The organism is Aminivibrio sp., assembly GCF_016756745.1.
Lineage (GTDB): Bacteria > Synergistota > Synergistia > Synergistales > Aminobacteriaceae > Aminivibrio.
Window position 1 is genome coordinate 1 of the sequence record NZ_JAESIH010000059.1, and the last position, 57,053, is coordinate 57,053.

52 protein-coding genes (1 of these 52 running past the window's edge) are annotated in these 57,053 nt (G+C 61.1%); 19 read left to right on the forward strand and 33 right to left on the reverse strand.

All coding sequences use genetic code 11. From position 1 onward, the window contains the following. The 3 genes from JMJ95_RS09640 to JMJ95_RS09650 form a co-directional block, all read right to left on the reverse strand. A partial coding sequence (locus tag JMJ95_RS09640; protein WP_290684865.1) for an aldehyde ferredoxin oxidoreductase N-terminal domain-containing protein occupies positions 1-547 on the reverse strand: 547 nt, incomplete at its 3' end. A gap of 4 nt (positions 548-551) precedes the next feature. Beyond that, a complete protein-coding gene (locus JMJ95_RS09645) occupies positions 552-947 on the reverse strand; it encodes a 4Fe-4S binding protein (protein ID WP_290684866.1) in 396 nt (131 codons plus the stop codon). A 210-nt stretch (positions 948-1,157) separates the two neighbouring features. Further along, positions 1,158-2,039: an EamA family transporter gene (locus JMJ95_RS09650; RefSeq protein WP_290684868.1), complete on the reverse strand. Its 882-nt coding sequence runs from the start codon at positions 2,037-2,039 to the stop codon at positions 1,158-1,160. 215 nt (positions 2,040-2,254) lie between these two features. Between JMJ95_RS09650 and JMJ95_RS09655 the strand changes: the two genes are divergently transcribed. Continuing rightward, entirely contained in the window at positions 2,255-3,988 is a 1,734-nt protein-coding gene (locus JMJ95_RS09655) for a C69 family dipeptidase (protein ID WP_290684870.1), read from the forward strand. Positions 3,989-4,029: 41 nt separating this feature from the next. Here the strand turns inward: JMJ95_RS09655 and JMJ95_RS09660 are convergent, their stop codons facing one another. The 6 genes from JMJ95_RS09660 to dctP form a co-directional block, all read right to left on the reverse strand. Beyond that, positions 4,030-4,914, reverse strand: coding sequence for a prephenate dehydrogenase (locus tag JMJ95_RS09660; protein WP_290684872.1), 885 nt, complete (start codon positions 4,912-4,914; stop codon positions 4,030-4,032). Further along, positions 4,911-5,300 (reverse strand): YbaN family protein, encoded by a 390-nt coding sequence (locus JMJ95_RS09665; RefSeq protein WP_290684873.1) that lies wholly within the window; start codon positions 5,298-5,300, stop codon positions 4,911-4,913. The genes JMJ95_RS09660 and JMJ95_RS09665 overlap by 4 nt, the downstream gene beginning before the upstream one ends. Before the next feature lie 167 nt (positions 5,301-5,467). After that, positions 5,468-5,617 (reverse strand): hypothetical protein, encoded by a 150-nt coding sequence (locus JMJ95_RS09670; RefSeq protein ID WP_290684875.1) that lies wholly within the window; start codon positions 5,615-5,617, stop codon positions 5,468-5,470. 191 nt (positions 5,618-5,808) lie between these two features. Next, on the reverse strand, positions 5,809-7,152 hold the full coding sequence (locus JMJ95_RS09675; protein ID WP_290684877.1) for a TRAP transporter large permease subunit: 1,344 nt from the start codon (positions 7,150-7,152) through the stop codon (positions 5,809-5,811). After that, on the reverse strand, positions 7,145-7,663 hold the full coding sequence (locus JMJ95_RS09680; RefSeq protein ID WP_290684879.1) for a TRAP transporter small permease subunit: 519 nt from the start codon (positions 7,661-7,663) through the stop codon (positions 7,145-7,147). Before JMJ95_RS09680 ends, JMJ95_RS09675 begins: the two co-directional genes overlap by 8 nt. A gap of 35 nt (positions 7,664-7,698) precedes the next feature. After that, complete coding sequence (gene dctP, locus JMJ95_RS09685; protein ID WP_290684881.1) at positions 7,699-8,751, reverse strand: TRAP transporter substrate-binding protein DctP; 1,053 nt, start codon at positions 8,749-8,751, stop codon at positions 7,699-7,701. Positions 8,752-9,189: 438 nt separating this feature from the next. Between dctP and JMJ95_RS09690 the strand changes: the two genes are divergently transcribed. The 3 genes from JMJ95_RS09690 (at position 9,190) to JMJ95_RS09700 (ending at position 11,244) form a co-directional block, all read left to right on the forward strand. Further along, entirely contained in the window at positions 9,190-10,023 is an 834-nt protein-coding gene (locus JMJ95_RS09690) for a cyclase family protein (RefSeq protein ID WP_290684883.1), read from the forward strand. A gap of 90 nt (positions 10,024-10,113) precedes the next feature. Beyond that, positions 10,114-10,899: a hypothetical protein gene (locus JMJ95_RS09695; protein ID WP_290684884.1), complete on the forward strand. Its 786-nt coding sequence runs from the start codon at positions 10,114-10,116 to the stop codon at positions 10,897-10,899. Positions 10,900-11,022: 123 nt separating this feature from the next. Beyond that, positions 11,023-11,244: a hypothetical protein gene (locus JMJ95_RS09700; RefSeq protein WP_290684885.1), complete on the forward strand. Its 222-nt coding sequence runs from the start codon at positions 11,023-11,025 to the stop codon at positions 11,242-11,244. 12 nt (positions 11,245-11,256) lie between these two features. Here the strand turns inward: JMJ95_RS09700 and tsaA are convergent, their stop codons facing one another. Further along, complete coding sequence (gene tsaA / locus JMJ95_RS09705) at positions 11,257-11,664, reverse strand: tRNA (N6-threonylcarbamoyladenosine(37)-N6)-methyltransferase TrmO (protein WP_290684887.1); 408 nt, start codon at positions 11,662-11,664, stop codon at positions 11,257-11,259. A gap of 215 nt (positions 11,665-11,879) precedes the next feature. Here tsaA and JMJ95_RS09710 point away from each other — a divergent pair, with 215 nt between their 5' ends. Beyond that, entirely contained in the window at positions 11,880-13,055 is a 1,176-nt protein-coding gene (locus JMJ95_RS09710; RefSeq protein ID WP_290684889.1) for an amidohydrolase, read from the forward strand. A 46-nt stretch (positions 13,056-13,101) separates the two neighbouring features. After that, a complete protein-coding gene (locus JMJ95_RS09715; protein ID WP_290684890.1) occupies positions 13,102-13,434 on the forward strand; it encodes a hypothetical protein in 333 nt (110 codons plus the stop codon). A gap of 93 nt (positions 13,435-13,527) precedes the next feature. Here JMJ95_RS09715 and larA read toward each other — a convergent pair whose 3' ends face one another. Genes larA through JMJ95_RS09730 form a run of 3 tightly spaced genes read right to left on the reverse strand, consistent with a single transcriptional unit; the run spans position 13,528 to position 16,286 of the window. Beyond that, positions 13,528-14,796 (reverse strand): nickel-dependent lactate racemase, encoded by a 1,269-nt coding sequence (gene larA, locus JMJ95_RS09720; protein WP_290684892.1) that lies wholly within the window; start codon positions 14,794-14,796, stop codon positions 13,528-13,530. Positions 14,797-14,808: 12 nt separating this feature from the next. Further along, on the reverse strand, positions 14,809-15,549 hold the full coding sequence (locus tag JMJ95_RS09725) for a 2-phosphosulfolactate phosphatase (protein WP_290684894.1): 741 nt from the start codon (positions 15,547-15,549) through the stop codon (positions 14,809-14,811). Further along, positions 15,546-16,286, reverse strand: a complete 741-nt coding sequence (locus JMJ95_RS09730) for a gamma-glutamyl-gamma-aminobutyrate hydrolase family protein (protein WP_290684896.1) — start codon at positions 16,284-16,286, stop codon at positions 15,546-15,548. The genes JMJ95_RS09725 and JMJ95_RS09730 overlap by 4 nt, the downstream gene beginning before the upstream one ends. 236 nt (positions 16,287-16,522) lie before the next feature. Here JMJ95_RS09730 and JMJ95_RS09735 point away from each other — a divergent pair, with 236 nt between their 5' ends. Continuing rightward, on the forward strand, positions 16,523-17,437 hold the full coding sequence (locus tag JMJ95_RS09735) for a hypothetical protein (protein WP_290684897.1): 915 nt from the start codon (positions 16,523-16,525) through the stop codon (positions 17,435-17,437). Positions 17,438-17,746: 309 nt separating this feature from the next. Here the strand turns inward: JMJ95_RS09735 and JMJ95_RS09740 are convergent, their stop codons facing one another. Next, the gene (locus JMJ95_RS09740) at positions 17,747-17,968 is read right to left on the reverse strand and encodes a hypothetical protein (RefSeq protein ID WP_290684898.1); all 222 of its coding nucleotides are present in this window, start codon (positions 17,966-17,968) and stop codon (positions 17,747-17,749) included. 208 nt (positions 17,969-18,176) lie between these two features. Here JMJ95_RS09740 and ptsP point away from each other — a divergent pair, with 208 nt between their 5' ends. From ptsP to JMJ95_RS09770, 6 genes are all read left to right on the forward strand, one after another. Continuing rightward, positions 18,177-19,898 (forward strand): phosphoenolpyruvate--protein phosphotransferase, encoded by a 1,722-nt coding sequence (ptsP, locus tag JMJ95_RS09745; protein WP_290684899.1) that lies wholly within the window; start codon positions 18,177-18,179, stop codon positions 19,896-19,898. A gap of 25 nt (positions 19,899-19,923) precedes the next feature. After that, positions 19,924-20,265 carry a hypothetical protein gene (locus JMJ95_RS09750; protein WP_290684900.1) on the forward strand — a complete coding sequence of 114 codons (342 nt, stop codon included), beginning with the start codon at positions 19,924-19,926 and terminating at the stop codon, positions 20,263-20,265. Continuing rightward, the gene (locus JMJ95_RS09755) at positions 20,223-20,861 is read left to right on the forward strand and encodes a nucleotidyl transferase AbiEii/AbiGii toxin family protein (RefSeq protein WP_290684902.1); all 639 of its coding nucleotides are present in this window, start codon (positions 20,223-20,225) and stop codon (positions 20,859-20,861) included. The genes JMJ95_RS09750 and JMJ95_RS09755 overlap by 43 nt, the downstream gene beginning before the upstream one ends. A gap of 149 nt (positions 20,862-21,010) precedes the next feature. Then, positions 21,011-22,285: an HDOD domain-containing protein gene (locus JMJ95_RS09760; RefSeq protein WP_290684903.1), complete on the forward strand. Its 1,275-nt coding sequence runs from the start codon at positions 21,011-21,013 to the stop codon at positions 22,283-22,285. Continuing rightward, positions 22,260-23,975, forward strand: coding sequence for an HD domain-containing phosphohydrolase (locus JMJ95_RS09765; protein WP_290684904.1), 1,716 nt, complete (start codon positions 22,260-22,262; stop codon positions 23,973-23,975). The genes JMJ95_RS09760 and JMJ95_RS09765 overlap by 26 nt, the downstream gene beginning before the upstream one ends. A 469-nt stretch (positions 23,976-24,444) precedes the next feature. After that, positions 24,445-25,224, forward strand: coding sequence for a 2-keto-4-pentenoate hydratase (locus JMJ95_RS09770; protein ID WP_290684905.1), 780 nt, complete (start codon positions 24,445-24,447; stop codon positions 25,222-25,224). 210 nt (positions 25,225-25,434) lie between these two features. On the opposite strand, the gene JMJ95_RS09775 is transcribed toward JMJ95_RS09770, so the two are convergent. Both JMJ95_RS09775 and JMJ95_RS09780 read right to left on the reverse strand, forming a co-directional pair. Beyond that, complete coding sequence (locus JMJ95_RS09775; RefSeq protein WP_290684906.1) at positions 25,435-28,281, reverse strand: diguanylate cyclase; 2,847 nt, start codon at positions 28,279-28,281, stop codon at positions 25,435-25,437. A gap of 342 nt (positions 28,282-28,623) precedes the next feature. Continuing rightward, on the reverse strand, positions 28,624-29,406 hold the full coding sequence (locus JMJ95_RS09780; protein ID WP_290684907.1) for a metallophosphoesterase: 783 nt from the start codon (positions 29,404-29,406) through the stop codon (positions 28,624-28,626). Between the two features lie 117 nt (positions 29,407-29,523). On the opposite strand from JMJ95_RS09780, the gene pfp reads away from it, so the two are divergent. Then, positions 29,524-30,792, forward strand: coding sequence for a diphosphate--fructose-6-phosphate 1-phosphotransferase (gene pfp / locus JMJ95_RS09785; RefSeq protein WP_290684909.1), 1,269 nt, complete (start codon positions 29,524-29,526; stop codon positions 30,790-30,792). A gap of 6 nt (positions 30,793-30,798) precedes the next feature. Here the strand turns inward: pfp and JMJ95_RS09790 are convergent, their stop codons facing one another. Further along, positions 30,799-31,737: a D-alanine--D-alanine ligase gene (locus JMJ95_RS09790; RefSeq protein WP_290684910.1), complete on the reverse strand. Its 939-nt coding sequence runs from the start codon at positions 31,735-31,737 to the stop codon at positions 30,799-30,801. Positions 31,738-31,883: 146 nt separating this feature from the next. On the opposite strand from JMJ95_RS09790, the gene JMJ95_RS09795 reads away from it, so the two are divergent. From JMJ95_RS09795 to JMJ95_RS09805, 3 genes are read left to right on the forward strand one after another with little or no spacing between them, the layout of a single operon-like run. Then, a complete protein-coding gene (locus JMJ95_RS09795) occupies positions 31,884-32,303 on the forward strand; it encodes a bacteriohemerythrin (RefSeq protein WP_290684912.1) in 420 nt (139 codons plus the stop codon). Positions 32,304-32,313: 10 nt separating this feature from the next. Next, positions 32,314-32,946 (forward strand): chemotaxis protein CheC, encoded by a 633-nt coding sequence (locus tag JMJ95_RS09800; protein ID WP_290684913.1) that lies wholly within the window; start codon positions 32,314-32,316, stop codon positions 32,944-32,946. Then, a complete protein-coding gene (locus JMJ95_RS09805; RefSeq protein ID WP_290684914.1) occupies positions 32,933-33,421 on the forward strand; it encodes a chemotaxis protein CheD in 489 nt (162 codons plus the stop codon). Before JMJ95_RS09800 ends, JMJ95_RS09805 begins: the two co-directional genes overlap by 14 nt. Before the next feature lie 129 nt (positions 33,422-33,550). Here the strand turns inward: JMJ95_RS09805 and JMJ95_RS09810 are convergent, their stop codons facing one another. From JMJ95_RS09810 to JMJ95_RS09860, 11 genes are all read right to left on the reverse strand, one after another. Next, positions 33,551-35,854: a hydratase gene (locus tag JMJ95_RS09810; RefSeq protein WP_290684916.1), complete on the reverse strand. Its 2,304-nt coding sequence runs from the start codon at positions 35,852-35,854 to the stop codon at positions 33,551-33,553. Between the two features lie 71 nt (positions 35,855-35,925). Further along, positions 35,926-36,750 carry a pyrroline-5-carboxylate reductase gene (gene proC, locus JMJ95_RS09815; RefSeq protein ID WP_290684918.1) on the reverse strand — a complete coding sequence of 275 codons (825 nt, stop codon included), beginning with the start codon at positions 36,748-36,750 and terminating at the stop codon, positions 35,926-35,928. A 149-nt stretch (positions 36,751-36,899) separates the two neighbouring features. After that, positions 36,900-38,072 carry a M20 family metallopeptidase gene (locus JMJ95_RS09820; RefSeq protein ID WP_290684920.1) on the reverse strand — a complete coding sequence of 391 codons (1,173 nt, stop codon included), beginning with the start codon at positions 38,070-38,072 and terminating at the stop codon, positions 36,900-36,902. Between the two features lie 92 nt (positions 38,073-38,164). Further along, a complete protein-coding gene (locus JMJ95_RS09825; protein WP_290684922.1) occupies positions 38,165-39,703 on the reverse strand; it encodes an ABC transporter substrate-binding protein in 1,539 nt (512 codons plus the stop codon). Positions 39,704-39,755: 52 nt separating this feature from the next. After that, entirely contained in the window at positions 39,756-40,745 is a 990-nt protein-coding gene (locus JMJ95_RS09830; RefSeq protein WP_290684923.1) for an ABC transporter ATP-binding protein, read from the reverse strand. Then, the gene (locus JMJ95_RS09835) at positions 40,735-41,736 is read right to left on the reverse strand and encodes an ABC transporter ATP-binding protein (protein WP_290684924.1); all 1,002 of its coding nucleotides are present in this window, start codon (positions 41,734-41,736) and stop codon (positions 40,735-40,737) included. The genes JMJ95_RS09830 and JMJ95_RS09835 overlap by 11 nt, the downstream gene beginning before the upstream one ends. Positions 41,737-41,744: 8 nt before the next feature. Continuing rightward, positions 41,745-42,629 (reverse strand): ABC transporter permease, encoded by an 885-nt coding sequence (locus JMJ95_RS09840; RefSeq protein WP_290684926.1) that lies wholly within the window; start codon positions 42,627-42,629, stop codon positions 41,745-41,747. A 5-nt stretch (positions 42,630-42,634) separates the two neighbouring features. Continuing rightward, the gene (locus JMJ95_RS09845; RefSeq protein ID WP_290684927.1) at positions 42,635-43,600 is read right to left on the reverse strand and encodes an ABC transporter permease; all 966 of its coding nucleotides are present in this window, start codon (positions 43,598-43,600) and stop codon (positions 42,635-42,637) included. A gap of 326 nt (positions 43,601-43,926) precedes the next feature. Further along, the gene (gene murB / locus JMJ95_RS09850; RefSeq protein WP_290684929.1) at positions 43,927-44,895 is read right to left on the reverse strand and encodes a UDP-N-acetylmuramate dehydrogenase; all 969 of its coding nucleotides are present in this window, start codon (positions 44,893-44,895) and stop codon (positions 43,927-43,929) included. 82 nt (positions 44,896-44,977) lie between these two features. Then, the gene (locus JMJ95_RS09855) at positions 44,978-48,199 is read right to left on the reverse strand and encodes an AAA family ATPase (protein WP_290684930.1); all 3,222 of its coding nucleotides are present in this window, start codon (positions 48,197-48,199) and stop codon (positions 44,978-44,980) included. Next, entirely contained in the window at positions 48,196-49,539 is a 1,344-nt protein-coding gene (locus tag JMJ95_RS09860; protein WP_290684932.1) for a DNA repair exonuclease, read from the reverse strand. The genes JMJ95_RS09855 and JMJ95_RS09860 overlap by 4 nt, the downstream gene beginning before the upstream one ends. A 198-nt stretch (positions 49,540-49,737) precedes the next feature. On the opposite strand from JMJ95_RS09860, the gene JMJ95_RS09865 reads away from it, so the two are divergent. Beyond that, positions 49,738-50,751, forward strand: coding sequence for a 3-oxoacyl-ACP synthase III family protein (locus tag JMJ95_RS09865; RefSeq protein ID WP_290684934.1), 1,014 nt, complete (start codon positions 49,738-49,740; stop codon positions 50,749-50,751). Between the two features lie 331 nt (positions 50,752-51,082). Here the strand turns inward: JMJ95_RS09865 and JMJ95_RS09870 are convergent, their stop codons facing one another. From JMJ95_RS09870 to codA, 5 genes are all read right to left on the reverse strand, one after another. After that, a complete protein-coding gene (locus JMJ95_RS09870) occupies positions 51,083-51,391 on the reverse strand; it encodes an STAS domain-containing protein (protein ID WP_290684936.1) in 309 nt (102 codons plus the stop codon). Positions 51,392-51,436: 45 nt separating this feature from the next. Continuing rightward, positions 51,437-53,572: a methyl-accepting chemotaxis protein gene (locus JMJ95_RS09875; protein ID WP_290684938.1), complete on the reverse strand. Its 2,136-nt coding sequence runs from the start codon at positions 53,570-53,572 to the stop codon at positions 51,437-51,439. Positions 53,573-53,692: 120 nt separating this feature from the next. Beyond that, on the reverse strand, positions 53,693-54,124 hold the full coding sequence (locus tag JMJ95_RS09880) for an MOSC domain-containing protein (RefSeq protein WP_290684939.1): 432 nt from the start codon (positions 54,122-54,124) through the stop codon (positions 53,693-53,695). A 382-nt stretch (positions 54,125-54,506) separates the two neighbouring features. Next, the gene (locus JMJ95_RS09885; RefSeq protein ID WP_290684940.1) at positions 54,507-54,692 is read right to left on the reverse strand and encodes a hypothetical protein; all 186 of its coding nucleotides are present in this window, start codon (positions 54,690-54,692) and stop codon (positions 54,507-54,509) included. Between the two features lie 232 nt (positions 54,693-54,924). After that, entirely contained in the window at positions 54,925-56,253 is a 1,329-nt protein-coding gene (codA, locus tag JMJ95_RS09890) for a cytosine deaminase (RefSeq protein WP_290684942.1), read from the reverse strand. A 329-nt stretch (positions 56,254-56,582) separates the two neighbouring features. On the opposite strand from codA, the gene JMJ95_RS09895 reads away from it, so the two are divergent. Next, a protein-coding gene (locus JMJ95_RS09895; protein WP_290684943.1) for a BMP family protein crosses the window boundary here: on the forward strand, positions 56,583-57,053 show its beginning. The gene runs 522 nt beyond the window's last position; 471 of the gene's 993 nt are visible here — the first part of the coding sequence; it begins with the start codon at positions 56,583-56,585; its stop codon lies beyond the right edge, outside the window.

Sequence of the window (57,053 nt, forward strand, 5' to 3'; positions counted from 1 at the left end):
TGTCGTCTTCGTCTTTGGCGAAGTAGTCATGCAGCGCCTCGGTGACGTCGTAGGCGTTCCGCCGGTCCGTCGGGGCGGCGTAGATGCGGATCGTTCCTTCGTCGCCGTCGATGGAGACAACCACGTCTTCAGGGGCTTTGCCGGCGACGGAGAGGGCGTCGAAGCCCGAGGCCTTGAGGTAGGGGCCGAAGTAGCCTCCGGCGTTGCTGTTGTAGGTCTGCTCCGTGAGGGGCGACAGGAAGACGGTGTAGGTTTTCCCCGTCCCGGGGTACTGGGTGATGCCGCAGATGGGGCCCCCGGAGATGACCAGGGCGTTTTCGGGAGAGTCCCACCGGCTGGCGGGGGTGACGGCGTCCCAGAGGATCCTGAGGCCGAATCCCCTGCCTCCGGTGTAGGTGCCGATCATGTCCTCGTCTATGTCATGGATGGCATGGCGGTAGTTCCCGTTCCCGAGGTCTACGACGAGGTATTTGCGGGTGTACCCCCGGTGCAGGGGGGCGCGGTCGTAGCTCCATTCGGCGAGGAGCTTCATGTCGAGTCTGTCCATGGCACTAGCCCTCCTTCCCGGTGTCGATGAGTTCAAGGGCCCCTTCTGGGCACGCCCGAACACAGATGCCGCAGGCGACGCACTTGTAGGGGGAGGGAATCCGGGGAGAGAAGTACATGGAGGCGCTGGGGCAGAATTCGACGCACATGAGGCAGGAGGTGCACTTTTTCCTGTCGATCTGCACGACCCCGTTTTTATCCCGGGAGAGGGCCAGAGAGGGACAGACGGGGATGCATCCGCCGCACTGGTCGCACACATGGATGTCCGCCAGTCCCGTGACGGTCTCCACCCGGATCCGGGAAAGCTCCGGCGAGTCCTCCTTCGCCCACGCCTTCGAACAGGCGCTCATGCACGCTCCGCACTGCACGCACCGGTCAAGGTACGTCTTCAGGAATTTCACGGTCAACACTCCTTTACGAAAGATAGTTGGCCACTTCTTTTGCCCGTAATCCGTACAAGTTCTGGGAAAGGATCATCTGAACGGGCATTATAAAAAAACACAATGAGCCTATCCTCCAGGACATTGTACCCGCAGCGTAAGCGGAGAGGCAATATTTAGACGGTTTCGGGTGATTTTGCTCCCTTTTGTCAACGGAGGGAAAAAGTGCACTCAGCCTTTTTTGCTTTTCAATGCCAGCAGCCCCACTCCCGAAAAGAGCAGCGCGACCCCTGCGGCTCCCGTCAGGTTCATTCTCTCCCCCAGGAGCAGCACCCCCAGTAGAGCGGCAGTGAGGGGTTCTGCCATGGAAAGGGTGACGCTCGTAGAGGCCGGCACGGTGGACAGTCCCTTCAGAAAGAGGAAATAGGCGAGGGCCGTGGCTATGAGTCCGAGATGAAAGGCGACAAGCAGTCCCCCGGGCTGGAGAAGCCATGTGGGGGGGGAAGCGAGGAGCACGGGAAGCAGAACGAGTCCCGCGGCGGAAAAGACCAGGCCGTTCACCGCATCCGCCCCGTGGTCCCGCAGCAGCCGTTTGCTGCCGAGGACGAACACGGAATAGGAAAAGCCAGCCCCCAGGGAAAACAGGACCCCCACGGGATTCACCGTTCCTCCCCCTTCCCCCGAGAGGGTCAGGAGGGAACACCCGATGATGGCGAGACAGCTGGAGGCATACCATTTCCGTTCGGGCTTCTCCCCGAAAACGAGGTATCCCAGGGCTCCCGTAATTACGGGAGAGCTCGCGAGGGTGACCAGGGTCCCCACGGCGACCCCGGTCTTCGAGACGCCGGTGAAAAAGAAGGGCTGGTAGGACGCCGTGGCCAGTATGGAAATCACCGTCGGAGCGAGGGGCCAGCGGCCGCCCGACGAGAAGGATCCCCGGAGAAGGGCGACGGTGAGAAGGGCAGCTCCTCCTATGGCCACCCGGAGGGCGCCCACGGCCAGAGGGGTGGACCCTGCGGGAGCCAGAGCCTGGGATGTCCCGGTGGTACCCCACAGCATGGCGCCGAGCAGTATAAAAAGGGCTCCCCCGGAAAATTTTCCCGATTTAACCATGACTCTCCTCCGTCTGCCCCGCCTTCCCGGTGGTGGAGGGCCCATTTCTCGCCTCCTCCGGAAAAACGGTTTCTTTTTTCCTGCCAGTATAGCGGATTCCCCGGGAAATGTGTCCTGGTCGAGAGCTTTTTTCGGAAAAGTTTTGCAGCTTCCGTTCGAAGGTCTATAATCAGACCGAAACTGCTTTTTATTCCCATACTTCGAGGAGGGTTCCCATGTTTCGAACGATCCGGTCCTTCACCCTGCTGGTCTTTCTTTTTCTCCCGGCCGCCGCCGGAGAAACGTGCACCACCATCCTGGTGACGAAAGGTGCCTCCGCCGACGGCTCCGTCATGGTCTCCCACTCGGACGACAACGACCTCATGGACCAGCGGGTCGTCTACGTCCCCGCACAAAAGCACGCTCCCGGCGCCGTGAGGGAGGTTTTCTGCACCGCGGCCGCCATGGGGGAATTCCCAGAGTACAATACCTTCTCCTACCCCCGGATGGTCACATCAAAACGGGGGCCGGGATATGACACCCCTGGGCCGGCAACCATTCCACTAGGGACAATCCCCCAGATCCCGGAGACTTTCGCCTATTTCGACGGAAGCTACGGCATCATGAACGAGCGGCAGCTCATGTTCGGCGAATGCACGAACGGCGCGAAAGTCTCCCCTGGGCCCGAACCGGGCAAGCGAATCATGTACTCGGCCGAACTCTCCCGGATCGCCCTCGAGCGGTGCACCACCGCCAGGGAAGCCATCCGGCTCATCGGCGCCCTTATCGAAGAGTACGGCCTCTACGCCACCGGCGAGACCCTCCCCGTGGCGGACACGGAAGAGGGATGGATCCTGGAGATGGCCCCCTCCCCCGAAGGGACGGGAGGGTTGTGGGTGGCGAAAAAAGTCCCCGACGGGGAGATATTTGTCGGTGCCAACCAGTTCCGGATCCGGGAAGTGGACCCGGATGACCCGGACATGCTCTTCTCGGAAAACCTCCACGCCGTGGCCCAAAAACACGGCTGGTGGAAGCCTGAGGACGGGAAGCTCGACTGGTTGAAAACGGTGAGCCTCGGGGAATACAATCATCCCTATTACTCCCTTCGAAGGGTCTGGAGAGTCCTCTCCCTGGCCGCACCGTCGAAGAACTTCTCCCCCTGGGTGAAGGATGGCTTCACGAAGGACTACCCCTTCTCGGTGAAACCGGACAAAAAACTGGGCGTAAGGGACGTGATGCGGCTCCACAGGGACCACTACGAGGGAACGGAGTTCGATCTCACGAAGGGAACGGCCGCCGGTCCCTTCGGGTACCCCGACCGGTACTACGGTCCCTACGACGGGGCCGGTGACGTGGGCGACCCCAAGCGAAAGCCGGAGGGGGCATGGGAGCGGCCCCTGTCGGTGACCTACTGCGGGTACGTTTTCGTGAACCAGGCCAGGGGCTGGCTTCCGGACGCCATCGGCGGGCGCATGTGGCTCGGTCTCGACAAGCCCTCGGACACCGTTTTTCTGCCCTTCCACGTTGGAGTGAACGGGCTGCCCCGGTCGGTGGAAGCCTGCGACACCACGAAATTCTCCAGGGAGAGCGCGTGGTGGACTTTCAACTTCCTGGCGAACTACGCGGGCCTGAAATACAGCTACATGCACGGGGAGATCACCGTGTGGCAGGAACAGCTGGAAACGGGCTTCCTCAACACCATCGAGACAGTGGAGCGGAATGCCCTCGACCTGTACAGGACCAACCCGTCCGGCGCCAGGGCCTACCTCACGGACTTCGCCGAACGGAACACAGCGGAAACGCTGGAGCAATGGCATGACCTCACGGAACGGCTGATCGTGAAATACAACGACGGACTGCTCACCGAGGGCGGCAAAATCGGTCAGCCCATGGGCTATCCCCGGGACTGGCTGAAGACCACATCCTGGCCATCGGGCCCCACGTCCTACGAAAAACCCACGGAAAAATAGCGGAAAGGGCCGGGCTGATGATCAGCCCGGCCCTTTGATTTTCAGCCTCTTTTTCCGCTCCCGGAGTCTTTCCCCGCCAGAACGGTCTCCCGACACCGGGCCGCTTTGGCCAGAAGAACCTCGAGCTCTTCGGGAGACACAGCAAGAAGGGTGTCGAGGATCGTCCTGAATTTCCCCGCAAGCCGCCGGATCTGTTCGCCGTTGGTGCTCGCCATGTCGGCCCCGAGCTCCGGAAGGCCTCCCGCCACGCGGGTCGTGTCCCGGAACCCGCCCGCCGCGAGAAGGGGCACCAGGGGATGCCGTTCCATCTCCTCCCCCGCGAGGAGAGCCAGCGCCGCGGCGACCAGCACAGGGAAATGGCTGATGCAGGCCGCGGCGGCGTCGTGTTCTTCGGCGCCGGTCCTGAGCGGACGGCCCCCGAGGGCTCCCGCAAGTTCTTCAGCAAGGGACAGGGCTTCTTCACCGGTGTTTTCGAAGGGAACCACGGCGCACACAGCTCCTTGGAAAAGGGCCGGGTCTGCGTTCTCCAGGCCGCCCCGCTCCTTTCCCGCCATGGGGTGAAACCCGGCGTAGCAGGGCCCCCACAGGGGCGCGAGCTTCCGCCCGACCTCGGTCTTGGTGCTCGCCAGGTCGAAGACCGCCCTGACGCCGGACCCGGCGGCGGGACGGATCTTCAGGCTCGTGGCTTCCATGAAGCGGATGGGGACGGCGAGGATCAGGATGTCTCCCAGGGCGGCGCACTCCTCCGCCGTCGCGCAGGGCCGCCCGATGATGCCAGTTTCGTGGGCCCGGCGTACCGTTTGCGGGTTCCGGCTCCATCCGGCGACACTTTTCACCGCCCCGTCCCGGGAGAGCTTCCAGGCAAGAGAACCACCCAGGAGCCCGAGTCCGAAGACGGAAACGGTGCAGTTTTTCAGATCCGTCATCTCTTCTCCTTTCCGCCCCTGACAGGTTCCGCAGGGCATTCCCTGAGCAGCAGGACCACCAGGTCCCCGATCAGAAAGGCGCCGAAAACTGTCCAGGACATCCACCCCGGAGGAACGAAGAGCCACGTGGACGTTCCCCCTCCAAGGGTCATCATGGTAATGCCCCACACCTTCATCTTCCTGGAAATGCACCTGTTTTTCTCCCAATTCCGGACGGTGCGGCCGAACGTGCGATGCTGCCGCATCCACCGGTGCATCTTCGGCGACGACCGGGCAAAACATGCCGCGGCGACCAGCACGAAGGGCACCGTGGGCATGACGGGAAACAACGCCCCGATGAAGCCGAGGGCTAGGAAGAGCGTTCCGAGAAGGGTCCAGAGATTCATAGCGACTCACCGCAGCAGGAAAAGATTTTGTAGCCGAGATACCATATCATAAAATAGCGGCGCTGTGGTCGGGGTTTTCTGCAATAATGGGGGTGTGCCCTCAGGACCGGTACCGCTCTTCCTGCACAGCAGCCGCACCGCCTCGAATACGTCCTCGCTTCATCCGGTCATGACGGATGTCGCTGTACGAGCCCCATGCCGAGCTTCACGGAATCGGGCCTGAGGCCGATACGCCGGTAGAGGGAGGAATAGTCGCCCCCCACGTCATCCAGGACCGTCAGGAATCCCGTGCCCCTGTAAAAATCAAGGATCGGCACGAGGCCTAAATCCGCAGGCAGCGGAAGAAGTGCGGCAGAGGAGAGAAAGCGGACGGTTCCTTTTCCCGGCCTCCCATGGAACGCATCACCGGCGTGCCCGGCACAGTGGGATATCCCCAAAAAATCATGAAAATACAAAAAAGCATCCCTGGAATTCCGGGATGCTTTTTTCTGCCTTGAAAAAATTCGCGTTACGCCGCGCCGATCATCATCTCGGGAAGCCAGGTAATGATACCCGGGAAGAAAGCGCAGAGCAAAAGCACCACCATGATGATGAGGATGAAGGGAATGACCCCCCGGATGATGTCTCCGATGGTCACGCCGAGCTCCTTCGGGGCGGTCCCCTTGAGGACGAAGATGGACATGGCCATGGGCGGCGTCTGGAAGGCCATCTGCATGTTGATGCAGATCATCATGCCGGCCCAGAGAGGATTGAAGCCGAGAGTGGTCAGGATGGGCGAGAAGATGGGAACCACGATAAACACGATGCCGATCCACTCGATGAACATCCCGAGCAGAAACACGATCGCCATGATGACGAAGAAGGACATCCACTTCCCCCCGGGAACGGAGAGAATGAACTCCGCCACCACGTCTCCCGCCCCCGCGTTCATGAAGATGCCCACGTAGGCGTAGCACATGGCGGCGATCATCACCACGAAAGCGCTGACTTTCATTGTCTCGAGGGAAGCCCGTTTCATGAGATCCCAGCTGAACTTCCTGTAGGCTGCCGCGAGGAGGATGGACGCGAAGCACCCCACTGCCGCAGCCTCCGTGGGCGGCGCGATCCCGGCGAAAATCGTTCCCAGAACGGCCGCTATCAGCAGGATCGGCGGAACCAGGGACTTGAGAAGACGGAAAAACTTGGCCGCGTCAAAGGGAGTGATCTGGTCCTCCGGGATAGCCGGGCCGAGAGCGGGGTTCAGGTGACAGCGGATGACGACATACAGCATGTAAAAGGCAGAAAGCAGAAGGCCTGGAAAAACGGCTCCCATGAACATCTGCCCCACCGAAAGCCCCGCCTGGGGCGCGTAGACTACGAGCATGATGCTCGGCGGGATAAGAATGCCGAGGGTTCCCGCCGCGACGATGGACCCTGCTGCCAGGGACTTGTCGTACCCCCTGGTGATCATGGGGGCAAGGGCGATGAGAGTCAGGATGGTGACGGACGCCGCGATGACACCCAGGCAGGCGGCGAGGATCGTTCCGAACAGGATGGTCACCACGGCCAGACCGCCCCGGAGCCTGCCCATGGCTTCGTAGAGGCTCTGGTACAGGTCCTTCGTGACCCCTGAATGCTGCAGGATGACACCCATGAAGGTGAACAGGGGAACCGCCAGGTAGGGATAGTTCAGCGACAGGTCGTAGAACCTGCTGTACAGTATGTGGAATGTGGTGGTGGGACCGAAAACGGCGAGACCTGTAAAAAAAGCCACGCTCCCGATGACGAAGGCGATGGGGAACCCCGTCATCACGAGGACGAAGACTCCTCCCAGCATAATGGCGGTGACAGTTTCGGCGCTGAGTTCAATCAAGAGTCTCACCCCTCACCATGAAATAGACATCCCGCACAAAATTCGCCGCCGCCTGAAGGATCAGAAGGAAAAGGCCCACAGCGAACACTGTCCGGTAGGGCCATGCCGGGGGATACCAAAAGCTGTTGAAGAAGACCTCCTTGATGGTCACCGCTCGGACGGCCCACGTGAAGGCGAGCTTGAACATGACCAGCATGAGAGGAAAAAAGAGAAACAGGGAGCAGATCACGTTCATGAAAGCCTTTCCCCGGGGAGGAAGCATGTTGTAGAACATGTCCACCCTCGTGTGCGCCTCGTGGAGATAGTCGTAGGAGGCGCCCAGAAGGTACAGGGCGCCTCCTGCCATGCACAGTACGTCATAGGCCCATGCGGTGGGAGCGTTGAAGAAATGGCGCGCGACAGCCTCGTAGGTTCCCGCAAACACAAGGACCAGGGCGAACCACTTCGCCACCCAGCCGGACGTTTCGCTGACGGTATCGATGAATTTCAATATTTTCCTTAAGGACGACATGCCCCTTCTCCTTGTGAAATACCGCGGGAGCGCGGCTATTTCATCGTCTCGTAAGATTCGCCGAAGGCCTTCATGGAGTTGTAGATCTCTCCGAAGATCGCCGGTTCACTGGCCACCTTTTCCTCGTAAAATTTAGACGCTTCGGCTGCAAGGGCCGCGTTGACCTCCGCAGGGACCTTCAAAACCTGGTTGCCCGCCGCCTTGAACTTTTCAAGGGCGATGATGGATTCATAGACAAGATACTCGTGCTGGGCCTGGGTGAAGCGGTCGATGAATGTCTGTACCAGGAGCTGCAGGTCCTTCGGCAGGGCGTTCCATGCGTCCTTGTTCACGAAGAATACCTGGGGATCGCTGGGAGCGCGTACGGGAGAAAGATAGACGTATTTCGCCACTTCGTTGAAGTGCATGTTCCAGTTGGAAGCAAGGGTGGAGTACTCAAAGGCGTCGATGGTACCGCGCTTCATGGCCTCGTAGAGCTCGCCGCCGGGAAGGATGACCGTGGCCATGCCCATTCTCTTCAGGATCTCTCCGGCGTCGCCCATGCAGCGGGCCTTGATGGTCTTCAGGTCTTCAACAGTCTCGATCTTCTTCTTGGAGTGGAAGAACACCTCTTCAGGAAGGGGGGAAAGGGCGCCCGGGAAGGTCATCACGTTGTAGCCTTCCATCATCTTGTTCATCAGGTCCGCGCCGCCGCCGTAGTTGAACCACGTGCGGAGGGCTTCGCCGGCGAGGGCGCCGGGGCGGGAGCTGACCAGACCTGCCGCCGACCATTTGTCGAGGTTGTACATGGGGCACGTGTAGCAGAGCTGCAGCACGTTCTCGTGGACAGCGTCGACTTCCTTGTAGGCGGGGACGATGGATCCGCCGACGAAGGGCTTGATCTCCAGCCTGCCGCCGGAGGCTTCGGTGATGGCCTTGCAGAGCATGTCATGGTAGATCTGGGACGGGTCGGACGCCGGGCCGTGCCCGGAAGATTTCCAGACAATCTTCTTCGGGGCGTCGGCGCCCTCGACCACGGCGGGCATAAAAGCCCCGACCACAAGGACGGGAACCAGCAGCGCGAACAACACTCTTCTCATAGCCCACATCTTTGTAACCTCCTTTGTATTTGGTGTTTCCCTACGGCAGGGGAGGAATTTCCCCGGCCCTGAACGACACCTTTTCAGAAGCTACTCGAAAAAGAGGGAACTGCCCGTCACGTTCCGGAAAAAGCCCGGGCAGACCGCATCGAGGCGATCCATGACATTTTTTCCGGTACAGCGGGACATACCGACGAGAAGAATACCACTATTCTGAAGGTATTCGAAAAATTTTTCAAGCCCGCTGCCTGCGGATTTAGGGGAAAAACGTTCTGTTGCAAAAACCCTTCTTTTTTGCTAGAGTTTCCATGGGTCTGTTATCGCAATTTTCCATTTTTTAGCAGAGAGGAGGGATGCCGTCCCTGCGAAAGGCCGAGGCACGAAAACAGGAGAAGTGCCCTGCTGAACGTATCGTTGCGATACCGTGTGAAAAGGAGGCTGAAAACAATGGCAGGCTTTTGCAGAAAAACGGTCCTGGTTCTGCTGGCGGCGGCTCTTGTTCTTCTCCCTGCGTCGGCTCCAGCCGCCGAACCGTCCCTCGCCGAGATCTACTCCATCCTGAAGACGAAAGAATTCGTCGACCTCACCCATACCTTCGACACCGAAATACCCCACTGGCCCGGCTTTCCCAAGGAAAAGCGGGAAACCATCTACTGGTACGATAAGGGTGTGGGCGCCATGGGATACGGCTTTTTCGCCCAGGTTTTCTCCCACGTTGGACAGTGGGGAACCCACTGCGACGCCCCGGCCCATTTCGCAAGGGGGAAAAGGACTCTCGACCGGATCGGCGTAAAGGAAATGCTCCTTCCGCTGGTGGTCTTCGACGTCTCTGAAAAAGCGGCGGCAAACCCTGATTACGTTCTCACCCTCGAAGATGTGAAGGAATGGGAGAAAAAAAACGGTCCCGTGCCGGAGGGAGCCTTCGCGGCCATGAGGACCGACTGGTCGAAACGGTGGCCCGACGAGGCCGCCATGAGAAACGCCGACGCCTCCGGCACGGCCCACTATCCCGGCTGGAGCCTCGAAGCACTGAAATACCTCTACGAGGAGCGGAAGATCACCGCCTCGGGGCACGAGCCCACGGATACTGACCCCGGGATTTCCACGTCAAAGGGAGACTACACCTGCGAGGCCTATATCCTCGGCCAAGACAGGTACCAGATCGAGCTTCTCGCCAACCTGGACAAAGTGCCGGAAAGCGGTGCTCTCGTCGTGGTGGCCTTCCCCAAGCCCTTCTTCGGCTCGGGCTTCCCCGCCCGGGTTTTCGCCATTCTCCCCTGATGCCAAGGCGGGTTCCGGCCCGCCTTTTCCCTTTCCGCCCGAAGACCGATACCCAAACAGCAATACGAAATAATTACGAAGGAGAAAACCATGAACATGAACCGGCTTTTCATTGCCGTCCTGCTGCTTCTTCTGGCGGTTCTCCCCGCCCGGAGCAGGGAAAACCCGTTCTGGGCCGCCGACAGCGGGGCAAATTTCCGCATCCTCCTTCCCGGAGGGTGGACGGTCCGGAGGCACCTGTCACAGGAACCGGTACTGAGGGCCCGTTCCCGGGACGGGACGGCATTCCTGGAGGTGCATGTCCTCAGGGAACCTTTTTCGACAGCATCGGAAGCCGCCGCCGGGTTCGAGGAGAGGGAGGCATTTCTCTCCCTCTCTCCCGTTGAGACATGGAGAGGAACCATCGTATCGATAAGCGGAGAGGAAGGACATCTGAGGAGGTACAGGGCCATGAGCGACGGACGGCATGCGGAGGCTTCGGTCGCCTGTTTCGGCCGCGGCGGGACATGGTTCGTTGTTCTCGCCGTGGCTTCCCCGGAGACGACGGGCATCGGCGGCGCCGATCTCGAAGGGACCCTCAGGAGCTTTACTCTCCCGACGGCATCTCCCGCTCCCGGGGACCCCATCGAAGGCCGGTGGAGGTGGCACAACGGCAGTATCGTCACCTTCCGGAGGGACGGCAGGGTCGTTCCCTCATCCCTGGTGGGTTCCTGGAGGAGGACACCGCCTTCCCTGCAGAGGGAAGGCGTTTCGTATCTCATCACTCTTCCCGGTCCGGCGGGCGGGGAAGAGGAAGCGGTCCTCAGCCCCGACGGAAGAAAGCTCTTCCGGGTCTCCGGGGGCGAACGGATACAGATCGCCGCACGGCTGGAATAAAAGGGCGGCGATGGAGGAAACGCTTACCGGCCGAAAAACTCCTGCGGAAACTTCGGCGTCCTCGTCCGGGCCTAGACCTCCATCCGCACCCTCGGCCCGGAGGGCATACGGGAAGTGTGGGAGATGACGGCACTGAACGCCGATTGCCCGGCGAAAAGGCTCAGCTCCATCTACCCCGGCGTCCGCATCATGGGACCGGAAGCGGCGGCCGGGACCAGGGCAAGCCGCTCTCGCAGTCTCCCGAAACTCACCGCCGGGGACGCGGCCCTCTCGGTCCACGCTCACCCGACCCTGTGCGAATGCTTCCGGGACGCCTGCCTGCGCGTTCTGGAGAAGGAGAAATAGGCGGCAGGCCTACTACCGCTCGTCGATCACCGGCTTGATATCCGCCACGGGCGTGCCGTCCAGGGCCTCCAGGGGAGCTACCCGGAGACGGGCGCCCTCCCTCCCCAGCAGGGTCACCCTGTGAAGGCCGATGGGGTTGGGCCTTGCGGAGGACCGGGTCGCGAACACCCCCTTCAGGGGCGCCCCGGGGTTCCTCCTGGGATGCACCTTCAGCACTGACCTGTCCGCAAGGTGCAGCCAGGTCAGAACCAGCAGTTCCCGTCCCGCCTCCAGGCCGTCCAGCCCTTCCAGAAAGGCAGGAAAAATCTCGATCTCCGCTTCCGGCGCGTCCTCAAATCCCTGCCTCGGGCAATCCTCCTGCCTTTTCAGGGACGAATGAACCCTTCCTATGGCCTGTACCCTCATGTCAGCGCATTTCACATTCCAGACCTCCTCCGCATCCTGGAAAAAACTCCCTCCGGCGTGATCTGTCCCGCCGGCTCAACACCATTTTATAGCAGTTATTTGATCAGTATACATCAAATCTTTCGTCCTCTTTTGCATGAACTGACCGTTTCAAGCAGGCTTCGTCATGATGTACAATGCCGGTGAAAGAAACGAAACTCCACAAATACCCTTCAAGGAGGCACCAGGAAATGAAAGCAATACTCGCAGGAGCCCTCGAAACCGGGCTCGGAACCGTACTGTCCGGCGTGACCGTTTTCATTGAAAACGGCAAAATCGCCGATATCGCCGAAGGACTCGACCCGAAAAACGCAGACGAGGTCATGGACGCATCGGAAATGGTGGTCACCCCCGGGCTCATCGACGCCCATACCCATATCGGCACCTACTGCGAAGGCTTCCCCGAGAGCATGGCAGACACCAACGACATGGTGAACCCAGTGGTTCCCCACCTCCGGATCCTGGACGCCATCTACCAGGACGACACGGCCTTCGCCGACGCCCTCGCCGGAGGAGTCACCTGCGTCCAGACCCTGCCCGGGAGCGGCAACGTCATCGGCGGCCAGGGGGCCATCATCAAAACCGCCACCGCGGCCGCCGGGCGCAGGAAAACGGTGGACGAAATGGTGGTGAAGGCCCCCTCCTCCATGAAGGCCGCCCTCGGAGAGAACCCCATCAGGGTGTACAAGGACAAGCAGAAGCTCCCCAACACCCGCATGGGCAACGCCGCCCTGCTCCGACAGGCCTTCGTGGAGGCGGAAAACTACAGGAACAAGATGATCCAGGCCAGGAACAAAAACGAGATGACTGAACGAAACCTGCAGCACGAAGCGATCCTCCCGGTGCTCGACGGGGACCTTTCCCTCTGCGTCCACGCCCACCGCTGCGACGACATCGCCACGGCGGTCCGCATCGCGGGAGAGTTCTCCATCCCCTTCACCGTGGAGCACTGCACGGAAGGGCACCTCATCGCCCCCTTCCTGGCGGAGAAGAACGTTTTCGCCGCCGTGGGCCCCACCCTTACCGGCAAGCCGAAGCTCGAACTGCGGAACAAGACGTGGGACACCCCCTTCGCTCTCTGGAAGGCCGGAGTCCACTTCTGCATCATCACCGACCATCCCGTGGTGCCCATCGAGCACCTCTCCGTCTGCCTCTCCCTGGCGGTGCGGGCCGGGCTGCCCCGGGAGGAGGCCATCAAGGCGGCGACCATCTACGCCGCGGAGCACCTGGGCATAGCGGACCGGGTGGGGTCCGTCGAAAAGGGGAAAGACGCGGATCTGGTGATCTGGGACGGCGATCCCCTTGATGCCCGGAGCAGGGCCGTGGCGACGATCATCGACGGAGAGACCGTCTACTCGAGATGCTGAATTGACCCCGGGCAGAGTTCGCCCCCCGGAAGAGGAGGAATGCGGGTTGGATACGGTCCACTTCATCACCATCACGGGGATCGACCACTACTACGGCAAGACCCCCACGACCCCGAGGCCATCCGGGTGGAACTGCCGGTCATCGGCACCATCGGCTACGTGGCGAACAGCACGAACACCGTCTACCGGGGAACGGCCAGTGCGGGGCGCATCTACGACAAGATCGGGGATTACGCTTTTTGCCAGGATCTTTTTCGTCACCCATTCCAGTGCCATTGCTCCCGTCCTCTCGCCGGACGAGGTGGAGGAAATCGACGCAGGAAAGAAGGTCATCTTCATCGTGAACGACGAGGAGGCCCCCCCGGGGGACGACGCTTAGATCCGGGACGGGAACGTCCGAAGAACCCAAATAAAAAACGGGCTTTCTCTTCCGCACCCTGCGGAAGAGAAAGCCCGTTCCGTTCTTCCGTTTTCAGCCCCTGGGAGGAACCGGGACCGTGAGACTTCCCTCGGGCAGAACCAGATACGAGAGGTCCTTTCCCCTTTCCTGTTCTATGAGCCTCAGGGCCTCCTCCACCGACGACACTTTCACGGCGAAGAGCTTTTTCACCTCCGCCTCGCCCATGGACGTGACCATGTAGACCGTCTTCTCCGCAGCGACCTTGGCGAAGCCGAAGGCCTTGTGCCCCCCCATTTTGAAATCGGTCCGGATTCGCCTGACGATATCCTCCGGGCAGGACGCGGCGTTCATCCACTCCTCGAATACGGCCTCGCCGAACCCTTCGGGGCAGTCGGCCACGAGCACGATGGCACCGCCCTTTTTCGTGGCCTTGTCGGCGTGGTCGAGGGCCTTTTGTGCCTGGTACATGTTGATGTCCCGGGGGTGCCCGCAGGCGCCGGCGACGGCCACGTCCGCGAGCCCCTTCACCGGAACCTCGTACAGGCTCGCCGAGACGGCAACGGCCTCCCTCCACGCTGCCGCTACGTCACCGGCCGCGACTTTCACCACGTCCTTCTTCTCGTTGACCACCACGTTGAGGATAAAATCCACCCCCACCATCTGCGCCGCCTCGATCATCTCGAGGTTCACCGGGTTCGAGTCTAGGTCCGGGAGGGCATCCATGAGTTCCACCATCCGGGAATGGTTTCGCTCCACCGTCTCCTTCCACGCCACTCCTGGCAGGATGGACTTCCGCCCGCCCGAGTAGCCCGCGAAATAATGGGGCATGACCACTCCCAGGGTGAGGACGAAATCCGCTTCAGCCACCAACCTGTTGATCTTCAGCTCCGTTCCCGTGGAGAGGGTTCCGATGGAGACGAGGCTATCAAGGTTGTCGGCAGCGTGGGAGACGATCCGGAACCGCCGGACGATCTCCTCGCCATACACCTGGAGGTTCTGCTCGTCGGTGTGGGGGTCGTGGATGCCCGTGGCCACGAGAAGGGTGACCATGTCGTCGGTGATCCCCGCCCGGGCAAAGCGGGCGAGCACCGGCGGAAGCAGAAGGTCGTAGGGGGTGGGCCGTGTAATGTCGTTCACCACAAGGACGATCTTCCGGGGCTTTTTCCTCTGCAGAAGGTCAAGGAGGGGAGGCGTCCCCACGGGGTTGTCGAGCGCACCATCCACATCCCGCAGGGTGCAGGGCTTCAGGTTCATCTCCGGCGGCAGAACCACCTGGAGGATCCTGGAATCCTCGAGGGTGAACGCCTCGGTCCCCCTGCCTCTTTTCAGCTGAAAATCCATCTCCATTCCCCCTTACCTGATCCGGAGAACCGAACCCCCGGTCTCCGCTTCTTCCAGCATCGGCACGGAGCGGGACACGTCGGTCTCCGCCGCGCAGACAAGATCCCCTTCAAATCCCAGGGCCAGAATCCGCCGACCATGGACGGACCGCCTGAGAATGGCCGCCATGTCCCGTCCGCCTGACCGCCATATGTCCAGCGCCATGACCGCCCCGTCCTGAAGTTCGGCGTCGCAGCGCCGCAGAAGAAGTTCCACGAGCAATCCGGCGCAGGCCGTGTCGTCCAGGGCGACCCGTCCGTGGAGGCCGGCGCAGAGAATACCCACCGACTCTCCATCCTTCAGGGAGGCATCGAGGGCCGCAGAGGCATTCCGGGCGCAGACCGGCCGCACCGGTTTTCCGGAAGCGGCCGCCTTCAGGAGGGCCCTCGTTCCGTTGGTGGTAGCCATCACGGCCTCCGGCCGCCTGGAGGGACCGTATTCCAACAACTCCAGGGGAGAATTCCCCAAGTCGAACCCGACGGGAGGAAGGGCGTTCCGCTCCCCCATCAGGAAGGGGTTCCGGCCTTCCGCCGCCAGCCGGTCCCGCAGGAGAAAGGCTTCCTCGACGGATCGGCAGGGGCGGAGAATTTCCCCCCCTCCGTCGAAGAAGACGCACATGGTGGTTGTAGCCCGAAGAATATCGATCACCAGCCAGCTGTCCGCCTCCGGAAGAATCTCCTCCGGCGAAAGGACCACGTCCGCTTTCACAGTCATGGCTTGGCCGCGTACTTTTTCGCTTCCTCCACGAGACGGAGGAACAGGGGAAGCATCTCATCCCCTTCGGACATCATCATCTCGGGGTGCCACTGGACCCCCGCCACGAAGGGCTCCCCCTCCATCTCGAGAGATTCCACCACGCCGTCCATGGCCCGGGACGTGACCTTCAGCCCCCGTCCCACGTCCTTCACCGCCTGATGATGGTAGCTGTTCACCGGAAAGCTGGTTCCCAGGAGCTCGGCGATCACCGATCCCTCCTCGGCCACCACCGTATGGCTCGGGCAGGAGCGTTTCCGGTTCTGGGAATGTTTCACGAAAGAATCGGGAATTTCGGAGAGATCCTGGTAGATGGTGCCCCCGCAAGCCACGTTCAGGAGCTGGATCCCCTTGCAGATGGCCAGAACGGGCTGCCCCTTCGCCAGGGCCGTCTTTATGGTGCGGAGCTGGGAAATGTCCGTGTCCCGGTAGACGAACTCCAAGCCCTTGTGAGGCTCTTCGCCGTACAGCAGGGGATCGATGTCATACCCTCCCGAAACGAGAAGGGCATCGACGCACTCCGTCTGCTCCTCGGCCACATCCTGCCCCCTCACCACGGGAATTATGAGGGGAATGCCCCCGGCGCGCTCCACGGCGGCCACATAGTCGTTGTTCACGTAGCTTCGCTCTATGCCGGGGGAGAAGCCCCCCTGCTCCACGAGAAGGTTCCCCACAATACCGATCACCGGTCGGCCCATGCTTATTTCCTCCTGTCGTACGGATCGGCGGATTTCCGCCTGTTCCAAGTATAGCGCGGGAGGTGCCTTTTTCAAGTTGACAGCCTGGGGAGGGAGGAGAATAATACCCCCCATGGCCGGGGGAGAACGGGCCGGATACAGCCCTGAGAAGCCCCCGCCGGAGGAGAGTTGCCGCCATCAAACCCATTCTGTCGTCCTTTACCCTGATCGCCTCGGGCCTGCTGCTCGGGTACGGGATGCGCCGTCTTTTCGAAAAGGTTTTCCCTGGTCCCGACGAGCTGCTCGGCCGTATCCGGTACTTCCTGCAGCGTCTTGTGCTGCTTGGCCTGGGGCCCGTGACCTTCATCGGCGCACTCTGGATCGTGGAGATCCGGGAGCCGAAAATCGCCCTTCTTGCCCTCATAGGGGCCTTCTGTCACATCTTCGGCGGTGCTGCTGCGGCGGCGGCGGCCCGGTTGTTCCACATGGCCCCGCCCCAGGCCGGAGCCTTCTTCTGCTGCGGCTTCTTCACCAACGTGGGGGCCATCGGGGGGCTGGTGATCTTCCTGTTTCTGGGAGAGGAAGGCTACGCCATGTTGCCCCTCTTCAAGCTCCTGGAGGAACTCGTCTATTACAGCATCGGCTTCCCCGTCGCCCGGCTCTACGGCACAGATAGAAAGACGGCGGCGGAAGGCAGCCTTCTCCCCCGCCTTCTCCGGGATCCATTTCTCAGGGTGGCCGTCTGCGGACTGCTCCTCGGAACCGCTCTCAACCTGTCGGGCATTCCAAGGCCTGCGGCCTACGCTTCCCTGAACAGGCTGCTCATACCCCTCAGCACGGTGCTCCTCCTCGCCTCCATCGGCATGGCCATGAAGTTCGGGAAGACAGCTTTCTGGCTGAAGGAGGGGCTCGCCCTCATCACCCTGAAATTTCTCCTCGTCCCCGCCGTCTGCGTCTCTCTCGGCGCCCTGGCCGGCCTTGGCGGCATTGCCGATGGACTGCCGCTGAAGGCCGTCCTCGTCCTTTCCTCCATGCCGGTCGCTTTCAACGCCCTCGTCCCCCCGTCCCTGTACGGACTGGATCTGGACCTGGCGAACAGCTGCTTTCTCATCTCGGTACTCGGGCTCGCAGCGCTGCTGCCGGTCCTGCATTTTGTCCTCGGGCTGATGTAGGGCGGCTCCATCTCCCTCCACCCTGCGGTTTTTCGCCCGCTCCTCCTCAGCCTCTGGGGCATCTCCTCCGACGTGACCACCGTCATTTTGGCCTCCATGGGCTTCGTCTCCACTATGGGATAATGCCTGTCCCGGCCGTACAGCGTTTCGGCGAAGCCGTTGTAGGGGCCGAGCCCGTCCTTCGCGCCGGAGAAGAGAATCTCGCAGTCCTTTTCCTTCAGATCTTCATCGTAGTTCCGGAACACCTCGAGGGCGATCCGTCCCGCCGGGGCGACGTACAGAAGCCGCGTGGGGCTGCCCTCCGCCTTCTCAGAGGCGGTGAAGGCATAGCGCGGCCGTCCCGGCAGACCGTCTTCCCCAGGGAATGACCATTCCGTCGTACTCCTTCGCCGAATACCGGACGACGAAGGTCCCTCGTACCGGCGGCGGAGGGGCGAATCTTTGCCGCCCTTCAGGTCGGCCCCGAAAAACAACCTGCACCGAGAGAACCGCCAGAAACACGGCAGCGAAATTCCGCCCTTTGGAGGCCATGAACCCCCTCTCCATTGTTTCAGAATTATCTGTCATATTGTATCACGGCTTTGCGGAAAGCATTTCACTGCCGGTTTTCCCTCGCAAAAACATTTCTCCGTGGCACTCTTTTCTTCGGAAAAATCTACCAGGGTCACTTTTTTGTTGAAAAACGGAATTTAAGGGTATACTAATAGGATATTCATTCGACAGGCAGGTGCAGACCGTCATGAAAGGAATCGGGGCCTCTCCGGGCATAGCCATTGGCAGGGTAGTCATTCACTGGAAAGAACAGATCGACATCCTTCGGGAGTTTGTCGAGGAGCCGGAGCGGGAGCTCGAACGGTTTCAGACGGCCCTCGAGTTTGCCGGAGAGCAGATCAGGGAGACCTACTCCAGGGTACTTGAAAGCGTCGGTCCCGGCGAGGCGGACATCTTCAGGTCCCACGGCATGATGCTGAAGGACCCCGATTTCGTGGGGCAGATCGAGCGCATGATCCTCGACGAGAACGTCAACGCCGAATGGGCGGTGAAGCAGGTGGCCGACAGCCTCATCCAGATTTTCGAGAGCATGGGCAACGACTATATGAAGGCCCGCTCCGACGACGTGAAGGATATCTCCGACCGGGTTATCAAGCTGCTCCTCCAGATCGGCGGGATCGACCTCTCGAACCTCAGGGAGCCTTCCATAATAGTGGCGAGAGAACTCACCCCCACGGACATCTCCCAGATGGACAGAGAGATGACCCTCGGCATGGTGTCGGAAACGGGAGGAAAGACCTCCCACACGGCCATTCTCGCCAGGACCCTCGAAATTCCTGCCGTCATGGGGGTAAAGAAGCTGCTGGACGAGGTGGAAAACGACGACCTTATGATCATCGACGGTGAAACGGGACAGGTCTTCGTGAACCCCGACGGAGAGACGGTAGAGCGTTACCGGGAACGGCTGGACCGGTACGAATGCTTCAGGAAAAGCCTCTCTGAAGTGCGGGGGATGAAAACCGTCACCCTTGACGGCCTGGAGATCGAGCTCGAGGCCAACGTGGCCTCTCCGAAAGATCTGGACGACGTCTTCAAGAACAACGGGGATGGCATCGGACTCTACAGGACCGAATTTCTCTATTTCGACAGTTCCCTCCTCCCTCCCGAGGACATCCAGTTCGAGCAGTACAGGATCGTGGTGGAGGCCATGAAGGGAAAGCCGGTGGTCATCAGGACCCTCGACATAGGAGGGGACAAGAAGCTGGACTACCTCTCCATTCCCGAAGAGCAGAACCCCTTCCTGGGCTACCGGGCCATCAGGCTCTGCCTTGACCGCCAGGAAATATTCAAGGTCCAGCTCAGGGCTATCCTCAGGGCCAGCGCCTTCGGTCATGTCCGCATCCTCTTTCCCATGATCTCGAGCCTCGGGGAGCTCCGCTCCGCAAAAGCCATCCTTGAGGAGACAAAAGAAGATCTCCGATCCCAGGGCGTACCCTTCGACGAATCCGTCCAGTCGGGCATCATGGTGGAGGTGCCATCGGCGGCCATCCTCTCCGACCACTTCGCCCGGGAAACGGACTTTTTCAGCATCGGGACCAACGACCTCATCCAGTATGTCGTGGCGGTGGACCGGGGGAACGAAAAGCTTTCCCATCTCTACTCCCAGTACCACCCGGCGGTGCTCCGGCTTATAAAAACAGTCATCGACAACGGAAAGGCCGCGGGAATTCAGGTCGGGATGTGCGGCGAATCCGCCGGAGACCCGAAACTCATCCCCATCCTCCTCGGCATGGGGCTCACGGAATTCAGCATGAACCCCTCGTCCATCCTCCAGGCACGGTGGATCCTCCGGAACCTCCGGAAGAGCGACCTGGAGGAGGCGGCCCTGAAGACCCTGTCGCTGGCCACGGCCGAAGAAGTAGAGGAATACTGCTCAGAGCTGCTCCAGTCTCTTAACCTCTGCCGCTGAAGGAAAAGGGGACTTCCCCTTCCGGATGGATTATAATAAGTCCATGAACGATGTCGTCCTTACTGACCGGGAACATCCGCCCTTGCCCGAGATGCTGCGCCCCCTCTTCTGGGACGCGGAATGGACGGCTGTGGATTTTGACAGGAACAGGACGGCGGTGATTGAACGGATTCTGAACCTCGGGAACGAAGAACAACTTGCCTGGCTCCGCCGGAATGTCTCGCTGGACGAAATCCGCGCCGTGGTATCCTCGAGCAGGCGGCTCAGCAGAAAGACGGCCCGGTGCTGGCAGAACTTTTTCGGGCTCAGGGAGGAGGAAATGCGGTGTTTTGGGATGTTCTCGACAAACCCAGACAATCTCTTCTGAAGAGCATGGTCGCCTCCCCGCCCATCCCGGGAGCCTACCTGGCGGGAGGAACGGCCCTTGCCCTGCAGTACGGTCACCGGCTTTCCGAGGATTTCGACTGGTTTCTGCCCGAAAGCTTCGATCCAGGGAAACTGCCCGCCCTTCTCGAACCCTTCGGGACAGTCTCGGTGGCGGAGACCCATGCCGGGACCTTCCACGGATGGATCGACGGCATCCGGGTGACATGGCTCCATTACCCCAACCCCCTCCTGGACCCCCTCCAGCAGGTTCCGAACATTCCCGGACTTCTGCTCTCCTCACCCCGGGACACGGGGCTCATGAAATGGGCCGCCCTCTCCGACCGGGGTGCCCGGAAGGATTTTCTCGACCTTTACGAACTGGGGCTTCAGGGAATCACCCTCGAAGAGCTCTTTCTCCTCCTGCCCAGAAAATTCCCCGGCCGGCGCCTCAACCTCTACCACATGATCAAGGGACTGAGCTACTTTGACGACGCCGAGCACGACCCCTGGCCCGTCATGCTCAGGGACGTGAGCTGGAGCGCCCTCCAGCGGTATTTTCTCTCCTCCCAGACCAGACTGCTCCGCTCCCTCCCTTGAACATCCCTGTTTCGACAGCAAAGAGTGAAAACTTTTTCCTATTTCCATTCAGAAATGTACACTTGACAATTTACGAACAATATGGTTAAAAAATAAAAGGTGTATTCTATTCTCGTTCCGCCCTGTCGGGACAGATTCCGGGGGACCGCATGGAATACGTATCTGTTAACCGTCTTAAATCGGGCATGGTGCTTTCCGGGGATCTTATCGCCCCGAACGGCCGATTTATTCTGCCCAAGGGAGCCCGCCTGACCCCGAAAAACATCATGAGCCTCAAGATTTGGGGAGTCTCCGAGGTTCCCGTCGCAAAACCAAATGAACAGGAAGAACCGGGCGGCGATGAGCTCCTCTATTCCTCCGACGTCATGGATGAAGCCCGGGAAACGGTGCTGGACCTTTTCTCCGGCGTCCCTCCGGCCTCCCCTCTCATGAAGGAGGTCTTCACAGTCGCCGTGAGGGTAAGGGCGGGAAGGATCGCCGAAGGGTTTCCGGCAAAAATTCCCGGTTCCTTCACTTTCTCCCTCCCTCTCAAGCCCAGAATTTCCGACGAGAAAATCGACATGGAGGACATCCTCAGGACGGAAGTGGGGCTCACCTCCTTTCCCGACGTATATTTCCGGATCTCGGAGGCCCTGCAGTCACCGCAGAGCTCCGTCTCCCACATCGCCGATCTCATCAGCAAAGATACCGCCCTCTCGGCCACCCTTCTGAAACTGGCCAACAGCGCCGTCTACGGCGTTCCCGGAAGGGTGGACTCCATTTTACGGGCGACCGCCCTCATCGGCGTGCGGGCCCTCTCCCTGCTTGCCCTCGGCGTATCCGCCGTCCAGAACTTCAAAGACATTCCCGTGGAATGGGTCAACATGGAGTCCTTCTGGAAACACTCCGTGTCCGTGGCGGTCATCGCCCAGATCCTCGCGTCGAAGAAAAACCCGAGGATCATAGAGCAGGCCTTCGTGGCGGGGATGCTGCACGACATCGGACGGCTCGTCCTTTTCCGCCACGCCCCCTTTACAATGGCGCGCCTCATCTCTGCCGCCGCGGAGCGGAGGGTCCCCCTGACGGCCCTCGAGAAGGAAGTACTCGGTTTCGACCACGGAGAACTGGGCGGGAGACTGCTGGAGCGGTGGAATTTCCCCCTGGCGCTTTCCGACATGGTTCTCCAGAACCATGAAACGGAAGAACAAACCAAGGCCTTCCCCACCGCCCTCCTGGCAGCCTCCGACGTTCTCGCGGCCGCCATCGGCGAGGGAAACAGCGGGTCCCTTCATGTCTCCCCCATTCCGGACAGCGTCTGGAAAGTGGTGGATCTTCCCTTTTCCGTGATAGATATGACGGCGCGACAGGCACACCGGCAGATTTCCGAAATTTACAGCCTTTTCAAAGGCGGCGATGACGATGGAAAAACAGTTCCTCACTCTTGAAAAGCTTCAGAACAGGATCATTTCGCTGGAGGAAGAGCGCATTGCCGTCACCAACGCCCTCGACATCGCGCTCAAGATCAACGACATCCAGCCGGACGCCGCCGCGGAAGCCACGGTGGAATCCATCCTCGCCCTCTGCTATGAGCGCACGGGCAAGCTCATCGGCCTCAGGGGCGGGGCCTTCTATCTCTTCGGGCAGGAGGACGCCGGCTTCCAGCTTGCCTACGCCAGCTCTCCCGAGGCGAAAAAGAAGATTGAAAAGGAGCTTCCGGCCCTTATTGACGACGGAACCCTCGCATGGGTCGTCCAGACCGAGCGGGCCGTAACGGCCAAGTTTACCACGGGCGAGGATGTCTTCCTCCACGCCCTCGCAACGCCGGGGCGGACCATGGGAGTCTTCATCGGCATCCTGAGGGACAAGAAAGAGGACATCCTCGACATCTGCTATGCCCTGCTCTCCATCTACTTCAGCCAGGTGGCGGGAGTCCTGCAGAACCGGGAGCTCTTCCGGATGGCGAAGAAGGAGAACAGCAGCCTGTCTTCCGCGGTCAACGTCCTGCGTGAGACGGAGGAAAAACTCGTCTCCCTGAACCGGACTCTGGAGGAGATGGTCCGGGAGCGGACCAGGGAACTGGAGAAGATCAACGAACGGCTCCTGGCGGAGATCGCCGAGAGAAAGCGCAAGGAGGAGGCGCTGCTCGAAAGCGAGGAACTTTCCGCAAGCCTTCTCAACCACTCTCCGAACCCCATCCTGGTGGTCAACCCGGACACATCGGTGAAGTACATCAACTTCTCCCTAGAACAGCTCACAGGGTACTCTCTTGTAGAGGTCATCAACCGCAAGGCGCCCTACCCCTGGTGGGCTGAGGACGATCTCCATTTCATGTCTGAATACTACGGCATGGTCACCGCAAGGGGCACGACCAAAAGAGAACACCTCTTCAGGAAAAAGAACGGCGACCCTCTCTGGGTCGAAGTCAGCATGACCACCATCTTCGGAGAGAACGGCCCGAAGTACTCTATTGCAAACTGGGTGGACATCACCGAGCGGAAGTTGGCGGAGTCGGCCAGGGAACACGCCGAGCAGCTCCTCACGGAGACAAACGCCAAGCTCAGTGATACCCTGGACGGCATCGTGGTCTCCATGGCAAAGGTCGTTGAGACCAGGGATCCTTATACCGCCGGCCACCAGGAGCGGGTTGCCCGGCTCGCCATAGCCGTCGCCAGGGAAATGGGCCTGCCCGAGGAACAGGTCCGGGGGGTGAGTGTGGCGGCGGTTCTCCACGACCTGGGGAAAATCGACGTGCCTGCGGAGATCCTGAGCAAGCCATCCCGCCTGAAGGACAAGGAATACAGCCTCATCCAGGACCACTGCATCGCCGGGTACGAAATCCTGAAGAACGTGGACTTTCCCTGGCCCGTGGCAAAAGCTGTGCTCCAGCACCACGAGCGGATGGACGGCTCCGGCTACCCCTCCGGAACGGCGGGGGACGAAATCCTGCTGGAGTCCAGGATTCTCGCCGTGGCGGACGTGGTGGAGGCCATGTCCTCCCACCGTCCCTACAGGCCGAGCCTCGGCCTCGAACAGGGGCTCGGCGAAATCACCAGGCTCCGGGGGACAGGGTTTGATGAGAACGTCGTGGATGCCTGCCTGGCCATCTTTGCCAGGGGAGAGTCTCCCTGGGAGTGACGGGAAAAAATATGCACAACGGCCGGAGATCTGAGCCCCCGGCCGTTGTTTTCGTGGAAGCATCGCGGACTGTTGAAGAATGCCGGCCGACTCTATACGACATTGGCGCTTGTGAACCTTTATCTTGTTCAGGACAAGAACCCCTGTCCCACAAGGCACAAGGGCGTAATGTCTCAAAAAAGCCCTGAAATTGTGGAAATGTCCCATTTAAAGAGTGTTTTCCCCTCTTTTTCTGTGGATAACTGGAGAAAACGAAGCGTCTAGAGCTGCTGTAAAATTTTTTTACTGGAACCTACAAAAGTGAAACATACCCCTTATTTTCAGAGGTTTTCTAAGAAACGCAGCACCCAAGAGGTTGCCGCACGGAAGATCACCCCGCTCTTGCGGAAAATCTGACGAAAAAAGGGTTCCGCCATGGGACGCGCCACGAACACCCCGGATCTGAATTTCACTATAAAGGAGAATGACAATGAACGTGAACGTGAAGAAAATTGCACAAGAATTGTTTGACGCGGAAAAAGGACGTTTCCAGATTACCATGCCCACCGTATCCTACCCGAGCATGACGGCGGAAGACGCCTACGCAGTCCAGCTGGAAAATATAGCGAGAAAAGTCTCGGCGGGAGAACACATCATCGGCATGAAAATCGGATTGACCAGCAAGGCCATGCAAAATCTTCTGCACGTGAACGAACCGGATTATGGTCATTTGACCGATAAAATGCTGCTTTCGGAGGGAGAAAATTGCCCCATCAATGAGTTGATTCAGCCGAAAGCAGAGGGCGAGCTCGCGTTTTGTCTCAAAAAAGCTTTGAAGGGACCGGCCGTTACGATCGCAGATGTTTATAACGCTACCGGTTGGGTCGTTCCCGCTATTGAAATAGTGGACAGCCGTATTAAGGACTGGAAAATCACGCTTCTCGATACCATAGCGGACAACGGTTCCAGCGCACGATTTGTGCTGGGCGGCAAAATGACGCCCATCGCTCAGGTGGACATGCGCTTGACCGGCATGACTCTTGAAAAAAACGGAGAACTCGTCAACAGCGGCACGTGCGCCGAAGTATGGGGAAACCCTGCGGCGGCGGTTGCATGGCTTGCAAATAAACTTTCCGAATTCAACATAGAACTGAAAGAAGGAGACATCGTCATGGCAGGCGCTCTGACTGCGGCGCAGCCAGTTGTAAGAGGAGACAGCATCACCGTGAGTTTCCACGGCATGGGAAGCGTAACGGTTGCTTTTCAATGAATATTCCAGGAAGGGGGAAATGCATGATATGAAGAAGATGAATGTGGGCATCATCGGACCCGGCAACATCTGGACCAATCTGATGTATGTATGATGTATAACCTAAATCCGCACCCCAGCGGGGAGCGTCACCGGGGACCGCGGATTTAAGGAGCAAAAACGGCTTCCCGGGTCCGGGAAGCCGCCCGAAGAATCTCACGGGATGGAGCATCAGGAGATGCGCCCCTCCCTGCTTTTCCATTTCACGGCGTACATCTCCTCGTCCGCCCGGACGAGGAGTTCCCGCGCCGTGGAGCCGTCGTCGGGGAAAATGGCGACGCCCATGCTGCCGTGGACGGACAGGAGCCTCCCCCCGGCCGGGAAGGGTTCCGAAAAGGCGTCGTGATGAATTCTCGCAAGAAATGTGTTCACCTCTTCACGGGAAAAAAATCCGTCCAGGACAAGAACGAATTCGTCTCCTCCGAGACGGGCTGCGGTGTCCTGCTCCCGGATGAGTCCCGTCAGCCTCCGGGCAACGGAGACGAGCAGGAGATCCCCTGTCTCATGGCCGTAGGTGTCGTTCACTTCCTTGAACTCGTCCAGATCGATGAAGACCACCGCGGCAAGGGACCGCTCCCTCCTGGCCCTGGCGATGACCATCTCCAGGCGGTCCAGGAGCAGATACCGGTTCGGCAGTCCCGTGAGGGAATCGTGGTAGGCCATGTAGCTCAGCCGCTCCTGCTCAGTCTTGATGTCTCCTATGTGGGTCAGCACTCCCGCATAATGGGTGACCTTTCCTTCAGAATCCTTCACCGCCGTTACGGTTAGCCACACGGGGTAAGCCTCGCCGTCCTTCCGGCGGTTCCACACCTCTCCCTGCCAGACCCCGTTGCGCCGCAGGGAATCCCAGAAGCGCTCCGACGTCTCCGAATGGATCCTCTGGGCGGAAAATATGCCCGGTCTCCTGCCCCGGATCTCATCCAGGGTATAGCCAGTAAGCTCCTCGAGAGCGGAGTTCCCGTCCTCGATGAACCCTTCGGCGTCGGTGACTACGATCCCCTCGGTGGTGGTTCTGAGGAATTGCTCGGCAAGCTGGAGCCTGTCAATCATGGCCTTCCTGTCGGTAATGTCCTGAAGGGCGACGAAGACGGCATCCTCGCCGCCGAAGGAGATGGCGCCGGCGGAGAGAAGGGCCCACCGGATCTCACCGTCCGGCTTGCGGAAAGCCGCTTCCCTCCCCTGAAGATGTCCCGCGGCGAATACCTCGTCTACGAAACCATAAAAGGCCCCGGGGTTCACCAGAAGGTGAAGATCGGTCAGGAGATTTTTCCCCATCGCCAGGGAAGCCTTCAGACCGAAAAAATCCTCTCCCCGGGAATTGGTGAAGAGCACCCTTCCCTCCGGCGAAATCACCGCCACGGGAAAAGGAACATCCTTCATCAGGAAGCGGAACCGGGACTCACTCTCCCGGAGTTCCGCCGTCCTCCGCTCCACTGCCGACTCCAGCGTCTCCCGGGCACGGAAAGCCGCACCGACGAGAACCGTCACGGACAGGGTTATGGTCAGGCCCGTCACCAGGGCCATCCGGCCGGCGCGGATGGGGTGGTGAAGATAAAAGAAGTCGCCGGGCCGCATTTCCGCCGCGAAGGTTCTGCCGAAGGCGAAAATGGGGCGGATACTGCACAGGGGATCGCCCAAGGAAACGGTTACCCCGGAAAATTCCTGCGAACCGTCAGTGCCCCCCGTCCCGGCAATGAAGAGGGGCTTCCCTTCGCCAAGCTGCCAGAGGCCCATGGACATCTCGGCTTCTCCTCCTCTTTGGACCCGGGCCAGCAGAACATCCAGCCCCAGGGTGACGGCGGCGAAGCCCCGGAGGCGGGACGAGCCGTCCCCGGAGAAGACCGGGCGGTAGACCGTCAACCCCTTGCCTCTTCCGGCGCCTTCAGGAAGGTTAAATATGTCCGACGCCGAGGGAAGCCTCGTTTCCGCGGCCCGCCTCATGGCCCCGGCTGCGCCGGGTTCCTCTCCCTGCCGCCTGTTCATCCGGCGGGAGGGAAGAGACGCTCCCGCCGAAGAAAGACCGCTCTCCTCCGGGCCGACGGGAATCCAGGCCGCGGAGATCACCTCCGGAAGCGCCTCCAGGTGGTCTATAAACCGTTCAAGAGGTTCGACGGACAGATTCCTTTCGGCTTCGACGAACCTCCCCAGGCTCTCCAGGGACATATTCCGGATATTGTCAAAGAGCATGTGAAGCCCTCCTGATCGGGCGTCGGCGATTAAGGAGAAGGAGTGCCGGTTGTCCCGGAATTCCTTCTCGTGGGCCAGTCTTGCAAAGGAGAAGGTGAGCACCAGCCCCGCCGTCAGGGCGAGGACAGCCTCACCGTGGCGGAAGATCCGCCGTCCTTCCCCCTCGGGGAGGGAGCGTCTCCGGAGGAGGAATCCGCCGCAGAAAAGAATCGCCGCGAGAAGCAGGGCCGTCCCGATGGGCAGCAGGGACGCCCGGAGAACATCCCCCTGCCAATGCCCGGCGTCGATGTCCAGAGCGAGGACGGCGACGATTTCTCCCGTGGCGGGGTCGGACACGGGGTACCACGTGGAAACCCAGGTCCCCCACCGGTCGGTGATGGGCCCCACGGTGACGGGACGTTTCTCTTCGAAGGCCGGAAGAAAACCGGGGTCCATCTCCTCATACACGTCCCCCGGCGGGGACTCGTCCTCGGAACCGGGAAGCTCCGAGTCGACGTAGAAAAATATGGCGCCGTCGGGACGGCGTCCCACGAGAGTGATGAACTTGCTCCTCGGAAAGGCCCGGAGGGCGGCCCGGAAATGTTCCTTGAACCGCCGGTACTCCGGAAGGAGAAGGTCATCGCCGGTTCCGGAGAGGGCCCTGACCTGGTCAAGCCGGATGGTCTCGGCCAGGAGACGGGTCTGGCGAAGCAGCTCTTCCCTCATGAAACGATCCGCGTCCTTCATTCTCCATCGGCCGATGACCGCCCCCCCGGCGAGCACCGCAGCAGCGAGAAGAAACCAGAGAACAGGCAGACGGACTAAAGCGCCTGCGCGACAAAACCGTTTCATTCTGACCGGAGCCTTTCTGAATTCACGTCTTCAGCCTCCCTGATTTTGAGAACGACAGGCTTCCAGTGCTCATTCCCCCTTGCAGGGAATAGCAAAACGGGGCAGAATTTCTACATTTTATTATAAAACAAATACGTGTTTATTCCGAGAGACGACAAAAAATCTAAATCCGCTAATTTTTCAGGCAGAGGGAGTGTCACAAGGCACACGGTGAATTCGCCCTCCTCAGGGGAAGGGCGCCCAGGAAAAAAACGACACGGATGTCGGTTTCACGGGCCAACCGGTGAACGCAGGGAGCCGCTGGGGTGCGGATTTAGGAAAAATACAATATGCCCCCCGCATTCAGTCCCCCTGCCGGGCCAGCCTGCTCCGGAAGATTCTCAGCCGATCTTTCAGCGGAGGGAGGTTCCTTTCAACCGAGACGATGTCCCCCGTCCCGCCGTCGAGGATGTTCTCCCGGAGAACATGCACCCGATCGTCCGGAAAATAGGCGTTCCTGTGGAGATGGCCGCAGAACCAGCGCTCATATTCCGTCTCTTTCCGTATCTCCTCGAGATACAGGGAAACGGGATCCCCGGCGAGGTACTTGGCGAGGTTCGTCGCCCGGAGGATTCCTTCCGGGGCGGTATGGGTGAGAATCCAGTCCACCGTCCACCCGGCGGACTCGAGGGAATCGAGTCCCCGGCGGAATTCCTCCTCCGAGGGGATCTCCCTCCTCCACCAGGACTTCCCCGCCGTCCGCCCGTGCCTGTCGAGACTCCTGGCCCCACCGAAGACGAAGCACTTCTTCCCTTCCAGGGTGTAGACGTACCCCCGCCTGAGGTGGAAGACATGGGGAGCGGCCACCCCAACCGGGGCGCCGTACCGCTCTTCCTGCGGCAGGGCGTCAAGCAGGGTGAAATTTTCGTGGTTGCCGTCGAGAAAGAGGGTTGTCCATGGCCGTGAACTCAGCCGTTTCAGCTCTTCCCTTTCCCGCTCAGAAGGAGGGTCGCTCCAGAAAAGCCCGAAATCCCCGAGGATCACCACCAGGTCGTCCCTCGAAAGGCTCTCCCCAGAGGGAAAGTTCCCAGGGGAAAAGCGGTCCATTCCGTACACTCCGTGGGTATCCCCTGTCAGGTAGATCATGACCTTCCTCCTTCCGCATGCCCCCTTTTTCTCCGGCAGGGGTCATGAAAGATCCTTCAATTATAACCGGAATATTGTGCTAAAATTCTTTCCAAAATCCCATGCAGGAGGCGCACCATGACTACTACTGTCCAAAATACCCTCGCAATCGTCTGCGGAGGCGGCCCTGCCCCCGGCATCAACAGCGTGATCAGTTCGGTGACCATAGAGGCGAAGAAGTCAGGCTGGGAGGTCTTCGGCATTTACGACGGCTTTTCCAACCTGGCGATGGGGGAGAAAAAGATCATCCCCCTCACCATCGACATGGTGAGCCGGATCCACTCCGACGGAGGAAGCATCCTGAAAACCTCCCGGTTCAATCCCACAAAGAGCGACGAACATCTGCGCAGTGTGGTGGATACCCTTATAGAACTGGGAGTCACCCACCTGGTGACCATCGGAGGCGACGATACGGCCTACGCCGCGTCCCGCATCGCCGGCTACGCGAAGAACAGCCTGGGGCTCACCATCAGCTTCGCCCACGTGCCCAAGACCATCGACAACGACCTTCCCCTCCCTGAGGGCATCCCCACCTTCGGCTTCGAGACCGCCCGCTCCCTGGGCGCCCAGCTCGTCTCGAACCTGATGGAGGACGCCAAGACCACCGGCAGATGGTTCCTCGTGGTGGCCATGGGCAGGGTGGCGGGCCATCTTGCCCTCGGCATCGGCAAGAGCGCAGGCGCCACCATCACCGTCATCCCCGAGGAATTTTCCGCGAACGAGAAAATCCCCCTCTCCCTGGTGGTCGACATCATCACCGGCTCCATCATCAAACGTCTCGCCTCGGGAAGAAACTACGGCGTCGCCGTGACGGCGGAGGGTCTCATCGAGAAAATACGAATCGAGGACCTCGAGGCCGCCGACTGCCTTGAATACGACGACCACGGGCACATCCGCTACGCGGAGATCAATTTCTCCGACGTGCTGAAAAAGGAACTGCTGGCAAACCTCAACGCTCTGGGGATCAAGATGACCATCAACAACAAGGAAGTGGGCTACGAGGTCCGGTGCGCCCCGCCCAACGCCTTCGACATCGAGTACACCCGAAACCTCGGCTACGCGGCCTTCGACTTCCTCCGGAGCGGAGGCACCAACGCCCTCATCACCATACAGAACAACATGATCGTCCCCATCTCCTTCGACGATATCCTCGACCCGGTGACGAAAAAGACGCGCATCCGCAAGGTGAACACGGAATCAATCCAGTACCGGATCGCCAGGGAGTACATGATACGGCTGGAGAAGCGGGACTTCCAGGGAGGCATCGACTTCGAGAAGCTGGCTGTGGCGGCGAAGCTCCCCCCTGACGAGTTCCGCAGGCGTTTCCAGTACGTGACCGAATACTGAGGAGGGTCAGCGAGACAGGGAATTCTCCACCACCATCCCGAGAAACTGCCCGAAGGAGATGCCCGCTGCCTCGGCCGCCTTGGGCACCAGGCTCGTGGCGGTCATTCCCGGCACCGTGTTGAGTTCCAGCACCACGGGCAGTCCGTCGTCGCCGAGACGGAGATCCACCCGGGCGTAGGCCCTGCACCCCAGGGCATCGTAGGCACCGAGGGCTGCCTGCTCCACATTCTTCCGGACAGATTCTTCCAGAGGGGCCGGAACATGATATTCGCTCCCTCCGGGAGTGTATTTTGATCGGTAGTCGTAAAATCCTTCCCTCGGCCGGATTTCGATGACCGGGAGGCAGACGGGCTTCCCGTGCCGTTCATGGACCGCCACGGTGATCTCCCGGCCGGGGATGTACTCTTCCACCAGAACCCTGCCGTCGTGGCGGAAGGCCTCCTCCAGGGCATCTCCGAGCCCGCGGGAGCCGTCAAGGATGGAGACCCCCACTGTGCTCCCCGAACAGCAGGGCTTCACCACGAGTTTCCCCGACCGCTCCAGGAGCTCCTCCAGGCAGGTCCCGGAGAACTGTTCCTCCCCCGCCCCGCAGCGGGACACTTCGATCCCCTTCGGAACGGGGATCCCTTTCCACCGGAAGAGGGCCTTGCCCGCCGTCTTGTCCATGGCGAAGGCGCAGGAGGCATGGCGTGAGCCGGAAAAGGGAATTCCGGCCATTTCGAGGGCGGCCTGCAGCGTTCCATCTTCTCCCCATCCCCCGTGGAGGGCGATGAAGGCAAAACCCTCTTTTTTCCCGATGAAGGCCGATGCGTCTCCCCTGCTCCGGAGGTCCAGCGGCTCCGCTTCGTATCCTCTTTCCTGGAGCGCGGAGGCCACCGCTGCCCCGCTCCGGAGCGAAACCTCCCTTTCGGCGCCTTCGCCTCCGCAAAGTACCCATATCTTCATTCCAGTCAGTCCTTTCATCGGGAATGGTTCATTATAATACAGCCGGGACAGTGGGATTTTTCTTTTCTCCCCTCTTTCCCCATCTGGTACAATTGACCGGAGCGCTCGACAGAGAGCGGACTTTCCCCCTGCAGGAGGGCGAAACAATGACAGTTCAGTGGAGCGACGACCTCGCCATTGGCATCGGCATCATCGATGACCAGCACAAAAAGCTCGTGGAGCGCATCGCGTCCTTTTCCAGGGCCGTGGAAAGCGGCGACAGGAACGAGATGGAAGATACAGTCAACTACCTCATCGGCTACGCCATCCAGCATTTCGGCGCCGAGGAGCTCATCATGATCCGCAACTGCTACGACCAGTTCAGGGAACACCGGGATGAACACAGCTGGTTCATCAAGGAGGTCTTCGACCTCCACCGAAGACTCGCCGAAGGAGAAGAGATGACCCGTGAGAGTGCCGAGACACTGAAAGACATGCTGGTGAACTGGACTCTCGATCATATCTCCATCAAGGACAAGCGCATCGCCGAGACTCTCAACAGCTTCGGCGGCCCTCTCTGGAGATAGGGTGCGATCCATGGACTCCGGAACTCTGAGCGAATTCCACCTCGACGTCCTGAAAGAGGTGAGCAACATCGGCGCGGGAAACGCCGCCACTTCCCTTTCCTCCCTTTTGGGCAGAAAGGTGGACATGCGGGTCTCCCGGGTGGTCCCCATGCCGTTCAACGAGATCGTGGACTATGCGGGCGGCGCTGAGCGGATGATTTTGTCGGTCTTCGTCCGCATCGAGGGAGGCATTTCGGGAAACATGCTCTTCGTCATGAGCGTCTCCGACGCCCTGGCGCTCATCAGCCACATGACGGGAGCGTCCGGCGGCGAAGGCTTTACGGATATGGGGCTTTCGGTGATCCACGAGGTGGGGAACATCACGATCGGGTCCTACATCACGGCCCTTTCCGACTTTCTCGGCTTCGAGCTCATCCCATCGGTGCCGTCCCTGGCCATGGACATGGCAGGGGCCATTCTTGCCTTCAGCCTTTCCGAGATCGGCCGGAGCGGGGACACCGCCATCGTCATCGACGGCGGTCTTTCCCTGGACGGGAATCCCCTCTCTGAGGGAGAGTCGAGCCGCATTTTCCTTCTTCCCGACCCCGATTCTTTCGGCCGGATCTTCCAGGCCCTCGGAGTGGCAGGCCATGGCGGTCGTTAGGGTCGGTATCGCCGAAGCCGCGGTGGTGATAAACCCCGACTCCATCTCGACCCTCGGGCTTGGTTCCTGTGTGGGGGTGACCCTGTACGACGAAAAAAGGCGCATCGGGGGCATGGCTCACGTGATGCTCCCCTCCACGGAGCTGGCCAGGGGAACGGACTTCAACAGGTCGAAGTTCGCCGATTCGGCCGTGCCGGACCTCCTGAAGCAGATGATCCGGTACGGGGCCGACGAGCGGCGTATCAAGGCCAAGCTCGCCGGGGGCGCCCAAATGTTCTCCCTGGGGGGCAATGCCGACTCCCTCCTCAAGATCGGCACCCGGAACGTGGAAGCCTGCAGAAAGGTTCTCTCCTCCCTCAGGATCCCCATTCTGTCCGAGGACACCGGAGGCTCATGGGGTAGGACGGTGGAGCTGTTCACCGATTCCGGGATGCTCGAAATACGGGCCATCGGCAGGGAGAAGAAGCTCATCTAGGGCGGCAGAAAGAGGATATATCACTCCTGGCCCGGCGATGATCGCCGGGCTTTTTTCCCTAAATCCGCTCATTTTTCAGGCAGAGGGAGTGTCGCCGGGCCTGTCGGCGGTGACCGGCGCCCCCGCTTCTCAGGACTTTCTCTCCCGATTGTAGTTGATCAGGGAGCCTGCGAGAATGACGGCCCGCTCGTCCTCCGTCAGGACACCGGTCTCGAGGGTGATTTTTACGCAGCTCCCCTTCCCGGCCACATAGGCGGGAAACACCGTCTCTCCCCGCTCCATGGCCTGCCGGACGCCGGGAATGAAAATCCAGCTCCCGGCGGAGAAGGGGGGTTCGCCGTCAAGGACGAAGGGAATCATCCCCCAGTTGATGAGGTTGCTCCTGTACCTCTTCGTGGCGTACTCCCGGGCGATGTTCGCTCCTCCCCCGAGGACCCTCTGGCAGCTCGCCGCCTGTTCCCGGGCCGAACCGTCTCCAGGCTTCCGGGCATAGACCGCGGAAGCAAGGCTCACGGATTTCAGTGAAATTGTCCTGAACCCCGGGACGGCTTCCAGGGCGGAGAAAGCCTCTTCCAGTTCGGGGGAGATTTCTCCGGGGGCTCTGCCTTCGGCGAAGGCTTTCCCGAAGGCCATGACCTCCTTCGCCTTCCCTACGTAGGAAGGATCCTTCCGTGAAAGGGTGAATTCCGCCAAGCGCAGGGGGTTGGAGCGGAAGCTCGCCGTCTCGCCCGAGGGGATGAGTTCGTCCGTGGTGGTCACGGGATCGGTGATGAAGGAGACCACCTTCAGCAGAAGGTGCTCCGGCAGTGGCGGCATCTCCGGCCAGTCGGCGATGTTCGGACCGAAGACCAGGGGGGTGTCGGGGCAGGGCGATCCGAACCCGCTGTAGACTCTGTTCTTGTAGGGAGTATCGTCGAAGAGGTATTCCCACCGTTCCTCCGCCGGTTCAAGGTCCGTGGCGGGAGTGAGAAGGCCGCCGTTGGCCGCCGTGGCGGCGATGCTCCGGGCGTCCATAAGGGCCACCGATGCGATCTGCCCTTCCCGGGGCTTCGATCCTTCCCGGTTGGGGAAATTCCTGGTGGTGTGCCGGATGGAGAGGGACCCGGCGGCCGGGACGTCTCCCGCCCCGAAGCAGGGGCCGCAGAAGGCCGTCCGGACCACCGCCCCGGCCATCATCAGTTCCGTGATGGTCCCGTTCTTCACCAGTTCAAGCAGCACGGGCTGGCTCGAGGGGTAGACCGACAGGGAAAAATCCCCGCTGCCCGTGTTCTTTCCCTTCAGAAGAGACGCCGCAGCCATGACGTTCGTGTAGGTTCCCCCTGCGCATCCAGCGATGATTCCCTGGTCCACCCGGAGCCTGCCCTTCTCGAGCTTGTCGGTGAGACTGAACTTCGCCTTCGTGTTTCCCAGGAGTTCTGCTGCGGAGTGTTCCACTTCCCTGAGGACGTCGCCGGGATTTTCGTTGAACCTTTCTATCTCCATGGCGTTGGAGGGGTGGAACGGCAGGGCGATCATGGGTTTCACCGAGGCAAGGTCCACAGTGATCATGCCGTCGTACCACGCGACTTTGCCGGGGTTCAGCTCCCGGAAATCCTCCGGGCGTCCGTGGGCGGAAAGAAAGTCTTTCACATTTCCGTCGGTGCGCCAGATCGAGGAAAGGCAGGCCGTCTCGGTGGTCATCACGTCCACGCCGCACCGATAGTCGGCGGAGAGGTTGGAAACGCCGTCCCCCACGAACTCCATGATACTGTTCTTGACGTAGCCGCAGTTGAAGACGGCGCCGATTATGGCCAGCGCGACATCCTGGGGGCCTACGCCGGGACGGGGTTTTCCCGTGAGGTACACCCCCACCACCCTGGGGTAGGCGATGTCGTAGGTCTGGCCCAGGAGCTGCTTCACCAGCTCTCCGCCCCCTTCTCCCACGGCGAGGGTTCCCAAGGCGCCGTAGCGGGTGTGGCTGTCGCTTCCGAGGATCATCTTTCCGCAGCCCGCCATGGCCTCCCGCATGTACATATGGATCACCGCCATGTGGGCGGGAACGTAGATACCTCCGTATTTTTTCGCCGCCGAGAGGCCGAAACGATGGTCGTCCTCGTTGATGGTGCCCCCCACGGCGCACAGCGAATTGTGGCAGTTTGTGAGGACGTAAGGGAGGGGAAAGGATTCCAGGCCTCCGGCCCTGGCCGTCTGTATAATGCTCACGTAGGTGATGTCGTGGGACGCCAGGGCGTCGAACTTTATCTTCATCCGCTCCATGGAGCCCGAGGTGTTGTGGCTCTCCAGGATGGACCATGAAAGGGTGCCCTTCCGGGCCTCTTCGCGGCTGACGGGCCGGCCGGCCAGTTCGGCGGCCTTGGCCTCCGCCGAGGCGCCGTCCTCCACGATGTGCCTTCCGTCCACCAGGAAGGCGCCTTTTTCCAGCAGCTTGACCATGTTCATTCCCCTCCGTCGTCTCGGTTCTTCCGGGGCGGCACTCCCGTTCTTCAGCGGATCCGTGCTTCCTCTCAGTCTTCCTTTTTGTCGCGGTAGAGCCCTGCTGCCTTCTCGGCGGACACGGTAATCCCCCGGATGAGAGCCGAGCTGAACCCCTCGTGCTCCATCCGGTTGAGACCGGAAATGGTGCAGCCCTTGGGAGTGGTCACCTTGTCGATTTCATTCTCTGGGTGGCTCCCGCTCACGGAGAGCAGACATGCCGCGCCCTTTGCCGTCTGGACCGCCATGGCCAGGGAGTTCTTGGCAGAGAGGCCGATCTCGATCCCGCCCTGGGAAGCCGCCCGGATGGCCCGGAGGAAGAAGGCGATACCGCAGGCCCCTAAAGCGGTTGCGGCGATCATGTCCTCCTCGCGGATGCGGAGGGTCTTCCCCACATCGTTGAAGATCCGCTTGGCCATTTCCAGAGCCCTGTCGTCGGGACCGTTGGAGGCCAGGCAGGTCATGGACTCCCGGACGGCGATGGCCGTGTTGGGCATTGCCCTGGCGATGCGGAGAGGCTTCCCGATGACCTCCTCGATTCGTTTGATGCTAAGTCCCGTGACCACGGAGATGAGGATATGGCGATCGAAATCCAGCACCGGGGCAATTTCCTGAAGAAGGGCGTCCACCAGCTGGGGCTCCACGGTAACGATCACCACGTCCGCTCCTTTGACGGCGGCGGAGTTGTCGCTGGTCACCTCGAACCCCATGGCCTTGTACTCTTCCAGAAGGTGGGTCCGCCTTCTGGTGAGGGTGATCGTCCCCGGGGCAAAATTCCCGGCCTGGGCCAGGCCCCTGGCTATGCTCGAACCGATGTTACCGGCCCCGAGAATGGCAATCCGTACTGCGTTTTCCATTTCTGTTCGAACCTCCCTTGAAATTGCGGGCATCATCGGGAGATCCGGTGAGCCGTAATTTTTTAGCGGACAGTATATCAAAGTCAGCCCCTGTTGAAAAGCCTAAATCCGCAGGTTTTTCAGGCAGAGGGAGCGCCGCCTTTTTTTCCTCAGTCCCTGAAGGGCAGGACTTTCCGACGGTATTCCTCCCTGGCCGCTTCCCGAAAGTCCCCGTCGGAGAGGAGATCCCAGCCTGTGAGGGCAAGCCCCTTGGCGGCGAGAAGCACCACTTCGTCGCCCCTGGGAGAGACGGCGGCCTCGCGGAATTCCGGCGTATGACCGGCCACGGAGGTATCCGCTATGGCCAAGTACTCATGGATGACGGGCAGCTCCAGGGAAACGTTCCCCACATCCGACGATCCCACCCTCTCCCGGGGATCGGGATACTCCATGACCTCCCCGAGAGACTCCATGTTCCTCTTGAAGGCCTCACCCATGGCGGCGTTGGGATACCGCTCGGCATACACGGGTTCCCCATCAAGGATGAAGGACGCTCCCGTGACCATGGCGGCCGCCTCGGCGACCCGGTTCAGGTCCCGGTACATGGCGACGAGCTCCTTTTTCGTGGACGCCCGGACTGTGAAATGGGCCTCAGCGAGATCGGGAATGATGTTCGAAGCCGTTCCGCCCCTGGTGATGATGCCGTTGATCTTGGCGGAGTTCGGCCAGGTCTGCCGGAGAGTGTCGATGCCGTTGAAGAAGGCGATGAGGGACGTGAGGGCATTCACGCCCTTGTCGGGAACGGCGGAGTGGGCCGCCCTTCCCAGAAATTCGACCCGCACGCCCTGGGCGGCAAGGCCGCCCCTGCCGATAATGTTCTTCGTGTTGGGGTGCACCATAAGGGCGAAATCCACCCCGGCGAAGCCACCCCGCTCGACGATGCAGATCTTCCCTCCCCGTTCCTCCTCTCCGGGGGTTCCGATGACCTGGATCTCCCCGGCGGTTTCATCCAGAACGGAAGCCAGGGCGATCCCCGCACCCACCGCGGAGGCGGCGATGATGTTGTGCCCGCAGGCGTGCCCGAGGCCTTTCAGGGCGTCATATTCCGAGAGGAAGGCCACCACGGGTCCTCCGTCCCGTCCCTTCTTCACCGCCCGGAAGGCGGTTTCCATGCCGCAGAAGGGCATTTCCACGATGAAGCCGTGCCGCTCGAGCAGCTCCTTCTGCCAGAGGACCGCCTGATGTTCCTCGAAGGCCGTCTCGGGGCATCCGTGAATATCGTGGCTCAGCTGAAGCAGTTCCTGACGTATCTCTTCAACCTTGTTTTTGATGCGTTCTTTCATGAAAGGAATCTCTCCTCCTTACTTTGGAAAAAAGGCAGGCCGGCGGCACTGGGCCCCGGCCTGCCTGCATCCGCCCGGCTTTGGAAATCCGATTATTTCACGTCCATGTCGTAGGCAAGGATGGACTTGTCCGCCCGGGGCTCGAACACCACGGAATCCTTTTTGCCGTAGATGTCCTGCTGGAAGTACAGGGGAACGATGCCCCCGTCCTCAACGATCATCCGGGCGGCCTTCTCGAGGATAACCCTGCGTTTCTCCGGATCCGCGGTGCCGTCGGCCTCGTCGATGAGGGCATCAAATTCGGGGTTGGCGTAGTGGCACCTGTTGGAGCCTCCCTTGGCGGGATTCTTGCCCCTGGTGTAGAAGAGAACGCCGGCCATCTCGCCCACGTCGATGGGCTCGGACCATCCTGTCATGACAAGACTGGACTTGTCGCCGGGGCGGACGAAATCGAAGAAGGTGGTCTTGGGGTGAAGGCGGAGCTCGATCTGTATTCCGACCTTGGTGAGCTGGCTCGCCAGCGCCTGGGCAACCTGGGCGTCATTGGGATAGCGGCCGTTGGGGGCGTCGAGGTATACCTTGAAGCCGTCGGGATATCCGGCCTCGGCGAGAAGCTTCTTCGCCTCTTCGGGATCGTATTTCGGGGCAGGCATGTCCTCCACGTATCCTCTCCGGCCCTTCAGGACCATCTGGTTCGTGGCGTAGGCATTGCCGTTCATGATCATCTTGACGATGGAATCGCGGTTGATGGCCATGGACAGGGCTTTCCGCACCCTGATGTCGGCGAGGGGGTTCCTGTCGAGCCCGATGATCCCGGGGCCCTGGGGACGATGGGAGTCCACGTGGAGATAGATCAGCCGCTCGCTGGGACGCTCCGCCACCGAAAGGCCTTCAGTGTTCCTGAGCTTGTCCACGTCACGGACTGGAACGTCCTCGATGATGTCCACTTCGCCGGTCAGCAGGGCAGCCGTGCGGGTGGCGGCGTTGCTGATGGGGCGGAAGGTGACCTTCTTGATCTTCGGCGCGCCGCCCCAGTACTGCTCGTTGGCCTTCATGGTGATATGGTCTTCCTTGACCCACTCCACGAAGACGTAGGGGCCGGTGCCCACGGGGGCCTGGTTGAAGGCGGTTTCGCCGAGTTTTGTCCTGTAGGCCTTGGGGAGGATGCGCAGCGCGGCCAGGGACTCGAGAAGGACTGCCGTGGGGGCCTTGGTGACGATCTTCACGGTGTAGGGGTCCACAACCTCCACCCTGTCGATGGAGGCAGTGAAGTTCTTCAGCAGGGAGGTGCGGCACACCTCGATGGTGTAGGCCACGTCCTCGGCGGTGAAGTCGCTGCCGTCGTGGAACGTGACGCCCTTTTTCAGGCTGAAGGTCCAGGTGAGATTGTCGTCGCCGATGGTCCAGGATTCGGCGAGGGCCGCCCGGGGAACGCCGAGGGCGTCGTTGTTGAGAAGCCCGTCGTACATGTAGCGTCCCATGGTGTTGGTGATGGTCTCATCCTGCTGGGAAGGGTCCATGAAGAGAGCGTCCGACGCGAGGCCGATGACGATGCTTTTCTCCGCTGCCGCAGGGGCGGCCAGGGCAAGGCAGAGCGCTAGTATCGCAAAGAGTGCCGCAAATTTCCTCATTTGTTTATTCCTCCTCCTTATTTTTTCGTTCCGGTGGGCCTATTATAAACTATCATTCTCCGTAAAGATGGCACGCCACCATTCTTCCCTCCACAGGCTGAAGGGAAGGTCTCCGGGCATCGCAGACTTTCATCCGGCGGGGGCAGCGGCCGGCGAAGGGACAACCCGGCGGAAGGTCGATGGGACTCGGGACGTCCCCCTGCAGGGGAGCGGCCGCTTTCCTCCTGTCCAGCGTGGGGGCGGCGGCGAGGAGAGCCTCGGTATAGGGGTGGAGGGGACGGCCGAAAATGTTGTCCCGGTCTCCCTGCTCCACGATGAAGCCAAGGTACATGATCCCCAGCCTCTCGGTGACGTGGCGCACCACGGAGAGGTCGTGGGCGATGAACAGGTAGGAGAGACCGAACTCGTCTCTCAGGTCCATCATCAGGTTCAGCACCTGGGCCTGGATAGACACGTCGAGGGCTGAGACGGGCTCGTCGGCGACGATGAAGGAGGGGTTCGTGGCCAGGGCCCTGGCGATGCCGACGCGCTGCCGCTGCCCCCCGGAGAACTGGTGGGGGTACCTGTCGGCCTGTTCGGGCCTGAAGCCCACGATGTCCAGGAGACGCAGCATCCGGCTTTCCGCCTCGTCCTTCCCCGAAACCGTCCGGTGGAAGAGCATGGGCTCCATGATGATGTCCTTTATCCTCTGCCTCGGGTTCAGCGAGGCGTAGGGGTCCTGGAAGATCATCTGCATCTTCTTCCGGACGGGCATCATTCGGGAGGGGGAGTAAGCCGTGATGTCCTCTCCGTCGAAGACGATCCGCCCCGTCTTCGGCTCCAGCAGGCGCACCACGGTGCGGGCGGTGGTGGTTTTTCCGCATCCCGACTCGCCCACCAGGCTGAAGACCTCGCCCCGGAGGATGTCGAAGGAGACGCCGTTCACCGCGTGGACGGTTTTCACAGGCCTTCCCGCCAGCCGGTCCAGGAGCCCCCGAGGCTGACTGAAGCTCTGGACGAGGCCGGCGACCTCGAGAAGAACATCCCTTCCTCTACCGTCCATGGCAATCCGCCTCCTCTCCGCCCTTTACGGGGTTGTGGCAGCGCACCTTCCGCCCGTGGGCGACGGTGCGCATCCGGGGAACCTCCTGCCGGCACCGCTCCGTGGCATATCCGCACCGGGGGGCGAAGGAACACCCTGGCGGAAGGTCGAAAAGACTCGGCACCATGCCGGGTATCTGGGGGAGCCTCCGGCTTCTTTCCCCGGACAGCCTGGGAATGGACTCCAGCAGGCCCTTCGTGTAGGGATGGAAGGGGCGCCGCACAAGCTCCCTCGTGGGCCCTTCCTCCACCACCCTGCCGCAGTACATGACGGCCACCCTGTCGGTCATCTCGGAGACCACGGCGAGATCGTGGGTGATGAGGATGAGCGCGGAGCCGAACCGTCTCACGAGATTTTCCATGAGGGCCAGGATCTGGGCCTGCACCGTCACGTCCAGGGCGGTGGTGGGCTCGTCGGCGATGATGAGCTTCGGGTTCGCGGCAAGGGCGATGGCGATGACCACCCGCTGCCGCATTCCCCCGGAAAACTGGTGGGGGTAGTTCTCGAGGCGGTCCTCGGGGTTTGGGATGCCCACCTCCCTGAGGAGCTCCAGGGTCCTCTTCCTCCGGTCCGCCCGGGAGAGAGGGGTGTGGAGGGCCAGCATCTCGTCGATCTGTCTCCCGATGGTCTGAAGGGGGTTCAGGGAAGTCATGGGATCCTGGAAGATCATGGAGATCTCCTTCCCCCGGATGCGGCGCATCTCTTCCTCCGACTTCTCCAGCAGGTTCTCCCCCCTGAAGATAACTTCCCCTGCGGCGATCCTTCCGGGAGGGTCGATGAGGCCGAGGAGAGAGAAGCCGGTAACGGACTTTCCGCCCCCCGATTCTCCCACGATGCCCAGAATTTCCCCTTCCCTGAGGGTGAAGTCCACCCCGTCCACGGCCTTCACCGTGCCACGGAAGAGTTCGAAGCGGGTCTGCAGATTTCTGACTTCCAGAAGGTATTCAGACATGAGATATTCTATTTCAGGCGGGGATTGAACTCGTCGCGGAGAAAATCCCCCAGGAGATTGATTCCGAAGACCAGGAGCATGATGAACATCCCCGGAAAGACCGACGACCACCAGAGGCCGCTGAAAAGAACGTCGTAGCCGTTTTTGACGAGAAGGCCCAGGGAGGGCCTGGTCACGGGAACGCCCACCCCGAGGTAGCTGAGGGTGGCCTCCGTGAGAATCACCGTCCCCACGTGGATGGTGGCGATGACGATGAGAGGGGTCAGAATGTTGGGCAGCACGTGCCGCAGGATGACGGCGAAGGGAGAGAGACCGATAAGCCTGGCGGCGTCCACGTATTCCTTTTTCTTCTCCACCAGCACGGAGCCCCTGACCGTCCGGGCGTAGAGCACCCAGCCCACGATGGTGAGGGCCGTCACGAGTTTTCCGAGGCCGCGGCCGAAGGCGGCCATGATGAAGAGGGCCACCAGCATGGCCGGGAAGGAGAGCTGGATGTCCACCACCCGCATGAGGAGGCTGTCGAGCCTCCCGCCGAAGTAGCCCGCCACGAGCCCGAGGAAGGTGCCGAGAACGCAGGAGAGGACCACCACCGAAAGACCGATGAACAGGGAGATCCTGCTGCCGTAGACCATGGCGCTCAGCAGGTCCCGCCCCTGATCGTCCGTACCGAGGAGGAAGGCCGGGTCGCCTCCCTCCATCCAGACCGGCGGCTTGAAGGCGTCCATGAGGTCCAGGCTGCCGATGTCGTAGGGGTTCTGGGGAGTGAGCAGGGGCCCTGCGGTCACCAGGACCGCGAAGAACGTGACGATGAGGAGCCCTGCCATTGCGCCGGGGCTCCGGACGAAGTTGTGGAAGAACTCGCTTTTGAAAAATCCTTCTTTTTTTTCGCTCATTCCGGTCACCTCAGGTCGATTCTGGGATCGATCAGGGTATAGACGATGTCCACGATGAAATTGATCAGGACGAACATGGCCGCCACGATCATAAGGTAGGCCACGATGACGGGCCGGTCCGCCGTGTTGATGGAGTCCACCAGGAGCTTGCCCATCCCCGGCCAGGCGAAGATGGTCTCCGTCACGGTAGCGAAGGCGATGAGGCTCCCTATCTGCATGCCGAAGACCGTCACCACGGGAACGAGGGCGTTCTTCAGCGCGTGGGAGAAGAAGAGGCTCCTCCAGGAGACGCCCTTGGCCCGGGCGAATCGGATGAAGTCCTGGCGCATCACCTCCATGATCTGGGCCCGGATGAGCCGGATGAGCATGGCCAGCGTTCCGAGGGCGAGGGTCACTGCGGGGAGGACGATGTGCCGGAAGCCGTCCCAGGTGAGGAAGGCGAAGGGGATGCCGAAGAGGGGAGCCGTGGTCCCCCGGCCCGACGAGGGCAGGAGCCCCTTCTCCACGGCGAAGTAGAAGATGAGGAGAATTCCCACCCAGAAGGACGGCAGGGAAATGCCCAGCAGCGACCCTCCCATCACCGCCCGGCTGAAGGGTCTGTTCGGCCTCGCCCCGGCGTAGACTCCGCAGGGCAATGCTACCGCCAGGGACAGGAGCACCGAGAAGAAGACCAGTTCGAGGGTGGCGGGCATCCGCTCCACGATGAGGGTCAGGGCGGGACGCTTGAAGATGTAGGACATCCCCAGGTCCCCCCGGAGAAGGTTCTGCAGGAAGACCCCGTACTGCGCCCACAGGGGCCGGTCGAGGCCGAGGGCGATTCTGGCCTCGGCTATCTGGGCGTCCGTGGCCGTGGGCGGCACGATCATGAGGACCGGGTCGCCGGTGAAACTCATCACGAGAAAGACGATCAGCGAGACTGTGAAAAGGACGACAATCATCTGGGCAAGACGTTTCAGCAGGTATTTCAACATGGTTCATATCTCCGTTTCGCGTGGAATGGAGAGCCCGGGTCCCTCAAAGCGGCAGGCATGTCGGAAGAGGAAGTGTTGGGGGGCGTACGGTGAATTCGCCCCCCAGGGGCGAAAAGATCCCGCTCCGCGCACTTTGCTGAGACACCTCCCGGGGGACAGCACCAAGACCGGGAACCGGCCGGGAGTCGGTTTCACAAGCAGACGACCGGCGAACGCAGGGAGCGGGGTTGATCACTTGGAAAATTGTCATGGACGACAATGTGCCCCGGCGGCCCGATCGGGCGCCGGCAACGTTCCCCTCTGCCGCCGGATTTTCCGGCTGCCCCTCACGGGCAGGCCTCCGATGCCGGGACGAGCTTCCCCTTCTCGTCCGCATACCTGACTTCGCAGTCGAGCCAGACCCCAATCCGGTCGTAAACCCTGCGCCGGACCAGGCCGATGAGAGCGAGCACATCCCGGGAGGACGCCCCTCCAAGGTTAACAATAAAATTGGCGTGCATGGAGGAAACCCGGGCCCCTCCCACGGTCTCTCCCTTGAGGCCCGTGTCCTCGATGATCTTCCCCGGGGGGCCTGCGAGTTCGAAGACCGCCGGGTCGTTGGTGAACACGGAGCCGCAGTTGGGCAGATCAAGAGGGAACTTGCCCCTGCGCTCCCCGAGGACCCGCATCTGTTCCCTTCTCACCGCGCTCGGCTCCGACCGCCGGAAATCAAGAACGGCGCCGAGGACAATCCACCGTTTTTCCGGAACGTCGGGAGGGTCCTGGAAGACGGACCGCCTGTAGGAGAAGCCGCACTCTTCCTTCGTGAAGGTCCGCCGTTCACCCGTCATGGAGACGGCGTCCACGGAGCGTATATTCTCTCCGGCGCTGTGCCTCAGGCTTCCGCCGTTCATCGTGACCAGGCCGCCCAGGGAGCCGGGGATACCCGCGGCGTGCTCGAATCCGGACAGCCCTGCGTCGGCAAGGTTTTTCACCAGTTTCGGCACCCAGATTCCGCCCCTGGCCTTCACCTCCGTGCCGGAGATGGAAAAGTCGGAGTAAAACCTCCCCAGCTTCATCACCACGCCCCGGATGCCGCTGTCGGGGAAGAGCAGGTTCGTCCCCTTCCCTAAGACGAGAAACGGGACGTTCTCTCCCCTGACAAATTCCAGGAGCCGGAGGATCTCCTCCTCCGAGCGGGGCTGGACCAGGGCATCCGCCGGACCCCCTATCTTCCACGAACAATGGTCTTTCAGCGGCTCCATGGGGGAGACCACACCAACACGGAGTTTCTGCAGCTTTTCCGCAAGGATCATGGGCGTTTCCACAACCGCCTTTCACGAAGGGAGATGGTAATTCTACCATCCCCCGGCAGGTTTTCCGCGTTTCTTCTCTCCCTCAGACTGCCGGACGCAATGTTCCCCGCTCGATATGGTGGAAGGCGAGAAAGTCCGGAGCGGTCCCCCGGGCCTCCACCAGTGCCCGGAAAATGTCGAGGGTCTTTTTCTGGCAGGTGAAGAGGAGTACCTGGTTGTCCGCCGCCGCCTCTAGGATGGCCTCTGCGGCACCCTGCCGGCGGGTTTCGTCAAACCGGACAAGAAGGTCGTCGAGTATCAGGGGCAGGGGCTCGGAATTGCGCCCCCACAGCGTTGCCAGGGAGAGCCGCATGGACAGGTAGACCTGGTCCGCGAGCCCTGAGCTCCACTTGACCTCGTCCTTCCGTTCCCTGGAGGGATCGTTCTCCTCCAGGACCACGGAGAGGCCTCTCTCTCCGCCACCCGAAAGAAGAGTGTACCGGTTTCCCGTCATCAGCGCAAGGTATTTGCCCGCCCTGCGGATCACCTCGGGCTGACGCTCCCTCTCGTGCTTCTCCCTGGAAACCTCGAGAAAATGCCGGGCGAGGATCACCGAAAGCCACTCTTTCACGCTGTCGTCCAGCTTCCGCTCCATCTCGCTCCTGGAGAACAGCAGTTCCCCGAGGCGTTCATCAGCGGCGATCTGCTCCAGACGGAGGGCTAGCCTTCCCCTGGAGTCCGCCGCGGCCTCGATCTCCTTTTCCAGGGCGGCGGCTTCCGCCGCAGCCCGCTCTCTTTCCTTCGCCCCGTCTTCCGCCGAGAGGGACAGGAGTTCCTCTCCCGCCTTCTCCACTTCCTCCGCAGTGCCGAAAAGACCAAGGAGAACCTTCCGTTCCCGGGATGCCTCGTCAAGGAGACGCTCCCTTTCGGCCCACCGGGCGGCAAGGTCTCTGTACTGCTCCTCGTCTTCCAAACCGGCGAAGGTGAAGAGCTCCCCTGTTTTGCCCCCGTTGACCTCCAGGTCTTCCCGGAGTCCGGCGAGGGAGGCCGAAAGGGCCGCCAAATCCTTTTCGAGAGCGGCGATCTCCGCCTTTCTCTCCCCGGCACGCTTCAGGACGGCGGCAAGAGTCCGGATGGAAGACGGCTCGGGCTCTTCCGGAAGCTCCGCCCCGGCCTCCGCGAAGAGCCCGGCCAGGTCGAGGATGCGCTGCTTCACCGAGGAGATATACTTCTCGAGCTCCCTCGTTTCAGCCTTCCTGGACTCGATGGCGGACTTCTCCGACCGGAGCTGAAGTATCCGGGGCACCAGGGCCTCCATGTCCTTCGGTGCAAGGTTCTGGTCGAATTGCCGCCCGGCAAGCCACCGGCGCCATTCGTCCGTAAGCCTGTCAAGTTCTTCGGCCGTACGCTCAAGGGCGCTCTCCATGGCCTCGCTCTCGCTGTCCATCCGGGCCATCACGGCGGCCATCTGCCGGCTCCGTTCGCTCAGCACGGCAAACCGTTCGTTCGCCGAATTGTCCCTCTCTCCTTCTTCCAGGAGCTCGTCCATTTCGTTGGCGAACCTCGGGGCCCTGACGCCTAAGTGCTCCCCGAGTTCCTCCCGCCTGTTCCGGAGCCTTTCAACCCTGGCCTTCTGGCTTTCCAGCAGCAGCAGGGTCTCCTCCATCCGCAGGTCGAGGTCGTCCATCCTGCGGGTCCACCATGAGAGAGCCGTCTCGTACCGCTTCTGCTGGTCCCGGTGGGCTATGAATGAGAGCAGGGAGGCGCTGAAAAGGGCCACGGCGCCGAAGAACCACAACCGGTCAGAGGTGAGCCAGGCCTGGTAGGCCCCCCCGCCGCCTACGGCGAGCAGCACTCCGGAGATGAGGGCTACCATTGTCCCGGGCTCGGGGGGCTCTTCCTCGACAAGGACCGTTTTTTCACTGATGATGGTGGTCCTGGCTTCCTCGAGGTTCGCCAGTTCCTCTTCCTCGCCGCAGAGTTCCCCGAACACGGCCCGCAGGTCGGTGATGAGGCTCCATCGCTCGGTGGCCCGCTTCGCCCTGGCCTCCACTTTCGCCATTTCCCGGTCGAGGGAAACGCCCTCGCTTCTCCGGTCCTCCCGCAGGCGGTTCCACTGGACAAGAGACTTCTCCTCCTCGCCTTTCCGCCTTTCGAGAAGTTCCTTCCGCTCCGCGGTCCTCCTGGCGAATTCGATGGCCTCCGCAGAGACATCGGCCTCGGCGAGGTGTTCCTCCGTCCACCAGGAACAGAGATTCTCCAGGTTTCCCCTGAACACCTTTTCTGCGTCCCGTATCTCCTTTTCCAGAAGATCCCTTCTGGCGAGAGAAGCCCGGAACCGCTCGCTTTCATGCTCCAGTCCCTCCACTTCCTGCCGGGCAGGAAGACAGGCGAGGACGGGGTCCGCCTCCAGGACGGCCTTCTCCTCCGCCTTCGCCGCCCTTTCTTCCTCCAGGCGGGCGATGGAGGTTTCAATCCGTTCCTTCTCTTCCTTCAGCCGTTCCAGCCGGAACAGGCCGTTTTCGGGAAAGGGACGAAGTTCCCTCATTTCACAAAGCCGCCGTTCAGTCTCCGTCAGGACCGCCAGGGAGGGCCGGGCCTTTTCGAGAAGTTCCAGGCGGGCGATCCTCTTTTTCAGTATCTCCAGGCGGCTTTTCTTCTCCTCCATGGAGGTTTCCATGGCCGACAGGTCGTCCTTCATCCTGCGCCAGGCTCCGTTCCGCTCCATGATGTCCCGTATCGCGCCGTCCGTTTCGTTCTTGGAGGCGAGAAGACGGTTCACCACCGAGGCACTCCGCGCGTTCCCCCAGGGCCGGTAGAGCTCATTCTGTCTGGCATCGAGCACCGAAAGGAGCTTCGGAAGGGACGCCGACCCCAGGCCGGCCCCGGCGGCAAAGAACCGGGCCGCCACATCGGATGAGTTCAGGGGATCCAGGGACTGCATCTCCCCGAGGCCCATGGCGAAGACACTCTCGTAGACCTCCCTGCTGATGGAGAAGAAGTCCGGGGACAGTTCGGCGGCGGGGCCTCCGTCGGCGGGAGCGATATAGTTCTTCTGTCCCTCCACGGTAAGGATATATTCCCTTCCGTCCTCCATGCGGATCCTGGCGGAGCCTCCGTGCAAACCGCCGTTCAGGGGCTCGTACATGTTCGCCTTCCCCCTGCCGTTCTTTCCCCTGCTGAAGAGCAGGCGGCGGAAGAAATTCATCAGGGTGGTCTTGCCGCTTTCGTTTTCTCCCTGGAAGACGGTGAGTCCCTTCGACAGCCTCGCTCCCGATCCGGAGAAAATGCCGAAATTATTCACAAAAAATTCCGTTATCCTCATAACCCGTCAACCCCTTCGAGCAGTCCGGACAGGGCCGAATATGTCCCCTTGTCGAGGAGCAGCTCCGCATCCTCTTCGGACAGGGAGTCTATCACTTCCAGCACGTCCCGGGACGGGATTTTGTCCAGAATTCCCCGCTCCCGGAGGATGTTTTTGAGTCCTTCCCGGAGGTCGCCGCCTTTCCGGAAGGCACGGACCTCCTTCAGGAAATCCCCCGCAAAATGGCTGCCCGCCGCGATGGAGTCGAGGTCCAGGGGAGGTGCCGTCATCCCGGAGATCTCCTCGGTGAAGACAAAATCCTCCCTGTCTTCCTCCCCTTCGTTCACCGCCTCCAGAAGTCCGCCGGGCCCCCTGAGAAACCCCGGGCGCCGGAGAAGCCCGTGGATCTTCCCCCGGCCGGAAATGGAAAGCCGCAGAAGGGCCGGACGGCCGCCGTTTTCCCGCCGCACCGCCTCCTTCAGGTCCGACACGGCCTGGAAAAACTCCTCGTCCCGATCCATGCCGTCGATGGAAATGTCTTCGCTTCTCCACCGCACTACGTCGCAGGGGACGAACTCTGCGCACCCCGGTTCACCGGGGGAGAGGGTGACGTAAAAAACGCCCTTTTTCCCCGTTTCCCGGATATTCCTCCCCTGGATATTCCCGGGATAGACGACGAGAGGGTCCCTGCAGAGCACCTCCGCCCCGTGGACGTGCCCAAGGGCCCAGTAGTCCATGCCCGCCGCCCTCAAGTCGTCCAGGGAGCAGGGAGCGTAGTTTTCATGTCCCTTCCGGCCGCCCACGTTGCAGTGGAGGAGGGCGATGTTCAGACCCTCTCCCTTCCTTCCCGCGAACCGGAGGGCCATGTTCTCCTCCACGTCCCGGACGGGATAGCTGAAGCCGTGAACCATGCCGGCCGTCTCCCCTCCAAGCGCCAGGGGAACTGACTCGACTCCGGGGCCGAACCGGAAGGCCAGGGGCGGAAAATCACGGTCCGCTTCCCACCCCGACAGGGAATCGTGGTTTCCTGCGGCGATGAAGGAGGGGATCCCTCCGGCAGAAAGGCGCCCGAGCTGTTCGAGAAAGAAGACCTGGGCCCGGACGCTCCTGTCCTCGCTGTCATAGACATCGCCCGAGATCACGAAGAAATCCGCCCTGTTCTTCAGGGCGAAGGTGACGGCGTTTTCAAAAGCCCGGAAGGTCGCTTTTCGCAGGAATGCCCCGAGGGCGGGAGAGATATCGGAAAGCCCGGAAAAGGGGCTGTCGAGGTGAAGGTCCGCACAGTGAACGAAGGATATTTTTCGGCCGCTCACCGGGTCTTCCCCCTCTCCGCCGAGAGAAAAGGATACGTGTTCCGGCACACTGGGCACCACTCCCTTCAAAAATCCCGTCTACTTTATGCCACAGTCTCCTTCTTTGCAACACAATCCCGTCCACCTAAACCTAAATCCACAGGCAGCGGGGAGCGGATTTAGGCGGAGCGTCGGGGCTTGTCACCAGCCGGTGAAAATGGGATAATCCTTTGGTGATTGAATCCGATTGTGGAGGATTGTCGAGAGATGAAAGGATTGGGAGCGGCCATTTCGGCCATTTCGTACTACCTTCCGCCGAAAGTGGTGGACAACAAACTCCTTGTGGAGGAGTTCGGCACGTGGACCGAAGATAAAATATACCAGAAAACGGGGATCAGGGAACGCCACGTGGTCGACGGAGAGCTGGTGTCGGATCTGGCAGTCAGGGCGGCGGAAAAACTCTTCGAAGAACACGGCATCGACCGGGAGACCATCGACTTCCTGCTGCTGTGCACAGAGAGCCCCGACTACTACCTTCCCGCCACCGCCTGCGTGGTACAGGATCGCCTCGGCCTGAAAAAGACCATTGGAGCCCTGGACTACAACCTGGGGTGCTCGGGCTTCATCTACGGCCTCGCTCTCTCGAAGGGGCTCATCGCCGCGGGCATAGCCTCGAGGATCCTGCTCGTCACCGCCGACACCCTAAGCCGGACCATCAACCCGAAGGACAAGAGCACCCGCACCATCTTCGGCGACGCCGCCGCAGCCATCCTGGTGGAGGGCTCCGACACGGCCCGCATCGGCGACTTCGTCCTCGGCACCGACGGCTCGGGAATGGACAAGCTCATCATCCCCGCCGGGGCCTGGGCCGCCCCCCGCTCGCCGGAGACCGCAGCCGAACGGACCAACAAATGGGGGAACACCAGGTGCGCGGAAAACCTCTACATGAACGGCCCCGAGGTGCTCAACTTCACCATGGCCACCGTGCCCGAGGCAGTCAGCCGGACCCTGGAGGCTCACTCCCTGAAGCTCGAGGACGTGGACATCTTCGTCTTCCACCAGGCCACGTTCCTCATCCTTGAGCACCTGAGGAAGGAAATCGGCATACCGAAGGAAAAGGTCTTCATGAACATGGAGAACAAGGGCAACACGGTAAGCGCCACCATTCCCATAGCCCTGCGGGACGCCGCCGACGAAGGCAGGCTCCGCCCGGGGGACAGGGCCATGGCCGTCGGGTTCGGCGTGGGGTATTCCTGGGGGGCGACTATCATCCGATGGTAAGTCAAGCACCTCTGTTTTCCTGAAAAACATGATCGACTGGGCCGGGCGGTCTACCGCGACGTCAGGCCGAATCCCACAGACTCCATGGTCATGTGGGGGCGCCGGGATCTACGAGGACGAAGGCTGCGGACGTCTCCCGGTTCTCCCATAATCCAGAAACGAGTGAACCGGCATCAAGCACAGCCGACTGCGATACTGTCCCCGAGCGGTTCGGCGGCGGAAGCCTGCATAAGACTGTTAAAGGGAGGGTTTACCCTCGACGACCGACGACGAGCGGTTTTACAACAAAAGATGAAAAAATTCCGGGGGCCCGTCAGGGCCCCCGGACGCTTTACTGTTGGGACACGTTGAACACGAGGTCGAGGCGGGTAAGCCGGAAGAGCTCTTCGACCATTCCGCGAAGGCCGGTGATGACCATCTTCCCGCCCTTCTGGAGGCATCTCTTGTGAATGGAGATCAGGACCCCGAGCCCCGAGCTGTCCACGTAGTCCAGGCCCGAAAGGTCGATGGTCAGGTTGATTATCCCTTCTTCAAGAAGCCCGATGAGCTGCTCCCTCACGGACGCGGAATCTTCGACGTACATGCTGCCGCCCAGACGTATCCGCGCCCCGGAGCCGCTTTTGCTAATATCCACTTTCATGGTGCATCCTCCTTCTCCATGGACAAACTTCGGAAAGCAAGCCGATTATACGACGGCAGGCTTATTTGACAAAACCCCGCCGTCTTTTTCAATCTTGAAGCGCTCCGTCATGCGCCGCATGTCCTCGGAAGTCTCGCTCACTTCCTGGGCGCTCGTGGCCACGGTCTCCATGGCGGCCGCCGTCTCCTCCATGGAGGCCGCGAGGGTCTGCACATGGTCGTCGGTGAGCTCCATGACGCTGGCGGTGGTGTCGATAAGGGAGATCACCTTGTCGGACTTGGCCACTTCCTCGTCGGTGGTGGAAATGATCCTCCTTATATCCTCCACGGATCTCCCGATGGCCTTGCCGATCCGCTCCAGGGCTTCTCCCGCCACGTGGGCGATAGACACTCCTTCCTCAACGCCTTCCCGGCTTTTCTGCATGGACGCCACGGCGGACCTGGTCCCCTCGAGAATCCTGGCCACGAGTTCCGCCACTTCCCTGGCTCCCTGCTGGGACTGTTCCGCCAGTTTCCGGACTTCCTCGGCCACCACGGCGAATCCTCTTCCGGCCTCCCCAGCCCGAGCCGCCTCTATGGCGGCGTTGAGGGCGAGAAGGTTGGTCTGGTCGGCGATGCCGGTGATGGTGTCGCCCACCACGCCTATCCGGGCGGAAAAAGTGTCGAGCTGCGACAGGAGACCCTCCGTCTCCTCCACGGAGGTGCGGATGTTTTCCATGTGCTCCACGGTCTGGGCGACTGTTTCCCGTCCCTCCTCGGCCGCCCCCGACATCTCGGCGGAGTTTTTGTCGGCGCTTGCCGCAAGGCTCTGGGCAATCTGAATGAGACTGCTCATCTCGAGCATGACCTTGGACGCCTCAATTGAGTTCTCCCTCCCCCTCCTGGTCTGCTCGGCCAGTTGGGCGTTGCCCTCGGCCACCTCGTTGGTGGTGCTCGTGACCTCTTCGGTGGAGGCCGCCGTCTCCTCGGAGAGGGCCGACAGGTGGACCGACTTTCCCTTCAACTCCCGGACCATCTCCCGCTGCCCCCGGACCATGTCCGCCAGGGCATCAGCCATGAGCCCCAGCTCGTCCCTGGTGACGATCTGGAAATCCTCCCGTTCGATGGACAGATCCCCTTCCTTCGCCATCCCGGCGAGGACGGTCACCCTGTTCAGGGGACGGGTCAGGCTCCGTGTCATGGCGAATGCGATGGCCGCGCCGAGCAGCACCGCTGCGGCGGTGGAAAGAAGAATGACGGAAATGGTGGAAGCGAGGCTGTCCACGGCGTGGTCGGAGATCTTCTGGGAATTGGCCGCTCCGGCCTGCACAACCTGGTCAGCCATGGCAAGAATGCCCCTCCCCGTCTCGACTCTCCGGGCGTTGAGTTCTTCGAGGCTTCTCCAGGCCGTCAGGACCCCAGCCATCACGGATCGGTAATCCGCTCCGGCTTTCTCCACGGCCTTTATCTGCTCGATATTCACCCTCTGGAACGTCATGGCCTTCAGACGCTCAAGGATCGACTCCATTTCCTCGAAATGCTGGAGCCCCTCTTCGAGGAGCACGGGATTTCTCTGGGCCTGTCCTCTGTAGTTGGCCAACCGCACAAGGTTTCCCAGATCGATGAGTGCGTTTCCGAGAACAATCTTCTGCAGCCGTCCCGAAAGCTCCGACTGGAGGGTGCTCTCCCCGAACTCCCTCTCAAGGGTCTGTTCCTGGGAGCGGACGTAGTTCTCCGCATTTTCGAAAAATGCCCTCTCGCTGTCGGTTCCCCTGTTCCTGAGGGCATTCATGGACTCCACGGCCTTCTCGGTATCGTCCATGAGCTTCACGTACTCGTCGAGCCCTGCCATGGCATCGGCGGCGCCCGCCCTGAGGGTGACCAGGGCCGGATACTTCTCCGCGAGGGCCGCCGCATCCCCCAGGGCGGCCCGGGCACTTTCCGCGGCACTGCGGCCCGCGTCGAGGAACGAACGGTCGTAGGTGTAGCTGTAGCCCCGTATTTCGTACATGAGATCCTGTACTGTGCTCTGAATCCTCTCCGCAAGCACCATTTCCGGAACATATTCGTCAGCAAGGGAACGGACTTCCCGGCTCACCTCCCCCATGTTGAACCAGCTCAGCGCCCCCACTCCGGAAAATATGAGCAGCAGGACGCCGAAGGCCAGAGCGAGCTTCGCCCCGATCTTTAAATTCCTGAACATTCTCTCACACCTCTTTTCTTGAAAATATGTACCGAAAAAACACGCCTTCAGGGCGTTCCCGCGCCCCGGGAACATGGCGCCCCTGCGGACGGGAAGAAGCCACCGTTTTATTACCCGCGCTCACTTCATCTTCATCGTGACCGGATCTCCCGTTCTCACTTCTCCGCCCCGGATCACCCGGAGAAAGTACCCCGCCGTGGGCAGAAGGCACCAGCCCCGGTAATCGTAGCTGTGGGGCTCCCCCGGTTTCTTGCCTTTCTCGATGACTTCCAGAAGCACAGAATCCCCAACCTTGAGGACCGTTCCGACGGGCAACTCTTCGGGGAGCCCTTCCACCACGAGGTTCTCGGCGAGGGATCCCGGTGGAAAGGCAAAACCAGCCTCTTCTTCCGCCTTCCGGATATCCTCGGCCCGAAGCAGGCTCACTTCACGCTCCGTTACACCCCTGTGGGAGTCGCCCTTGATTCCTCCCGGAAGGAACAGGGCCCGCTCCACCTCCGTTTTCGGTTTCCGCCGTTCAGTGCTCAGGCAGACGGCCGTCACTGCCGCCATGGATCTCACTCCCCACCAATACGTTATATGATGAAAAAAACAGTTCTATAATACGATAGACGGCAAAAAAAGGCGAGGCCACTCACCTAGCCTAAATCCGTAGTTTTTCCTGGCGGAGGGGGTGTCACCGGGCATGAGGCGGATTCGCCCAGCCGGGGGCGAAGAGATCTCGCTCCGCGCTCTTTGCGGAGGGATTCCATTGGGGGACGGCGCAGGGGCGGTAAACCGGCACGGATGCCGGTTTCACAGGCAGGCATCCGGCGAACGCTGGGAGCCGCGATGATCGCCTGGGCAGCTGTCATGGAGACAATCCGCGCCCCCCGCACCAAGCGAGCGCCGGCGACGCTCCACGTTGCCTGCGGATTTAGGCCTCAGGCGAATATCAGGATCCAACGTCGTCCAGGGGGGATTCCATTGGGGGCATTCCCCTGGACAGAATTTCGTAACCGTAAACTTTTCCCTCGGCGACGTCCAGAATGGGCTGGAACACCGGGAGAATCCCCCCTTTTTCGAGAAGTTTCCCCAAAAACAGACCATAGGATTTTTCCTGCACGATGAAAGATCTCATTTACGTTCTCCCTCCCGCTTTGTCTGCAGGAACTTTAGCACCGCAACGCAACTTCCGGGTAAACGTTCTGTGCACTTTTCATGGCCTTCCTGGCGGTCTACCTCGGGCTTTCCCAGCATGTCTCCGGCCTCGGCATCACCCTGCTCTCCACCGGGCTGGCCATGTTCATCTACCGGCTCAGCGTGGGATCCCCCGTGAACCCCCCCACGGTACAGCCTTTCACCCGTGTTCTTCAGGCCATCCGCGGCAGAAGCACCGGAAGGACTTCCTTTTCCTCTCCGCTCCCCCTTGGGGTGACGGAGAAGTCAACGCGCCGCTTCTTCCCGCCCCAGGTCAAGGTCCGCTGCGCCGGGGCCGTCTCGGCGATGACAGAGCCGTTCCGCACCGACCACAGGCACTCGCTCTGGAGCCGGATCGCATCGAACCGGTCAGAGGCGTCGAGGACCAGGAGATTCGCAGGCTTTCCCGGTTCGATGCCGTAGCGCTCCTGCACGTTCATGGTCCGGGCGGAATTGACTGTGATCATGTCGAAAAGACGTAAAATCCGGCTGTAGCCGCTCATGTGGGCCGTGTGGAGCAGGAGGTTCGCCGCAGCGAGCATGGATCCCTTTCCCATGGGGTACCAGGGGTCCATGATGGAGTCATGGCCGATACAGACGTTCAGCCCGGCTGCGTCCAGCTCGTCCACCCGGGTGTGTCCCCTGCGGCGGGGGTAACCGTCCGTCCGGTTCTGGAGCACCGAATTGTCGAAGGGAAGGGTGATGAAATTCATCTTCGCCCGCCGGAAAATGCCCATGAGCTTCAGGGCGTAGTCGTTGTTGTAATTGTGCATGGCCGTGGTATGGCTCGCTGTCGCCCGGGGCCCCATGCCGGTGGCGATGGCGCATTTGGCCATGACCTCGACAAACCGGGACTGGTCGTCCCCCGTCTCGTCGCAGTGGATGTCCACAAGCCGGCCGTACTTCTCCGCCAGCTCGAAGGCCAGCTCCACGGACCGGACGCCGTCCTCCCGGGTCAGTTCGTTGTGGGGTATGGCACCGACGCAGTCGCATCCCATCTCCACGGCACGGCGAAGATTTCTCTCGCCGTCGGGGATGGTGTAGATGCCGTCCTGGGGAAAAGCCACCACCTGGATGTCGGTGATCTCCCGCATCTCGTCCTTCAGTTCCAGCAAGGCCTCTACCGTGACCAGGGAGGGGTCGGTGGTGTCGGCGTGGGTCCTGATGAACTGCACGCCGTTGGCAGCCTCCCAGAGGACGGCTTCCCTGGCGTTCCGGAGAATCTCTTCCTTTGTGACTCCGGGGCGGCGCTCGCCCCAGATGGCGATGCCCTCGAGGAGAGTGCCCGAGGCATTGTACCGGGGCGATCCCACGGTAAGGACCGCGTCGAGGTGGAGGTGAGGGTCGGCGAAGGGAGGTACAACCAGCCTGCCGCCCGCGTCGATCTCCTTGGCCGCTCCGAAGTCCAGCCGCTTCTCCACGGCGGCGAACACCCCGCCGTTGATGCCGATGTCCGCGATTTCTCCGTCTGCAAGCCGTGCCCTGCGAATAATCAGGTCCATGGTCATTTCCCCTCTTTTCATATTTATGCCACCGGTTGCACATTTTAACATAAAGGGGGCCCGGTGTCCATGGCTGACAAAAATTTCCGGAATTCTCGTTACATCTCACCATTGACACGGGTTGAAGGCAACCGTTTAATGATGTAAATGGGCATTTCGTCGGCACATTTCTGATAAAATAAGATACAATCCTTATCCTGCACCGGAACGAACGGGGAGGTGAGCCGGAAAAGTCAGTCCGCCGGGAAAGGGTGCGTCCGAACGGCAGTTTGGGGAAGCGTCCGCGGCACTTGCGGCCGCTGCTACCGAGACCAGGGAGGTGTTATCTTTTGAGGAAAAACGTATTGGCGTTGTCGATGGTATTTGTCCTTCTCCTCGCCGGAACCGCGTCGGCGGAGGCAAAGGAATACAAGGACTTCAAGCTGGCCGCCGTATTCCAGACGGCCATCGAGGAACCCTGGGACGGGGCGATCCACCAGGCCTGCATCCTTCTGCAGAAGGAACTCGGCTTCACGTACGAATTCACAGAGAAGGTGGGAGCGGCGGACTTCGAGCGGGTTCTCAGGGAGTACGCCGAGAGAGGCTTCGACCTCATCGTGGGAGACGCTTTCCTGGCAGGGGAGGAGCCTTCCCGCAGGGTCGCGAAAGATTACCCGGAAGTCGCCTTCGCCTTCGGGTCAGAGTTCACCTTCCAGGAACCAAACTACTCCGTGTTCGACAACTGGATTCATGAACCTTCCTACCTCTGCGGCGTCATCGCAGGCCGCATGACAAAAACCAACACCCTCGGCATCGTCGCC

Coding starts and splice junctions, on each gene's coding strand:
- JMJ95_RS09650 (WP_290684868.1), bottom strand. CDS start 2,039: ATGGTTAAATCGGGAAAATTTTCCGGGGGAGCCCTTTTTATACTGCTC.
- JMJ95_RS09655 (WP_290684870.1), top strand. CDS start 2,255: ATGTTTCGAACGATCCGGTCCTTCACCCTGCTGGTCTTTCTTTTTCTC.
- JMJ95_RS09660 (WP_290684872.1), bottom strand. CDS start 4,914: ATGACGGATCTGAAAAACTGCACCGTTTCCGTCTTCGGACTCGGGCTC.
- JMJ95_RS09665 (WP_290684873.1), bottom strand. CDS start 5,300: ATGAATCTCTGGACCCTTCTCGGAACGCTCTTCCTAGCCCTCGGCTTC.
- JMJ95_RS09680 (WP_290684879.1), bottom strand. CDS start 7,663: ATGTCGTCCTTAAGGAAAATATTGAAATTCATCGATACCGTCAGCGAA.
- dctP (WP_290684881.1), bottom strand. CDS start 8,751: ATGTGGGCTATGAGAAGAGTGTTGTTCGCGCTGCTGGTTCCCGTCCTT.
- JMJ95_RS09690 (WP_290684883.1), top strand. CDS start 9,190: ATGGCAGGCTTTTGCAGAAAAACGGTCCTGGTTCTGCTGGCGGCGGCT.
- JMJ95_RS09695 (WP_290684884.1), top strand. CDS start 10,114: ATGAACATGAACCGGCTTTTCATTGCCGTCCTGCTGCTTCTTCTGGCG.
- JMJ95_RS09700 (WP_290684885.1), top strand. CDS start 11,023: ATGACGGCACTGAACGCCGATTGCCCGGCGAAAAGGCTCAGCTCCATC.
- JMJ95_RS09710 (WP_290684889.1), top strand. CDS start 11,880: ATGAAAGCAATACTCGCAGGAGCCCTCGAAACCGGGCTCGGAACCGTA.
- larA (WP_290684892.1), bottom strand. CDS start 14,796: ATGGATTTTCAGCTGAAAAGAGGCAGGGGGACCGAGGCGTTCACCCTC.
- JMJ95_RS09725 (WP_290684894.1), bottom strand. CDS start 15,549: ATGACTGTGAAAGCGGACGTGGTCCTTTCGCCGGAGGAGATTCTTCCG.
- JMJ95_RS09730 (WP_290684896.1), bottom strand. CDS start 16,286: ATGGGCCGACCGGTGATCGGTATTGTGGGGAACCTTCTCGTGGAGCAG.
- JMJ95_RS09735 (WP_290684897.1), top strand. CDS start 16,523: ATGCGCCGTCTTTTCGAAAAGGTTTTCCCTGGTCCCGACGAGCTGCTC.
- JMJ95_RS09740 (WP_290684898.1), bottom strand. CDS start 17,968: ATGGCCTCCAAAGGGCGGAATTTCGCTGCCGTGTTTCTGGCGGTTCTC.
- ptsP (WP_290684899.1), top strand. CDS start 18,177: ATGAAAGGAATCGGGGCCTCTCCGGGCATAGCCATTGGCAGGGTAGTC.
- JMJ95_RS09750 (WP_290684900.1), top strand. CDS start 19,924: ATGGATTATAATAAGTCCATGAACGATGTCGTCCTTACTGACCGGGAA.
- JMJ95_RS09760 (WP_290684903.1), top strand. CDS start 21,011: ATGGAATACGTATCTGTTAACCGTCTTAAATCGGGCATGGTGCTTTCC.
- JMJ95_RS09765 (WP_290684904.1), top strand. CDS start 22,260: ATGGAAAAACAGTTCCTCACTCTTGAAAAGCTTCAGAACAGGATCATT.
- JMJ95_RS09770 (WP_290684905.1), top strand. CDS start 24,445: ATGAACGTGAACGTGAAGAAAATTGCACAAGAATTGTTTGACGCGGAA.
- JMJ95_RS09775 (WP_290684906.1), bottom strand. CDS start 28,281: ATGAAACGGTTTTGTCGCGCAGGCGCTTTAGTCCGTCTGCCTGTTCTC.
- JMJ95_RS09780 (WP_290684907.1), bottom strand. CDS start 29,406: ATGATCTACCTGACAGGGGATACCCACGGAGTGTACGGAATGGACCGC.
- pfp (WP_290684909.1), top strand. CDS start 29,524: ATGACTACTACTGTCCAAAATACCCTCGCAATCGTCTGCGGAGGCGGC.
- JMJ95_RS09790 (WP_290684910.1), bottom strand. CDS start 31,737: ATGAAGATATGGGTACTTTGCGGAGGCGAAGGCGCCGAAAGGGAGGTT.
- JMJ95_RS09795 (WP_290684912.1), top strand. CDS start 31,884: ATGACAGTTCAGTGGAGCGACGACCTCGCCATTGGCATCGGCATCATC.
- JMJ95_RS09800 (WP_290684913.1), top strand. CDS start 32,314: ATGGACTCCGGAACTCTGAGCGAATTCCACCTCGACGTCCTGAAAGAG.
- JMJ95_RS09805 (WP_290684914.1), top strand. CDS start 32,933: ATGGCGGTCGTTAGGGTCGGTATCGCCGAAGCCGCGGTGGTGATAAAC.
- JMJ95_RS09810 (WP_290684916.1), bottom strand. CDS start 35,854: ATGGTCAAGCTGCTGGAAAAAGGCGCCTTCCTGGTGGACGGAAGGCAC.
- proC (WP_290684918.1), bottom strand. CDS start 36,750: ATGGAAAACGCAGTACGGATTGCCATTCTCGGGGCCGGTAACATCGGT.
- JMJ95_RS09820 (WP_290684920.1), bottom strand. CDS start 38,072: ATGAAAGAACGCATCAAAAACAAGGTTGAAGAGATACGTCAGGAACTG.
- JMJ95_RS09825 (WP_290684922.1), bottom strand. CDS start 39,703: ATGAGGAAATTTGCGGCACTCTTTGCGATACTAGCGCTCTGCCTTGCC.
- JMJ95_RS09830 (WP_290684923.1), bottom strand. CDS start 40,745: ATGGACGGTAGAGGAAGGGATGTTCTTCTCGAGGTCGCCGGCCTCGTC.
- JMJ95_RS09835 (WP_290684924.1), bottom strand. CDS start 41,736: ATGTCTGAATACCTTCTGGAAGTCAGAAATCTGCAGACCCGCTTCGAA.
- JMJ95_RS09840 (WP_290684926.1), bottom strand. CDS start 42,629: ATGAGCGAAAAAAAAGAAGGATTTTTCAAAAGCGAGTTCTTCCACAAC.
- JMJ95_RS09845 (WP_290684927.1), bottom strand. CDS start 43,600: ATGTTGAAATACCTGCTGAAACGTCTTGCCCAGATGATTGTCGTCCTT.
- murB (WP_290684929.1), bottom strand. CDS start 44,895: ATGATCCTTGCGGAAAAGCTGCAGAAACTCCGTGTTGGTGTGGTCTCC.
- JMJ95_RS09855 (WP_290684930.1), bottom strand. CDS start 48,199: ATGAGGATAACGGAATTTTTTGTGAATAATTTCGGCATTTTCTCCGGA.
- JMJ95_RS09865 (WP_290684934.1), top strand. CDS start 49,738: ATGAAAGGATTGGGAGCGGCCATTTCGGCCATTTCGTACTACCTTCCG.
- JMJ95_RS09870 (WP_290684936.1), bottom strand. CDS start 51,391: ATGAAAGTGGATATTAGCAAAAGCGGCTCCGGGGCGCGGATACGTCTG.
- JMJ95_RS09875 (WP_290684938.1), bottom strand. CDS start 53,572: ATGTTCAGGAATTTAAAGATCGGGGCGAAGCTCGCTCTGGCCTTCGGC.
- JMJ95_RS09880 (WP_290684939.1), bottom strand. CDS start 54,124: ATGGCGGCAGTGACGGCCGTCTGCCTGAGCACTGAACGGCGGAAACCG.
- JMJ95_RS09885 (WP_290684940.1), bottom strand. CDS start 54,692: ATGAGATCTTTCATCGTGCAGGAAAAATCCTATGGTCTGTTTTTGGGG.
- codA (WP_290684942.1), bottom strand. CDS start 56,253: ATGGACCTGATTATTCGCAGGGCACGGCTTGCAGACGGAGAAATCGCG.